The organism is Planktothrix paucivesiculata PCC 9631 (assembly GCF_900009265.2).
GTDB classification, from domain to species: domain Bacteria; phylum Cyanobacteriota; class Cyanobacteriia; order Cyanobacteriales; family Microcoleaceae; genus Planktothrix; species Planktothrix paucivesiculata.
Genome location: NZ_LR735021.1, coordinates 126,436 through 184,106 on the forward strand (window position 1 = coordinate 126,436; position 57,671 = coordinate 184,106).

Here is a 57,671-nt window from a genome sequence, read left to right on the forward strand (position 1 = left end):
TTTGTCAGGAATTACAAGTGAGAATTACATAAAATTTATAGATTGGCAAGCGGAAAAAGCTGAAAAGCATTTTCAAAATACTCGACAAATTACCGTACTGATTCAAGATAACTACAGTGTCCATAAAAGTCAAAAAATACAAGAAAAAGAAAGGGAGTGGCAAGACAAAAAATTAGAATTTTTCTTCCTGTCTGCTTATAGCCCTGAATTGAATGAAATCGAACCAGAATGGCATCAATTAAAAACTCATGAACTGGCGGGAAGAATGTTTGAAGATGAATATGATTTGAGCCAAGCTGTGATTCAAGCCATTGAAGATAGAAACGAAAGAAATGATTGTACCTGCGATCGCTTGCGATTTAATTCCCTGAGTAACTCTCAAGAATTATCCTAAACAATCTTTTTCTATTATTGACTTTATTTATGACCACCTACTTAAACGGCATCGTCTATACTCCTAAATTCAGGTAAACAGAAAAATTTTTCATCCCTATTGATTAACCTCATTAGTTTGATCATCAGCCGAAGGCTCTAGTCCGTGAATACTGACTAAACAATGACCAAAACCAATAGATTCTAAACCCCCGAGATAAATTTCTGCACTCTTTTCTCCATTAAAAGGTTGCCATTTTCTGCCGTTTGGATCATTCCTTAAAGCAATGGGAAAGGCTAAAATTGTATCTTCGGGTAAAGCTTCAGTATTAAAAAATTGACCTTTTTTAGCCCGCTTTTCTTGTTCTTCCAAGGCTACGCGAGTTTGGCGATATAGAGCCATATCATGAATCATTCCAATTTCGTTATCGGAGACAACAACGGCGGGTAATTCCTCTCCCAAGGGAAACCAAGGCGATAAATTATCTGAGTGTTCAATGATGAGAAACCCATAGTTAAAAAATAAATTTTCTTCCTGATTAATAGCTAGGGGTTGTAAGGTTTGTGATCGCGTATATTCCTGGGGAATATCCAAATCTTTTAGCAGCGTTCCATCTTTAGTTTTAATAAACTCACCTGCTATCCGTTGATAGCGTTTTAACAGACGAGGACTACTAACCCAAACCATCGGTTGTCCTGGGCAAAATACCGGAAGCCAGACAATCGAAGCATATTCTATTTTAACAAAAGATTCACTGGTTTTATCTGATAGTTCAGACTTGGCTTTATTGCCATACCAGTAATTTTCATCAACAGTCGAAATAGGTCTCATTTCACTGCGTAAACGACCCCGAATTGAACTCCCTGGAACGATCCCCGTTTGCGTAAATTGATCTCGAAAAATTAGATTCAGATTTCCGCTTTCTTCCCCTGCGGTTGCACCCACATGAAGAGGAGCTAACGTTTTAATAATGCCAAGAGCTTTGTTATACATCCGTTACTCCTTGAATTGTTAATGGTAAACTTAAACCGCACCCAACACGGCGAAGACTATAACCCTCTTGAGGAAACCAGCTTTCGTCCCAGCCCCACCAGGTTTGATTGAGAGGTTTTTCTAAGATATAAACACTCCCAGGAGGTACAGCATAGCGTCCTCTCCCTAACCGTCCCTGACCTGTTCCTTTTCCATCTCCAGTTCGATAACGATAGGGAACAGGTTTATCGGTAAGCATTTTAGAAATTGGAAAATTTGATTGCGGATAACGATAGGAAAAACGAGTAGATCCCCAAACAGCCGGAGTGATTAAAGCAAATGCTTTTTGAATTGAATCTCGAAAAGGCTGAAAAAATTTATCATTTTCTGCTATTTTAATAGAATTAATTTCTACAACATGGTTTTCTCCTCCAAAACGATACCATCCTGATTCTAAAAATTCAGTGGATAGATAAACAATGCAAGTGTCATCTTCCATTTGAACCGCATATTCGAGAAACAAACCATCTTCATCTTTAACGTGACGTTGATTCGTTTCTAAATCTGGGTGCAGCATCGGAATAAATTTCCAAGGCGGTTTAGCTGCATTTTCATTGTTTAAAATTAGATCAGGGGGATCATTCCAACTGTTAATCGTTTGCCATTGATAGTCCGGTTCAAGCTTATGGTTTTGTCGTTGCCATTTCTGGTTTTCAATAAACCATTCATCACAACCATCATCAGAAATAATTTTCGTCCAAGGAATCGGAACATAAAAATATTCAGGAGCATCTAGTTTAGCCCAAAACGGCCCAGCTACATACAAGTTATCCCGAAGTTTTTTTTGAATCTCTGTTTTTTTCAATACACTTTTGGTTTGATTTTTTTCTCGGCTAGAACTAAAGATAAGCCCTGATAAAGTAGCAGCTTCGGGAGGGAATTTAGAACGAGAACGTCCCACCAAATTTTCAGGAGAAAGAAAACCGCCTGCACTTCCATACATTAATCCTAAAGGCGTAACTGTAACAGGACTTACGCAGTGACGCTATATGTAGCGTACTAAGGAGTTAGCGATCGCTAACCCAAAAGAAATCTGGAAACGGAGAATAAGGAATGTTAAAATAGCATCAGAATCTATGCCCAAAAATATGAGCATCAATTATCTATACTATTGCCAATATCTCCTGAGTAGCCAAATCAATTATACTCTAACCAACTTCGCTGAACATATTCAAGAGTTTAGCCATGATACAATTAATCGTTACTTGAATTCAGAAAACTTAACACCCGAAGTGATTTGGGAAAAAGTGCATTCAGAACTTCAGAGCCATCCCGAAGCTTGTTTAGTTTTTGATGATACGGTACTCGACAAAAGATTTTCCTCGAAAATTGAACTTGTCCGCCGTCAATATATATGCAGCGCAAAAGTTAATGGCTTTGATTGATAATTTAGGGAAAATTTATTATGTTCCGCTCAAAAAAAACCGGCTGGTTGATGATACAGGAGGTCAAAAAAAATATCAGCCTATTGAACAGTTAATTTGGTCTGAAATTGAAGAAAAACAGGGAAAGCTAATCAAAATAAATAAATTCCCTAGAGATAAAAAAGTTAAACTATTTCGGGTAACTGTTTCTGCCAACAGAACGGAATATGTAGCTACAAATGATTTAAATCAGTCTTCAATAGATGAAGTCATCTCTCAATGTAAACTGCGATGGAAAATTGAGGAATTTCACCGAGAAATTAAACAATTAACGGGGATAGAATCTTGCCAATGCCGTAAAGCGAGTATTCAAAAAAACCACATTGCTTGCGCTTTATTAGTTTGGGTTTTTCTGACTCGTATGGCTAAGAAAGTTTCTCAAACTGTCTATCAGTTAAAAGCTAGTTTGTTAGCAGATTACCTGAGCCAAGAGCTTAAACATCCCTCTCTCAAGCTTTCTTTTATTTAGTTTACTTATCAATTCAAACACAGATTAATTCTCTTTTTATAAGCGCGCTCGCGTAGCGTGCCGGACGCATATCGCCCTTCTGTCTGAATCAAGCGATCGCCTGATCCTGAATGCGCTATATATAGCGTCCTTGCGTAAGTCCTGTTTAATACAGACTCCCTTCAACAGCTTGCTGAAATTATTGGTTACTTGTCTCGACTTCATCAACTGCTCCAAGAAGAAAAAAAGCAAGAAATGATGACCCAGTTAAAATCTCTAAATTTAGCTTTTTCTCTTCCTAATTTTTCGGAGATACATCAGGAAAGCTCTCAAACTGAACTTCCGTTCTAGTCTAACAATTTTCCCCTTCGGAAAATGCACTCTGTACACACCCCTAGTCCTTATTAATTATTTCTGGGAGAACCCGTGAAAAATAAAACTACTCAATCAGAATCAGCAAGTTTTTCTGACCCTAATGAAATCATGAATAACACAGAAACTCCCGAACTCGAATTAGAACGAGATGAATTTTCTGACCCTCAGTACCTTGACCCCAATGCTCGGTTGCCACGCATCCAAGCCTTACGAGGCAACACTCCTAAACTGTGTGGTTACTTTATCCCTACCAAACAAATGGCAAAAGCAGGATGGTTGAACTTTGATGAAAAATTACTGACAACCTACACCTTTGAGGTCACGGGAATAGAGGAACAAGGACTTCTCATTTCCACACCCCGAATGTTGGTCTGTCCTCGAACTTTTACCTTGGCTTATGACCGCAAAGCCACCAAAGAATCAAAACAAATTACGCTTTTGGGACGCTACCTACCTGAACACAAAGATGATGAAAATATTGGTAATACTCAGTATTTTGAGGTGTTTTTAGTTGATGAAAACAATCAGCCTTTGCATCAAGTTCCCCTATCCTACCGAGCTAGTGGTGCAAACCAAGCTACTTTTGCCACCCATTGGCAAGAGTTTATTGATGAAATGACGGCTTGCCATGCTATCACCAACCGTATTGCGGCTCGGGGTAAAAATAATCTCTTTAAATGCTTGTGTGTATTTTGCTTTACAACAGCACGGGAACTCGCTGGCACGAAACAGAAAAGCCCTGCTTGTAAAGTCATTTCTCATGAAGTTCCTACCCTTGAAACCTGGAAGCAGTATTTTGTTGGATTTAACAAAGAAGACAAACAAAAAGTTTGGGAAGCCTTGCAACCTGCTCAACCTTTACTAATTCCAGAACATCAAGCTAATCCCAATACTCGGCATCAACTTCCCTCAGCATCCTCAGTTCAACATCCCGATTATTAAACACTCTATTTCTTTATCCATCCTTCATGAGTTGGATGGATAATGTCCCCTCATTAATTACTTCAAAATTGCCATGAAATTTTCCTGTCCTGCTAAACAACTCACGACAGCCCTTAATACTGTCATGGGAGCAATACCCACTAAGCCTAATCATCCAATTTTGGCTCATGTTCTTCTGTTAGCAACTCCTCAAACCATAGAAGTTCGAGCTTTTGACCTCAGCTTGGGTATCACTGCCCAATTTAATGCTCCTGTTGAAGTTGAGGGAGCTTTGACTCTCCCAGCTAAACACTTGCTGAATCTGATTGCTAGTTTACCGAAAGACGAAGAACTATCTTTTGAGGCGCAACTTAATCAAACTGAAGCTATATTAACCAGCGCAGGTAAACGTTATACATTTCGAGGCTTCAAAGCTTCTCAATTTCCGCAGTTACCCACAGAGTTCCCCTTAACAGTCCCAGCAATCCGATTAACTGCTACTGTTCTAGCTCGTGGTTTAAAAACCACTTTATTTGCAGCAACAATCGATGAGATGAAGCCAGTTTTAAGTGGCATCAGATTAACTATAGAAGCCGCGCAAGTGGAATTCGCCGCCACCAATGGAAAAGTCCTTGCCATTGTTCAAGATTCTATCCCGACTCATGAGAATCAACAACAATCCGATACCACCAAAAAACACAAAACTAAACGCAAATCCCTCCCTTCTGCCTCAAGCCCATGGGGAATTACAATCCCCAAAACCGCTTTGAAAGAACTACAAAAACTCTTAGGAAATCCCACAGATAACTTAACCGATTCTGAAGTGCTATTGCATTTTAATGACAGCCAAATTCTCTTTACCAGTGCTACCTTCAGTTTAGTTTGTCGGGCTTTAACAGGGGATTATCCCGATTATACTCAATTACTTCCTAAACAATGGAGTCATGAAGTTACGGTTAGTTCTCATCAACTTTTAGCAGCCGTTACTCGTCTAGCTACTTTCGACAAGCATAAAATTATTCGCTTAGTTCTTAATCCGACTGAGCAAGTGCTTTCTTTATATGGGCAAGGACAAGACATTGGTTCAGGGGCAGAATCTTTACCTGCTTTAATTCAAGGTGAGGGTTTGGAAATTGGTTTCGATGCTGAAGTTTTAATTCCAGCCCTCAAAGCAATTCCGACTTCTGAGGTACACTTTTTATTCAATGAAGCGAATACTCCGGCTACACTCAACACAGTTGCAAACTCTCTGGGAACTGCAACAGTTTTGGTGATGCCTGTAGAATTGTGGAGTGCAGAACTTCCTTCACTTTCATCGACTTCACAAGCTTTAACAGTATCTTCCGATGAATTTCAATCCATAGATACAGAATCAGAAGAAGCTTCAGAACCTAAGATTGATTCCGAAGATTCTCAACTAGAACTTGCTACACTACCCATGTAAAACTTTCTTAGATTCCATATCCCCATAAACTCAATTAATGTAAAATAGGAAATTAAAGAATACCCCATTTGGGCTTCTATGATTGCTTTTTGATTTGAGCTTTATGGGGTTTTATTAACTTTAGTTTATTTGCAAACAATGTATCAGCCTTTTCATCAAAAGTACCGCCCCCAATGTTTTGCTGATTTAGTCGGTCAAGAAGCAATTGCAACCGCTTTAAGCAATGGAATTAATTTAGGACGCATTGCTCATGCCTATTTGTTTACAGGGCCAAGAGGAACAGGAAAAACATCTTCGGCTCGAATTCTTGCCAAATCTCTCAACTGCCTTAATCATCCAAACCCTACCAGTTCTCCTTGCGGTCAATGTGCCTCTTGTCAAGGAATTACGAGCGGCATTGCCTTAGATATTTTAGAACTTGATGCTGCTAGTAATAATGGTGTTGAACAAATTCGAGAAATTTGTACAGGGGCGCATTTAACTCCCGTACAAGCTCGCTACAAAATTTATGTCATTGATGAAGTACATGGATTAAGCGGTGCTGCGACTCAAGCTTTATTGAAAACCCTTGAGGAACCTCCCCATAATGTAGTCTTTGTTCTCTGTACTACTGAACCCCAAAAACTTCCTAATACCATTATTTCTCGGTGCCAACGCTATAATTTTCAGCGTATTTCTATTGAGGCAATGGTTAAGCATTTAAATCAAATTGCTCAGTTAGAAGACTTAGAAATGGATTCAAAGGCAAGCCATTTAGTGGCTCAGTTAGCAACGGGAGGATTGCGTGATGCCCTATCCTTATTAGAACAACTAAGCTTGTTAGAATCGGTGATTACTTCTCAATTGGTATGGGAATTAGTGGGTGCAGTGCCACAGCAGGAATTACTATCTTTGGTTGAAGCGATCGCATCGGACTCCGAATTGGATACAATTAATCAAGTACAAACTTTGCTCAACTTTGGAAAAGAACCGTTGGTTATTCTTCACAATTTAACTCAATTCTATACTCTCTTATTAATCGCTCAAACTGGAAAAATTCCTAGGGAGTTGTCAACAACCGAAGTTGAGCTAGAACAGTTGCAACAACTGGCAAAGTCCTTGGGTCGCAATGGAATTTTAGCCAGCATTCAACACTTGAGAACTTGCGAATCTCAAATCAAATTTTCAACCCAATCTTGGCTATGGCTTGAGGTGGCTGTATTAGGATTATTACCGAGTTCTCAACCTAATCACTCTCCTGCTAATACTCATAGCAAATTTTCACCCAATTCCTTACCTCCTGCTTCACTTTCAGGGGTTTCAGTTCCTCCCCAGCAGGTTTGGCAAACTGTACTGGCTAAAGTTCCACCCTCTTTAAAAGTGCTATTGTCTCAACACTGCGCTTTAGCAAGTTTCTCTGAAGATAGCGCAACAATCCAAGTCAATAGCACTGCTTTAAAAGCTAGAGTAGATCACCAACGTGCTACCCTAGAATCAGCATTTGCGATGGCAACACAGCGAACAATTAAAGTTTCCATTTTGGCTTAGTTTTTTAGGGAGAAGTTTATTTCCATTCAAAATTGATTAAGATTTTCTAGCTTCTCCCTTCTTCACCATCTTTCGAGGTTTAAACAATGCACTATCAATATACTTTGTTCTTGCAGCCCGACGAAGAACTTTTACCTCAAATTGTTTTACTTGATCATCCTCAATTTATTCCTCTATTAAAACAATGGAAAAGCTCCACCAAATTTGGGTTTGATATTGAGACTTTTTCCTCCTCAGCAGAACCCAACAGTGCTTTATTTCCCCATCAAGGAGAAATCCGCATTCTTTCTTTAGCTATTCCAACTGGTAAAGGAATCAAAGTTTTAGTCATTGATTTAGGATTTGATCCCCAACAAAGAAATGAGATTAAACAACAGTTGTCTCAATTGGGATTTTGGGAAATTTTTCAGGAAAGATTAGCGAATCCTCAAGTAGAAGTTGTGGGTCATGCCTTAAATTTTGAGCAACAATGGATGCTCGTCAAATATGGTTATAAAATTCGGGGAATCCAAGATACAAAGTTGATGAGCCAAATCTATTGGGCAGGTCTTGATCCTTGGTTAGATAAAATTAACAATAAACCTCACTCCTTAGCTTCTGTATGTTGGAGGCTCGGCATTACAATTGATAAAACCCAGCAAACATCTGATTGGGGGTGGGGTGATAAAAGTGGTGGTAAATTAAGCCGTAATCAACTTAATTATGCAGCTTACGATGCTGAAGTTGTGTTGCACGTTCATAATCAACTTGAACCTTTATTAAAAGAAATTGGAGTTTGGAATTCTTACCAAGCAGAATGTAGTGCTTCTCCTGCTTTTGCACAAATGAATCATCGAGGAATGCCTGTGAATGAGGAGGTTTTACTAGATGTTATTCGTCAATATGAAAGTGCTTATCAAGATTTAATTGAGAAATTGGGAACTACATTTCCTGAAGCAGTTCTTCATCTTTATTCAACCAAAGAGTTACCCAAACTCATTAATACTCAATTTCAGCTTAAGATTTCTCAAGCAAATGCTGATACTTTAAGCCAATATTGGCAAATCCCAGAATTAAGGTTAATCTCAGTGATTAAAACCACAAAAACCTACCTGGATTATCTGTACAATCTTCAAGAAGTATTAACAGAGGGATATGTTAGAGGAAGTTATACCTTAATTAATAGTGCTGCTTTTGGACGCAGCAGTTGCCAGAATCCCAACCTACAAAATCCCCCTAATCCTAGTAACTTTCCCTCTGAACTTACTGCTTATAATTTGCCCCCGATTCGTTCTGTTTTTGTTGCTCACCCCCAAACCCAATTAATTATTGCTGACTTATCTAAAGCTCATACCCGAATTGCCTGTGAAGCATCAGGAGATCAAGAATTAATCGAACGATTTCACTCACAAAGTCAAGAAGTTTTCTGTTCAATTGCTGCTAAAATTGCTCAAATCCAAGGATTAGGGAAAGATTGGACAGAAGAAAATATCCAGCTTTGGGTTAAAGATAAATCCCACTTCAATCACAAAACGGCTGCGATGTTACGCTCTATTAGTAAAACAATTCATTATGGTTGTTTAAATCTCCAAGGCTATAAAACATTTCAAAAAACCATCAGAACGGGAGGAAATATCAATTTAACCGATGAACAAGCTAAAACGAGTCAATTAGGTTGGAAAAAAACCTATGCGGGTGTTGCTAATTTCTGCCAAAAAATTATTCAACAAGCTAATAGCACTCTACCTCCTGTTTTAGGAATTGAAGAGATTAAAAGTCGCACAAAATTTGGCTTAGGTTATGTCCGTTGTTTGACAGGACGAGGCGTATTTCTGCCTAAATATCCTCAGAAGTTCAGTCAACAGAAAAGCCTTAGTGTTCAAGGGCCAGATGCAACAGCCGCCTATTGGACAATGGCAGAAGCCGATATTATTAAGAAGGCGCTGGGTGAGCTTGTAACTGTTTTAGATCAGCATCCCCATTGGCAAGCTCATCTCGGAAATATGGCTCATGATGAAATTGATGGGATTGTTAGTGCTGATCAAGCTCTAGCTTTTGCAACAGCAATTCAAAATGCCATGAGAAATGCCATGAGCCAATTTATTAAGAGTATTCCTGTTGACGAGGGGGAAGAACCGAGTCGTTTGATTTATGACTCTTGGGCAGAAAAGTAGTTAACAATTCAGTTATCATTTATCAGTCATTAGGTTACTTTATTTAACCTAATCAGTATTAATTTTTAGTTGAATTACTGACTTTTAGAAAAGGAGAATTTTGCCATGCCTGTTTATTTGTACTGGGGAAATGATGATTATCTAATAGAGCGTCATATTAATCAATTACGCAGAAGTATTGTTCATCCGGGCTGGGAATCTTTCAATTTTTTCAGTTATCCGTTTAGTCCAGATCACTTCAAAGTTGCTCTTAATGATATCCGCACTATACCAGTTGGTGCTGGGGGACGCTTAGTAATTCTTTCCAATTGTACTGAGTTGAAAACAATTAATAACGCACTCTTAGAACAGTTTAAGCACATCCTGAAAAATTTACCAGAAAGCAATCATTTATTATTCACTTCTCTAGGTTCATTAGATCAACGGCTTAAATTTACTAAGCTACTTTGCCAATTTGCTACAGTTCAAGAGTTCTCTTTAATTCCATCTTGGAATACCCAAAAGCTAACAGAACAGGTTAAAGATACTGCCTCCAGTATGGATATTTCTTTATCTCATTCTGCTGCTGCGCTCTTAGCATCTGCTGTGGGAAATAATACCCGATTATTATACCAAGAATTAGAGAAACTTTCGTTAGTTACTATGGGAAAATCCATTGATATTCACGCTGTAGAAACTTGGGTTACTATTACAACAACAAATACCTTCCAACTTGCTCAAGCTATCTGTGTGAAAGATGCCAACAGAGCTACACAGGTTTTTACAACGCTTCTGAATCATAATGAACCCATTCTCAAGATAATTGTGACTCTAAGCAGCCTATTCCGCACTTGGTTAGCCGTTAAAGTCATGGTTGATGAAGGTGAAACGGATTCTCGTGCTATTGCTGCTGTTGCCGGAGTGAGTAATCCTAATCGAGTTTACCACATCAAACAAGAAGTTGCTTCTATTTCTTTAACTCGGCTGCAACATATTCTGACTCAATTATTAGACTTAGAAATTCTTGCTAAAACCCATGAGGATGCCACACTATGTACGAGCCAAATTATCAATCTTTGTCATTGATTAACTTTCCCAAATTTTCACCTCTTTCTGAAATATCTAATCTCAATAGTATTAGAAGTCAATCAATCCCCACTCAACTCCTCCAAAAAGCAATTGCAATTAATCAAGTTCCTACTGCGTTTCTCTTTACTGGCTCTAATGATCTCGAAAAGCGACAAATTCTAAAGTATTTTCTCCCCCTGTTGCTACATCATTCTCAGAGTTCAGAAGCCCTAGAAAATTGCAGGTCTCTAATCGAGGTAGGAAATCACCCCGATATTTTATGGATAGAACCGAGTTACCTTCATCAAGGCAATTTGATCTTAAAGAGTATTGCTTGCCAAGAGCAACTAACATTTAAACACTCTCCTCAAATTCGCATTGAGCAAATTCGAGAAATTAATCAATTTTTAGCTTATCCTCCCTTGACGGCTTCTGTTAAAATTGTTGTCATTGAGAACGCTGAATTAATGAATAATAATGCTGCTCATGCCGTGTTAAAAAGGCTTGAAGAACCTGGAAAAGCGACGTTTATTTTATTGGCTTCTCATGCTGAACTTCTCCTGCCTACCATCTGCTCACGTTGCCAAATTATCCCTTTTAAAAGTTTGAGTTTGTCAGAAATGAGCGAAGTTTTGCAGATGAATGGATTTTCTCAAATTTGTGAACACCCTGATATTCTCCACATGGCACAAGGCAGTCCAAATCAGGCTTGTGAGATTTGGACTGCAATCATTAAAATTCAAGAAATTGACTCAACTTTACTGCAACTTTCTTTCTTTAATCAAAAATTGTCTCAGCTTCTTATTGCTGCTAAAATGGTTAGCCAATCCTTAGATTATTCATCCCAAAAGTGGCTATTAAGTTATTGGCAATATCAATTTTGGACGACTCAGCGTAACCGAAAAAAAATCGAGATTTTGGAGGCTGCTAAACAAACACTTAATCGTGCTTCTAATCAGTTAGTTTGGGAAGTTTGCTTGTTAAAATTAGCGGAGCAATCAGGAAAGGCTGATGCCTTTCTATAAAGACAAGTATCAGTTGAAGATAAAACGATGAACCATTCTACCACTTTATATACTCAGAAAGTTTCTCTAAGTGACCTCAATATTTTAGCCTTTCAACTTAGAGAAGCCGGAGCTAAGTTTCGCTCTACCATTCATAAGCACGAAGCCACAATTGTTTTCTCAGCTTTACCAACATCTGCTTTATCCATTTTAGGGAAAAGCCAAGAAGCTAACACGAATGGAGACACTTTACTCCCTGAACAAGTTTCTGCATCAACGCCAGAAAAGTGTTTTAAATCTGACCCTGAAGAAACAACTGTTATCAATGGATTTGAAAGGGAAAATTCAGATGACCTCATAGCTTCAAAAAGCGATGAAGCTGTGCAGGATATCAAGGAATCTGTTGAGCCTACTCCAGAACCTTCTTCCAATCCCAATCCGATAACTGATTCCTTAGCAACGGAGAAACAACTGTTGAAATTGAGTAAAACAAAACTCAAAAAGTTAGCGCATCAATACAATATTGAAGGTCGAACTAAATTAGACCATCATCAATTAGTGAGTGCCTTAGCTCATCTAGTTCCACTCAACAAATTATAAGGGATTAAGTTCAAAACTCATCATGAAATGCCTAAAGATTGATAAAGGCGCTGTCGCGCTATTTTCAAGAGATTTCACGAGGAAAATATCATGTCAGATAATCTCAATGTTATTAACTTAGTTGGTCGGGTAGGTCAACAACCTGAAACTCAATATTTCGAGAGCGGTGCTGTTTTAACTAAGCTGTCTCTTGCTGTTAATCGACGCAGTAATAAAAAAGACAGCGAGCCGGATTGGTTTGCGCTAGAAATTTGGGGAAATATTGCTGAAGTAGCTGCTAATTATACAGATAAAGGCAGTTTAATTGGAATTCAAGGAGAACTCAAACTGGATGAATGGATTGAACAAACTACGGGTCAACAAAGAGTTAAACCTGTAATTCGAGTCCATAATTTAGAATTACTAGGATCTAATTCTAACTCCAATTCCCGCACTCATACCTCCGATAATTCTGACACTACTTCTTCAATTCCCGACGAAGATACCAGTGACTTTTAAGATGTCGGACTAAAAAAAATCTCTCGGAACTTTTTAGGGTTTCGGGAGATTTTTGAATCACCAAGCTTTTGTTAACCATTAACTTAAACTAGGACAAATAAACCATGAATAATGCACAATTGAGAGTCCGAATTAATTCTCTGCAAACCAACCATACTCAAGACGGTACTTTAACCATTTCTGGAGACTCTTCCTTTAAGTATTACGACCGAGGTGGGTTTAAAGTTCGTTCCTTACAATTTCAAGCTTATGGGGAAGCCGCCGTTACACTTAATCAGGGCGGAGTGGGCGCAGTTCATGTTTTATCAGGACGGCTGAGTATTTTTAAGCCTAATGATAGCCATCCCAATCATCAAATGTTGCTTACCGTAGAAAGAACTGTAATTATGGGTGAGTCTACCGATTTTCAATCCACTTCTGCTAGTGCTGAGGTTCCTACTTCCGAGTCGGTTCCCACAGTTACTAATACTCAGTCTGTTCCTGTTCCTACTACTAGCAATGGCAAAGCCACCGCAGATTACAGTGCTATTCCTTTTTAGTTAACTCACTATTAATTTTAGCCTTAACTTAGCCAGCAGGAATAACCTGTTGGTTTTTTTTTGTTGGTTTCTTAGCCGTTGATTAAAAAGGCTCTGACGAGCAAGTTGCAGTAATGAATTGAGAGAAATTGAATGATTACTGTTACCATTTCTCATAATGCTGCTAATGTTGTTGGCTCTTTATCTCAACGAGCTATCAAGACGTTACAACAAGCTGATTTTTCTGTTGTCAGACAGGAAGCTTCTTATGGGTTTACAAATAGTTTAACAATCCCCTTATTTCCTCAGTTTGGTTTAACTTGGAAGGGGGTTAAAAACTGTTTAGAGATTGCAGGTTATCAGGTCAATATTATTTGCTAATCATTCTTGGTTATCCTGGCTCATTCAACAACAGCCAGGATAATTTTTTTATTTGAAAGGAGCAACATACAATGATGTACAATCAACAGTTAAAAGTTGTTATTAGCGGTTCTCGAAGTTTGAAACAGCTTCCCAAAGAGGCAATTGCAACAATTCAACGGATAATTCAGCTTAATGCTATTATCTTGATTGGGGATTGTTATGGGACAGATTTTTTAGTACAAACTTACCTACAACAAGCGGGTTATCATCAAGTTAAAGTTTTTCATATTGGTAAGTCTCCTAGAAATAATGCAGGATTTGTTACTGTGAAAATTAAGGGTTCGTACAGTGAACGCGATCGCATTATGTGTTCAGAGGCAGATTTTGGTTTAGCTATTATTCAAAATAATTCCCCAGGAACTCTTAAAAATATTCAACGAATGCCCCATCGAGTAAAGGTTATTAGAGTTCCTGTTAATTTCCCTTAAAGTTAAGGAAGTCTACCTAGAATTAGTGAGACTTCCTTGAATAATTAGAAATGAGAATCAGGTTTAAGTTGCCATTTAGGATGCTTAATAGTATTGATTTTTTCAGTCGATAAGACCTGATTAGATTCAATAGAATAGCCCCGTCGTTTTAATTCACTTTGAATCTGGTAAAGTTCTAATTGGAACTCCTCAATAATAGCTTTTATCTCCTCATTAATGGCGGTTTCCCAAGCTTCTCGACTAATTAACCCCACCGGACTTTGATTTAACTGGCGTCTTTTCTCCTGAATTGCTTTTTGCCCTTGTTTCAAGACTTGATTATATTGATGAATTAGCAGTTCTATCCAAACTTGATTTTCTTTTTGATTGCGTTGTTCAGGGGTAGATTGAGGATGATCTAACACATACTTAGTTAGTTCTTCTAATACCCAAAACTCACGACTGGCGTGTTTAATTCCATCGGGGTTTTCTTGATGACGTTGTTGGCTATAGACTTCAAATTTGTGGGAAATTTGCCATTTGTATTCAGGATAACGAATGATTTTTCCGGTATAAAATCCTGTCATTATTGTTAAAATGATTCCGAGTAAGGGGACAATATAGATAATCCAATCGGTATCTTCTCCTTGAAAACGCACATAAAATAGAGTGGCTGCATATTCCACAATTAAAAGCCCAGTGGCAAAAACAACAAAGACTTTTGTTTTTTGATGCAAATAATCTTTCAAAACTGCATTAAAGACCATTTGTTCTGCTTCTGCACGGGCTGCAATTAGTTGATTTTTGGTTCTTAGAGCGTTTCTTTTTTTGGCTTCTATTTGCTCTTGATCATGGTGAATATCCCGTTTAATACTGGAAATTGCCACATCATAAGCAATAGCCCATTCTGTAAAATAAACGAGAGGAAAACTAACTGCGATCGCAATAACCCAGCGCCATTCGCCAGGAAATCCCGCTAAAGCCGCATAAGGTGCTCAACTATTCATTAATGCAGCAATTGTGATACAGAAAAGAACGATAAATTTGTGTAAGTTCATAGGATAATTTTCCTCACAAAGTAAGATGGATTAAAAATTTAGGAAAGTGTACTAAAGTAGCATTGAATAGAAAATAGCAACACTTTCCTAACAAAGTTTACTTGTTCGACTGGGAAGGATAATTAACTTGATACCGTCGCTTCATTTCTAAGGCATACTTTAACGGGGCTAAAATCGTCAAGTTTTGGCTTAAGCGAGGGTAAAGCACAAAGATATTGGGGAGTTGTTCAGGTAACAACTTCTCAGCAATAAATTCCTGTAAAATCACATCTTCATCAAATTTAGAAATCATAGGTTTACTTCTCCTGAGCAGAACGAATTTTTTGAATCGAATCTTTAATGCAACTTCTGATATTTTGGTTGCAAAATTGAGTATTAGGTAAGCCTTTTAGACTATCCCAAAGTTGTGAATTAAAGCCCGTATTGCCATCATTGGTACTCCCAACCACTAATAACGTCCCATTTCGGGAGGACACTTTATCAGCTAAATTCGTTAAGGTTTCGGGACAAAATTCTTCCTGTTCGTTGGCTTGAGCTTGTAGAATAATCATCAGAGTTTCAGAATGGCGATCGCTCATTTCTGCTGCTAGTTCTAAACCCGGACAAATATAGGTTCCTTGTCCTTTAGGTTCAGGTTTTTGATGGCAGAGAGAATACAGATCACTCTGGTCTTTGATGACAACCGGATCAGATGCAATCAGATCTTGGCTGACCTGAATTAAAGCTGCTTTATCCCCAGATTTAGCAACATCAGCCACCCCAAAACAAGCATCTTTAGAGACTTTGATTTGCTGGGAATCATTCAAGGCAGAAGCACTAATATCTGCTATTCTGATTAACAATAAATTGGCTGGCTTCTCACACCCAGTAAGCACTAAAACCAGAAAAAGAAAGCCTAAAATACAAATCAGTAACCAGCCCCAATCAATATCACCTCCTTCTCCTTTTTTAATAAACTCAGATTGGCATTCAGCACAAAGCCATTCTTTATGATTCGGGAGTTGTACTAATGGGACTTAAACAAAAATCAAGCCCAAATCAAGCCTAAACTTGCTTTGTAGGCTGCAAATACATCCCTATTATGTTGGAGCCACTCCACAAATCGAAAAGAAATCGCTGTGCGAAAGGCTTCAAGGGCATCAACAAATGTGTTTAAGGGTTTGTTCGCCCATCGACGTCTTAACCCTCCAGTTAAACTATGCCAGAGAATAAAAGTATAGGCACAAAATACCAAAATCCAATGTCTGATTAAACTTCTTTTATCTCGGACTTGATATTCTTTCAGCCCCAACCAGCCCTTAGCTTCCCTGTAAAAAACTTCTATCCAATTTCTTTGTGAATAGGTCGTTACTATCCATTCTCCTGTGGCTTTTGAAACCTCAACATTAGTCATTAAATAATCAATATCACTGGCTTGGTCGAAAGTGGCAGCATTCATGACGATGGCTATTACTTTCTTCCCGGCATACTTTGATAATTCAATTTCTTGTGTTGCTACCCACACAGTTTTGGTTTTTTCTACTGGGAGTTGAATTTCACTAAAAGCTCCTTGGGGCAACGATTTAGCTAAATTATCTAATCGAGTTTCCTCTGTTTCATCTTCCCCTTTTTTGAGGATTACCTTTCGATTCTTGGCGACTCCCCCTATATATTTTAATCCTTTTTTCTCTAACTCTTGTAAAAAACTTGTGTTATTTCCATACCCGGCATCTGTTAGCACAATTCCCGGTCGATATCCTCTGTCTAAGCTCCTCTCTATTAATTCTAATGCTATTTCTGGTTTCTTTTTAAATTCGGGGTCGGCTTTTCCTAAGGGTAATGACTCGGCTTTTTGATATAATTCTATATCTAATGGTAAGTTTTTTTTACCATCGTATAGATGGCTCGTTACTGCTACAATTCCATTGTCGGTTTTTCCGATTTCTCCGATGTATTGCCGTCCCACTCCCTCGGTAAAGTTCCCGCTTTTTCGATGTCCTGAATCATCAATAATTAGAGCAAATCCCCGACTAATCTGGGTTTGCCTACACTGATTCATTACCTCCAGCCGACGCTGATTCAGTTTCATTGCTGACCAAGGAGCTTCGGTTAAAAAGTGGTGTAATCGGTGGTAAGTTACCCCTACGGCGTTATTCGCCATTTGCGACAGGTTTTTTCGCTCACTTTCTCCCAATAATCCCCCTAAATAGTTCCTAAATTCCCGTTTTTGGGCTTGATGGCCGAAAATATCGTCAAATCGACCACACCATCTATCGAAGCAAGGGGGCATCGCTGCCGGGGTTGTCTCTTTCATGGGTTATTCTTTAACGTTATTTGCTTGCTCTATAATCATTATCATCTATTTCCCTCCTTATTTTTGTTTAAGTCCCACTAAGTCACACATTCTGTGGCCTTTTTTATCTCTCAAACAATCCATAAAATAAAACCTCCTTAGCTGTTGATACGATCTCACACTCGACTCAGTAACCCAAAATTCTGATCAGGTTTTGATCAGGATTTCATCGCGTAACGATTAGGAATGACTAACAAAGTTAAGGTTTCACCAGAGGGAAAAATCAGAATTGACATAAAAGGAATGAGAAACCGGGTTTCTTGTCTTGTTTTTATCAAGAAAGCATTTTCTCTCAGAGAAACCCGGTTTCTATTGAGTCCTATAATCCCTAGTCTCTGACGGGTGAATACACGTGCAATGTCACACAATCTTCATCACTGTTATTAACTAACTGGTGGTATTCATAACGGTCAGTCCAGGTAATTTCCCCAGCACTTACGGTTTCTTCTTTCCACCGCACTAACTTCCGTTTTTCGTCGGGAATATAGCGCTGTTGGCTAATAGAACCTTGGAGGACTTTGGTAACATTTAAAGCCGAGTTTTTGTGAGGGTGCACGCCAGAGATTTGACCTGGCGCCCAACAAATGATCATGAGCTCAACTTGATCGTTACGAAGGAATGTTTGATACCCATAACGGTCAGGAAGAAACAAAACGAATGCTTCCCAACATTCCTTGGGTAAGTCGAAGCAAGTCACCAGATCTTTGAGTGTGTCCAGGGTTAACAGGTGAGATGGGATTTTCTTGAGTTGGAGCAAGAATTTCTCGATATTCAGGGGCTGACTAACCCTTTCTCGTGAGGAAAAACCGTTATTGTGCTGTACAATTTGAATCATTGGATTTCAAGCCGTTGGTTTACTTGTCTGGACAGATAACTGAATCAATGGCCTTTTATGCCAACCCAAAGGTTGCTAGTTGCCAAGGTTTAGGCTTGATAGTCTAGGGTCGTAAAACCCTTGTTTTCTCAAGCTGTGGACACGATCTCACACCAGACTCACTAACCCCAAATTCTGATCAGGTTTTGATCAGGATCAGGACTTCACCGCGTAACGATTAGGGATGACTAACAAAGTTAAGGCTTCACCAGAGGGACAAAAAATAATTGAGACAGCACGCACAGAGAAAGGACGGGGGACAGGATGGGCAAAGGAAGACTGTCACCAAGCCTTAACAGATGCTAGTTTGTATCAATTGCAAAATGTAATTCTTCCAGCTTTAGAAATTTCTGTTAAGGATAATCCCAACCCAACTCTTAACTTGAAAAAGTTAAAAGCAATTATTGATAAAAATTGTATTAAGCCCCCCATTAATGAATATTCAAAAAGCACATTAATTTTTTTTACCGATGATTCTCAAGAAAAAATTTTAACAATCATTAATCAATTAGTTTCCAAGAATTATACTGATTTACATTTGAACGATTTTTATAAGTTTTTTGATAAATATAAATTAAGATTAGATCGAATCACTGATCGAAATTGGCGTGATTTTTTATCGGGTAAGCTAATTGATGAAGATATTTTTACTGCCTTTTGCTCAATTTTAGGCATTTCTTGGCAGGAGGTTATAGCTCAGGAAACACCCTTTGAATATAAAGATAGTACAAACACAACTTTATTAGTAGAAGTTTTAAATACATTTAATCATAAAGAGCAAAAAGATTTAGTTTGTAGTAATTTAGCTTTAAGTCATGCACCTAAAGCATTTTTAGTGATTAACCCTTGTTCCTATCGTCGGACTTGGATGCTGCGAAGAATTGAATATGAGATTAAAACTTTTGGCAAAGAAGTACAACCGGAAGATTTTTTTAGTAAATCTCAATACACCTCTCTTTCAATCAAAGATTTAAAGTCAAGATTCAATCAAAAATATCCTGATCAATCCCTTAATGAAGTTTTGAAAAGTAAATATATTTTTTTAATTATTAATGTTGATAATTATAACTTTAATAATTTTAAAGACTTGATTAACGAATTTTGGAAACCAATTTTAGCTAGGGTGAATCCAGAAAAACCAGGTAAAATTTTAATGTTTATGATCTCTAGTGATCAAGGAAATGATTGGCAAACAGAATGGAAAAATTGTGATATGTTAAAAGATGCGATCGCAGAACTCACTCCAGCCAATTCTTTTAAAGCACAAGATTTAATTGAAATTCTCCCTAGAATTGCTTTAAAATTTGATATAACGCTTACAGAAGATCCAGCCACTCTTTCTCAAAGTATCCTAGAAAAAGGTCAAGGAAGAACAGAAGAAATAATTAAGGCTTTATATCAACAATTCAACTGTAAACATCAGGACTTAATTCGACAATGGCAAACCTACCCACCCCGATAAACCCTAAATATATAAAAGATGAAACTGGAGAATTCCAACCCCCTCAAGGGGGAGAATGGAGTGATTTAGTTGACGAAGAAATTTATCCCTATTATCCCAGTGATGGGTTAATAGAAGCGGTTAATTTAGCCATTCTTCTTAACCGTCCGTTACTGTTGGAAGGAGAGCCCGGATGTGGGAAAAGTCAGTTAGCGGCGGCGGTTGCTTATCAACTGAATAAACGTTATCCTGATATTCAATGGAAATATAGACTCTGGAATATTCAATCTACCAGTAAAGCTCAGGATGGCTTTTATACTTATGATTATGTGGGGAGACTTCAAGCCGCACAACTGGCAAAAGAACAGGTGAAAGATGAAAACATGAACCCTAGTAACCCAGAAAATTTTATTAATTGGGGGCCATTGGGTTATGCGTTTCGGGAACAGGACTGTCGGACTATTGTTTTAATTGATGAAATAGATAAAGCCGATAAAGATTTACCCAATGATTTATTATTAGCTATTGACCAACAGAAATTCTTAGTTAAAGAACTCCGAGAAGAAAATGGCGAACCCCGTTGGGAACGTGCTAATAAAGCTGCACCACCGATTATTATTATTACCTCTAACCGAGAACAGGAACTTCCCAGCGCTTTTTTGCGACGGTGTTTATACCATTATGTTGAATTTCCTGATAGCAAACGGTTAACGGAAATTATTAATAGTCGGTTTAAGAATCCTCCGGCTACAATTGTTAAACCCGCTTTACAAAAATTTCTTAAACTACGAGCAGCAATGGAGGAAGATGAACTATCTAAACAAGTGAGTACCAGTGAATTAATTGATTGGTTTGAAACCCTCTATGACTATCCTGAGAAGGAAATTAAAGCAATGCTTAAAAAAGCAGGAATTCCTCTAGCAAGTACGTTATTGAAACGTCATCAGTATTATAATAGTTATCAAGATTTAACCTAAAATCTCCCAACCCTTTAATTTTCTGGTTTCTAGGTTCTACCTAGAAATCCTTAAAAGGTGGCTCTGCCACCAGACAACCCCGTTTAGGGTAGAATAGATTAGGTTAATATCAATAAAATGACAACTGCTTTCCCTCTGCGAACATTATTTGAACAACTCCGAAAAACTGGTTTTCGCCTAACCATTGACCAGTATCATTTTGCAGTGGAAGCCTTAACACTCTCGATAGCAGATGGGTTAGACCCAACTAATATTGATGCAGTTAAACACCTTTGTCAAACGGTATGGGTTAAATCTCCTGAAGAACAGCGTCGGTTTGAAAAATTTTGGCAAGCTTTAATTCCTAAAAATCCTGATCAGATCCCCCCAACTCTTTTTAGAAAGGGAAACGATGGAGAATCCTCTAATGTTAATTTAGAAGCAAATACCCAATTAGAAAATACCGATAATCTCGATAATAATAACCTAGACCAACCGGAAGAATACCTAACATTTGAAACCCCAAACTTGCAAGTGGGAACTGCTATTTCTGTAAATTGCCAAGAAGGGTATTATTTCCCCGTCAGTCGTCAACAACTGCGGGAAGGATGGGAAACCTTTAAACCTCAACGTCCAAAAACCTTTTTCAAGGAAATAGATATTCCCGCTACCGTTGAACAAATTACCAAAGATGGTTTTTTCATTAAACCTGTTTTCGCCCCCACCCAGACCCTAGAAATACCCCCAAAAGTCCTATTACTCCTCGACCAAAAAGGGTCAATGGCCCCCTTTCATCCCCTTTGTCGCCATTGGGTTAACCTGTGGTCAGACGCGACGGTTTACTATTTCCATAACTGCCCAACGGATAGCTTATATCTTGACCCCCAACTGCGAAAAGGGGAAGATATCGAAACGGTTTTAACCCAATTTTCCCCTAAGAATACCGTTGCTTTAATAATTAGTGATGCTGGTGCGGCAAAACAGCGTTCTGTTCCTGACCGTTGGGACGAAACCGTAGAATTTCTCAACCTCCTCACCGATACCGTTTCCCGTGTCGCTTGGTTAAACCCTCTCCCCCGTCACCGTTGGTTAGATACGACTGCGGAGGATATCGCCAAAATATACCCCAAACAAGTCCCGATGTTTGCCCTTGACCCCGCAGAATATCAAAAAATGCTGCGTTGGTTACGTTGGGGTGACTCTAACTTTAACTTTAACTCCCCCCTTACCAACGAGAGCATGGGGGGATCTCTTAACTGGGACTTCGACGCCACCAGTCGAATTAATAGCTTTACCCAACAATACGGTAATTCCTATTTAAACCTAGCGTCCCATGCCGCCTTTCCCCTAACTTTAACTCCAGACCTTCTCTATCGTCTTTGGAAAAAATTTTTAGTCCCTAATTACCCTGAACTTGAACTTCCTTGGTATGCAGTAGCGGATATATTGTTATCAGACTTTTGCCAACCCGTTGAAGAAGAATTAATAGAACTCTATGAAATAGAACCAGATATCCGTAATCAATTATTGATCAAACTCACAGACCAAGAAGGAGAACAACGACTGAAAGAATTATCTGATTTTATCATTGAATACCTAAAAAAACAGCTAAAATCTACACTTCCCCATTGGTTAGGAAGTCTTTATGAACGACAACAATGGGCAGCTTTAGCCTATACTGACCAACAGGATGAAGCCGTGCAACAGTTGGCAAAATCCTTGAAAAAAGCCTATTTACAAAATAATAAATCCGAGTTAGTTCAGTGGTCGGAGTTAGCGCAAACCATATCCTCGGTTTTAACCGATAAAAAATATCAACCCTTATTAATTGCGGCGAAAGGATATGGCGCCGAAGCGCGAGGTATTCGTCGAGAAACCGAAAACGCCCAACGGGACTGGGAACAATATTTAGGTCAGGAGGAAATTGTTACTTTAGCGGGAGTCGAACTAGCAAAACCCGGTAGTGTCCTCGGTCGCCTTCCTCTAAAAAGATTTTCCTTTAAAACCGTTACTGTTAACAAAAAGGGTGAAATTATCAACCGGGAAACTAAACAAGCCCGATATTTCACCGAAGACCTGGGGAATGGCATCACCTTAGACATGGTTTATATTCCTGGGGGGACATTCCTCATGGGTTCACCAGAAGGGAAAGGAGACAAAAACGAATACCCCCAACATCAAGTTACAATTCCCCCCTTTTTCATGGGTAAATATTCCATTACTCAAGCCCAGTGGAAAGCCGTTGCTAACTGGCCAAAAATTCAACGGGATCTCGACCCTGACCATTCTCCTTCTCGCTTTAAAGGCGATAACAAACCTATAGAAAGAGTTGAATGGAACGATGCAGTAGAATTTTGTGCCCGACTGCTACAACGAACCGAACGCCCCTACCGTTTACCATCAGAAGCCCAATGGGAATATGCGTGTCGTGCCCGAACCCAAACCCCGTTTTATTTTGGGGAAACCCTAACCAGTGATTTAGCCAATTATGATGGAACCGTAACCTATGCAGACGAACCCAAAGGGAAATTTCGCGGAGAAACCACCTCAGTCGGCAAATTTCCCCCTAATGCCTTTGGATTGTATGATCTCCATGGTAATGTCTGGGATTGGTGCGCCGATCCTTGGCATGACAACTATGAAGGAGCGCCAACAGGAGGAGAAGTTTGGGATGAAGAGAATGGTAATAATAATCATTATCAAATTTATAGTGCTGAAAATTTAGTCAACTTATTGAACGACGAAAGAAGTCATTGTCTGCGGGGCGGTTCGTGGGTCAGCGTTCCTGGTACCTGCCGTTCTGCTATTCGTAACTGGTATGCCGCCATCAACTCCTACAACTACAACGGCTTTCGGGTTTGTTGGGTTGTTGGTGCGTCGTAGGTTAGTGTGCAGGATTCTTAGCCCTGTTTTCTTTAGCTCTTTTGCCCTCTGCCCTTCTTTTTTCTTTTCCCTTCTTCCCTTTTGTCCGAGCGAAGCGAGAATTTTTATTTTTTCTAAAATATTAAGTTTTGTTAATGGAAGAACTCCCAATTATCCAAAAAACCTACGATTTGATTAAATGGTATGTTCCCATTTTAAACCGTTTGCCCAAGGATCACAAATTCATGTTAGGCGATAGAATGATTGCCCGTCTCTATAATATCTTAGAAACCCTAATTTTGGCAAGATATTCAGCTATCAGAAACCGGGTTTTTCAGTTAACTTTATACTAAGCATCAAAATCTGGATTAAAAACCCGGTTTCTAACTCCCGCAGTTAGCTATCGGCTCTCCCGAATGCAGGGTGTAAAAAGTATTTTATGACCCAAATTTTTGCCATCATAAAGGCTGGAAATTTTGACAGGAGTGGATTATAAACGTGCGTTATCACCCTAAGTACAGGAGAGCCATTTAAAATAACTCTCCCGATTGCTTTTCTAACAAAGTTTGCTCAGATTGTGCAATTTCTTGCTTGTGTTCTACCTCCTGTGAAGACTTGACGTAATCCTCAGTTTGACTTTTATCCTCTATCAAAATTTGAGGTGTTTCTGGTAACAATAAGGATTGGCGAACATAATAAGCGTGCTGTAATAAAGCATTGAAATTATCCAATCCTAACTGTCGCAATTGTTGAGCCGTGAGGTTGCCCCCTTCCAGATAAGCGATCGCTGCATAAGCCATTCGGAGAGCTTGCCATACTTTTTGGTTTTGCTGCTTCACACCATCACGCTTAATGTAATGTAAGATTTGAGCATCCAACGTATCTTCAAAAGGTTGCAATCTTACAGTTAAATTTTCTCGCTTCTGATTACTCTTGCTCATGTTTTGTCCCTTTCCAAATTCCATAAATATCTACAAATCGAGTTAAGTCTGAAGATTCTAACTCAGTCGATTTCCCCGACTTAAACAATGTTTTTTCTAGTTGGTCTATCATCTGAGTCGCTTTCTTTTGAAGTTGTGCTGTAGGCGCTGCATCCCCCTGAGCAGTTGTGGCTTGCATTAGTTCAAGTTGCTGTGAGTAATTCAAATTCTGCCGTTCATCACACTCAGCTAACCAACTGCGGTAACGTTTTTCGCCCTCCACATCTCCCCAGTTGCGCCGATAAGTTGCAGCCTTAGCATCATCCCACTCAGGAGGCTTAGGAGGTGAAGGAAAGGGGGGCATAATTGTCTGTTGTGAAGGCAAAGCGATCGCTTTATATAAAGGAATAGAAGGAAATGTAGCTTCAATGTTATCCAAATATAAAGGGGCAGCACCGCCCGCAATAATGAGTTCCGACGTATCTTCTATGATGGGTGTCGCCCAAGTTGAGAGTTGTTGCCACAAATGACGCTTCGCAGAAGTCATAGCTTTAACCAGTTGTTCCAATTCAATTGGTTTCTGGCTTTTATCAGTTGTAGCTAATCGTTGAATCAGAGGATTATCAATCGAGAAATCTTTACCAAGTTGGAGCAGGACAGCCGTTAAGTCGGATGCTGATTGTCCCAAACTCGAAGTTTGTACCGTCGCAACTAAATTGTAAAAACCGAGGTTATTGGTAAAGCCCAAAGCCGACCCATGATCATAAACAATTAAACTGGTATTTCGTTCGCCAAACATCCACACCACAACTTTATTTTTCAACAGCCAATCTGCGCCACCTTCTTCTTGGTAACGCAACATAATTAACCCAGCACCTTCTGGCTTACAGCTTAAATCGCGCAGTTTAATTCGCAAGCGATTTCCCCGAAACTCAAACTCTGATAGTGCCTTAGTGAGTTCAGTTTTTAAATCATTCTGGGGAGTAATGGCAAACTTATATTCTGGATAAGGCAATAATAAGATGAGATCTAACTCCCATCGAGGAGGCAAATCGTAGAGTTCCTGTATTACCCCAGAAATCGCCAACAGCTTAGGAATGGCAGTCATTTGCTTGGGTTGTTTTTGTTCAGATGAGCGAGTAGCATCTACCGCATATTTTTCAGCCAGTTGCCCCACTGCATAGTATTGTGTTCCCAATCTGATCCACGCATCTGTTTGGGGATAACTTTTAACGAGTAAACTGCCTTGATGTTGAGTAATTTGGAAATCATCCAACTCCACAACTCTCGAACCCATCATTAATTTTTGAGGGGGATGATTAGGAAGTTGCACGATTACTTTGAGGGAGGAGTCTCCTAAATCCGCCCAAATTTTGATGAGTCTCGTTGTATTTTTTTCCATACCTCTGTGACTCCCATTTAGTATTTTCACCCTTAATTTAACGAGATCTTTCTGCACCTATTTGTGCCTTTAGATATAAGTTTCTGCACTTTTTTGAGTTTCTTTTGCACTTGTTCTCACTCACTCCCTTTAGTTTCGCCCTAGTTTTCGGTGATAATTAGTGCAGGAATTACTCAGACTTCACTACAATTTGGGCGTAAATCACTCCCCCTCTACTCACGAAAGTTTCAGACAAATCTTCAGGTTTTCCGATAAGAATTGAAGGAGCAAGCAATAGGATTGTCCGTACAAATGTATATCTAAAGTTAGAGTTAGGTTCATAAAAATCTTGGCTAATTTAAGGCTATGAAAAATCCTACTAAATTTCAAAATCAATCTAAACTCAAACGAATTGATGTGCGCGTTAGTGAAGCTGAGTTACTTTTGTTGCAGCAGTATTCAACAGAGCGTCAGCTTTCCATCTCTGAGTATGTGCGCCGTTGCAGTTTGAGCCGCAATTTACCCCGCCCTCCAACTCATTCCTCAAAGACAACTCTTTCTATATTGGTGTCAAAGCTGATTGAGGAACTAAGTGCGTTGAATACGATCGCTCGCAGCAGCAACCATCCCGATATTAGTGAACGGGCTGTTAGCATTGCCCAACTGCTATCGGAAATTTCTCAGGTGTCCTTATGATTGCCAACATTACCCGTGGCTCTAACTTTACTGGAGTATTGCGCTATGTGATGGACAAGCCCCATGCTGAATTGATGATGACTAATGTAGCGAGTGCATACGGAGAATTAACCGATTTAGCCAAGGCGTTTCGAGTCACAGCAGCAACTAATCCTAGAGTCAAAAAGCCAGTGTATCACCTTAGCATTTCTCCAGCACAAGGAGATACTTTATCTATGGCTCAATGGCTTAAATTGATCAAGGATTTATTAAAGCAACGCCATCTAGCGGAGCATCAATATATTGCGGTACTTCATAGGGATGCCACTTACCCCGATGGTTCTATGCGTCCCCATGTCCATTTAGTCATTAATTTAGTCGGTAGTACAGGACAAGTCGCTAATGTCTGGTGGGACTACCCCAAAACGGAGAAGGTACTGCGACATTTGGAGAAATGCTATGGTTTAACTTCTGTGCCTTGTTCTTGGGAAGTTGCTAAACGCAGTAATTCCAAAGGGCAAGTTCAACGTTTAGCACGGGAAACGGCAGAATTTCTAGCTCTAAATCATCCCCGCACCCAACAGCCTCAACCGAATGTTCGGCAACTTCTTCAGCAGGCTGTTGATGAAGCTGTTATAGATACCACCTCTACTGCGGAACTAACGAAGGCCCTTCAGTCGAGGGGAATTGTATCAACTCTGACTTCCCAGGGAATTCAATATGAACTGGGGGGGATTCACTTTGCCGGCTATCAATTGGGTGAGAGTTATACATTAAAGGCAATTGAGCAACAACTTCGTCTTCAACAAAAACGAAAAGCACAACAACAACAGCAATGGGAGCAAAAACTAAGCTCAGAGTCTTCCCCGTCTTTGAGTTCTCAAGCCAGCTTACCTCAATCTCTATTGGCTCAAAGGGATAAGGAGAAAGACAAACTTCCTCTGCCACCCTATAGTTTAAGTCGTTCTCCTGGCATATTTGAGACTGAACAACAGGAGTATGAGAAACGAATGAGTCAGCTACAGCAACGCATCAATTTTGTAGCTGCTAGGGTAGCTTACTCTCTCATTACAGCTAACACTACCCAGGATTCTATTTCAACCCCCAACGCTACCTACACGATGACTTGGGATGATGCTATGAAAGAACTTAGGCTTTATTGTACTCAACCCGATTTAGGCGATCGCTCGTTTCCCATTCTCTTCGCTCAATATGACCCTTGCCATCAACAATGGATCGGGAAAGGAGTAGTTTCTCATTACCTCAATGAATCCCATTTAACAGATTGGGCATCGTTTGTGACTACTCCTGAATTGCTTAATCTCCCTAATAATGGCTCTTCTCACCCTATTATTAAGGCGCTGGAAAGCTCTATTATTACTACAAATCAAATTACTACAAATCAAACGGAACAAGTTTTGCCTTTGTCCTCATCTCAACTTCCGGTTCAACCCTTTCCCCGTACCCAGAAAAAATCAAACTTGTTAGATAGAGCCTGATCTTTAGCTTGCTGAAAATCTTATTATTTCAATATTTTCAGTGCTATAAGTAAAATTAATTCAATAATCTATCTAAAGACTGATATAAATTGACAAGCCTTTAGGAAAAAATATTAGTTACTAATAACAAACCTTTGCACTGCGTCACTATTCATTTTTTAATCCTCAAACTTTCAAGCGTGCCTGCTGTGCTCTTTTGTTGTGTAAAATTTCAATTTAGTAATCCTATGCGTATACCATCTCAAAGCCCCCAATTGGAGGCTCAACCTACATACCGAGTTCACGTTAAACTTATAACTTGGAAATGGAAAGATTTTTCAGCTAACGCCTATCAATTACCCGATGGCTCAATTGCTATGTCCTACAGACAAATGGCTCTCAAGGTTTGTCAGAACAAAAATGCAGCTAAAGAATTTGTTTTAAAGGCTAACTTACCTCAAATTCAAGTGCGATTTGAAAACTCACTATCGGGTACTCTTGTTCCTCTATCTAGCGTTGCTGATTACTGGAAACACGTTAATTTCTCTAACCCTAAAACCATCCCAGCTTTTTTAGGATGGAGGGCAATTGAAGAATATTTAGCAGAAGTGGAACAACGACCTTTGTGTTCTTGGCCCACTCAACCTTTTCTGATTTTAAAAGCCGTGTACAACCTAAATATCCTAACCGATAAACCCTTACTTCAGGTTCTAGCACTAGCTCAAGCAGATGGTCAACGACAATATCGGATCGAGATTGCCTCGGCTTTAGCATTAATTGGAGTAGCCCCCCAATGGTTACACAAATGTAGGTCAAAAACTCGAACTAAATTACACAACCAAGGTTTCACAGGTGTACAGCTAACTCAATATCTTCTTGAAAGTCAACAATATCCTACCCTAATCTCTCCCAGAGAATCTCAACAATTAGTGAGTAGCAACACCATTAGTTTGAAAGAGTGTTTGATTATTTGGGAATATTTTGCCGAGCGTCAATTTAGTTGTGCCATTGGTTGTCTTAAAGCTCTAGCTTCTGAATCTTTTGAACATAGAATTGCGAAAATAGCTGGTTCGAGAGAACCTAAAAACTTCCTTAAAATTGCCAATCCTTTCAGGCTTACTTATAGCCTCGAAAATTTCTATCAGTCCTGGCAAATCTTACAGCTTATTATCAACCATATTCCCCAAAACATTTTTTGGAAAAATCGGAATTCTGTCTATCTGGGTTGTAATCAGAATTTTGCCCGTTTAGCAGGAATAGAAACTCCAGAACAGATTGTGGGAAAAACGGATTATGATTTACCTTGGAGGAAAGAAGAAGCCGATTGGTTTCGCCAATGTGATGCTCGAATTATGAATAACAATGCTCCTGAGTATGGGATTGTCGAAACTCAACTTCAAGCTGATGGTCAACGTCCTTTAGTTAATACTACTAAGATTCCTTTGCTGGATAGGGAAGGGAACGTTACTGGCTTAGTAGGAATTTACTAATATTCTCTTAATCAGATCAATGTTCAGAACTCACCCAAGATCCTTTAGCTTCTATCGTTTGCAGTGCGACTTGAGCGACTTGAACCGCCGCTTCAAATGGCAAAGCTCTGACTTCCGCTAGCAAATCTGCAACCGATAAACCCAAAGGTTGAGTTGAATCTGTAGGTTCTACATTCCGAGCTTGACCTTGACCCATAAAGCTATTGTTGAGTGAGGTTGAGGGTGCTAGTTGAGGAATATGTAGATATAGCTGAAGTTGCTCTTTAGTCCATCCTTTTAAATTTGCCAACTTTTCCAAATTGTCATCATCAGGCCAGACTGATTGCTTCTCCCAGGTTTGTACTGCATAGTAACTCACACCCAAAAGCTTGGCAAAGCTGCGTTGGCTTTTGTCACCCCGCATTTCTCTAACTAGACTCGCTAACTTTTCTTTAGGTGTAGTCTCCAGCAGCATTCTTGGTTCCCTTTACTAACCCAAAACGACGATTACAACAGACCAGTATACAATCAAAATTTGACATTTTATAAATGTCAATTTAGAATGACATCAGCTTTTAAATGTCACTTTAAATGTCAAAGTCAGAGGTTTTCAGACAAGAAGTATCTATAGACATTCTAACCCCTCACCCATTGAATATCAAAATCTATGGTGAGCATGAGGATGTCTCGTCTTTGGCAAAATCAATTGAAATCAGCAAATGGGTCAAACCATTGGTTGTGACGAAGGATTATGTCATCGTTTCTGGTCATCGGCGCAGGATCGCACTTCAACAACTCGGATGGCTAACAGCCCCGGTGGAAATCCAAGAGTTTGTGGACGAGATAGAGATCCTAGAAGCACTGCTGTTAGAAAATGTCACCCGTGAAAAAACCCTAGAGATGCGAATTCGAGAGGGGATGGCTTGGGAAAGCATTGAAGCGGAAAAAGCTACCTCTCGCAAAGGAACTCGGACAGATTTAGGGAACATGGTGGAAAATTTTCCACCATGTTCACCACGAACAAAATTTGGTAAGTCTCGTGATGCTATTGGCTCTCGTATTAGCCTTTCGGGTAAATCCTATGCCAAAGGACGAAAAGTGGTAGACATGATTGACTCCGAAGATCGTGAGGGAAACCTTTCATCGGCATCAACATTGCGAACTGCTTTAAGCAAAAGTATAGATGCTGCCTATAAATTAGCGATCAAGCCCAAAAACACTAGAGAGGCGATCGCCCAAATGCTCGAAACAGGCAAAGTTAGCAATATTACCGCCGCTATCCGTCTGGCCAATCAACAGTCTGAAACCAAATCATTGCCATTAACGCCCTCCTGTTGGAACTGCGGACACCGAGGGGAACAAATCAATAACCACAGTATTTACTGCTACAAGTTTGGTCTTCTCGACCTAGTAGACAAATCGGGGGAAGAACAAGGTCAGAACTGTAGTGAATGGACAGACCCGACTTTATCCTCGCCTCTCCCGAAAAAAACAACTTTTCTCCTTTCCTTGTTACTTCCGGTCGAGTGGCAAACTCAATTAGAAGAAATAGCCGCCACTATGGGTTTAGATGCAGCAACATGGGTCAAACATCTCATCGGTGCCAACCTGCATCTGCATCCTGAATTGGCTCAGATGGCTCAGAGTCAGTCGAATTGGGTGGGGAGGAATAAAGTATCAAGAGAAAACTGAACTCTCTATTCTGCATACAAGAACCCCAGATCAAGCCTAACTAAAGCCTACAGAAAGCCCAATTTTAAAAACATTTTCTAATCACAGCAAGTGGGAACTAATATAGATAGTACAGATTCTAGGGTTGATGCCATACAGCTGGAAATTTTCGGGTTAGACAGTCCACAAACTCCTGTGGTCAGGAAACGTACCCGCAAAGCCATCAACCTACCTTCAACAGAACTGCCATTGTTCGCAAGCAAGGATATAGAAATGATGGCAACAGGAGCCCCTGTAACTAGCGCAACTCAAGCTTACCTCAAACCGCCAGATTGGGAGAAATATAACGAGGGTAGTTTATATTTCTCAAAGGAATTTGGCAAGGGCCGATTTGTTGAATTCTACATTCTCAACAATCAAAAGCAGCAGCCGGAGTTTATTACTGAACAAGCCGAGTCAGAAATTCTTGAACGATATGGGGTCATGGCCGCCCGACTTCACGTTTTATTTGCTGCCTACGCCGCCCGTCAAGAGCAACCCTGGAAAGATCCATTTGATTTGCGAGGAACTGATTTAATCAAGAGTTTGGGATTACATCAAACCAATCGAATGAACAAATCCGCAAAACTCAAAGCTGTTGCTGACTTAGCCTGGATTGTTGGCACTCTGGGAGCAAAAATTCATTGGTATGAAGGCGAACTTAATTTATGTATTCGGCATACTAGCCCAATTTGGACAATTCTTTATGTAGAAGAGTTTTATCAACCGGATTTATTTCAGGAAATGGGAGAGTTAATCGAAGTCGTCATTCGAGTTATGCCTGGAGCTTGGACTGAAAAATTTCTCAATAAACAAGATGAACAATCAAAAAAAGCTCTTTATCAATATGGCTTTGTTAATTCAGACATCTTTAAGCTCAATCATTATAAACACAACCTTGCCTCGGCTTTAGCATTATATTTAGTTCAAAATCGCCGTTTTCATTCCCAAGGAAACTATCGTATTGAAAGCTTACTTAAAGGAATCTTATCACAAGAAAAAATTGAAGAAGTTCGTCGGAAAAAACAATATCGCTCCCGCTTTTTCAAGCAATTTTATGAAGCGTTAGAAGCATTGACAGAAATCGGATTCAAGTTCAAGTTTGCCCAATCATTTCCTCAAGCCTTGCTACCCGTTTGGGCTGAATTGCCCGATGAAAAACTGAACGAGCTAAATCCCATTGAAACAGCACCTTTAGAACAGTCCTTACCCAAAGGATTTTTTGAGACATGGCTCAATAGTGTGGTATTTGTAACAGCCCCACTAAAGATTGAATCAGCAATGAAAGTATTTGAACGCAAAAAAAGAAAAGCTCTTCCCCCAAAATCCCCAAAAGTACCTAAGCAATCAAATCCAACTCAAAAACTAGAACAGGTAGAAATCATTGACTCTCAAACTGACACTCAACTTGAACCACACCCAGCACTCACTGGAGAAATGGTTAAGCAGATGCGCCAATCTCAAGGATGGACTCAAGTTTATTTAGCGTCTAAAATTGGTAAGAGTGTTAGTTGGGTCAAACTGGTTGAAAGTGGGCGACGGAAAATTAATGAAAGTTCCCAGGAAACACTCCGAGAAATTTTGGGAATTTAACTATATTCTAGCCGCCTTTCTTACAATCTTGGAACATTTCTTCAATTAATATAGATAGATTCCACCGACACGCTATATCAATAACCTACCCCTGCTCTCATTAGCTATGGTTCAAACTAAACCGATTTCAAAAACCATCACCAGTTTGCTTAACCTGCGAGAAAGATTTAATCTTACTCCAACAAGCAACGATCAATTCTCTCCAGAATTTACCCAAGACTTACCCGAACTCACAGACTCGGAAACAGCCGCCCTAGACCAAATCAGAAACCGATTTTTACGCCATAGAGAACGCGGTTCCCTAGCCGAAGGAACCATCAATCACTTAGTTATTTCTCCCTTATTAGCCCTAGCTAATTTATACGACGAACCCTTTTTTGTCACCACAGAACCCGAAGTTGAACTGTTCCTAGAAGACAGAGACAAAATATTAAGAGGACGCATCGACACCCTAATTATTCAACAGCAATTCTGGGTATTAGTTGTAGAATCTAAATCAACAATCGCCTTTTCTGTAGCCCTGCCCCAAGCCCTCACTTACTTAATAGCAAACCCCAACCCAGAACGCCCCGTTTATGGATTAATTACAAACGGTGACGAATTCCAATTTATTAAACTTTTAAATCAACCTAACCCGAACTACGATTTATCTAATATTTTCTCCCTATTACTTCCCCATCGCAATCAACTTTATGACATCATGCGAATCCTCAAACAAATTAGACAAATTATGATTGAAACCCCTGTCGAATAATATCAAAATCAGTAGATTTGATTTTTTATAAGCCCGATTATTCTCCTATGACCTACCAACTTAAAATCGACTACCCCGAAACCTTCCCCGATGCCCTCCAACAAACAAAAGAACAATTTGAACAAGAAGCTAAATGGGCAATGGCAGTTAAACTCTTTGAACTCAAACGACTTTCTTCTGGAATGGCAGCCGCGTTAATTGGGGTAGATAGAGTTACATTTCTCCTCAAATTAAAAGATTATGGTATCCCCATGATTGACTTAACAGAAGAAGAACTATTATCTGATTTAAAAAATGCCTAACCCGGAAAGAATTGTTATTAACACCTCCCCGCTAATAGCCCTTTTGGCTGCCTTGGGTGACTTAACTATTTTGCAATCCCTTTATCCAGAAGTATTAGTTCCTTTTGAAGTCTGCCAAGAAATTCTTAGTGGCGGTTCTAGTAACTTTGCTGTTGCCGAATTTACTGCTGCTAATTGGCTACAAAAACAGCCTAACCCTCTGAATATTTCTCCTCTCCTCCTCAACTCATTAGACATTGGCGAAGCCTCAGTGATTCAATTAGCTTTAAATGAAAATATCCAAACCGTTTGTATTGATGAATCGGTCGGACGGCGAATTGGTAGATTAAGCAGTCTTTCCGTTACAGGTTCCATTGGGATTTTATTACGTGCCAAACAGGAAGGCTACCCCTTATCAATTAAACAATCTATTCAACAAATGATTAACCAAGGAATTCGATTAAGTACAACTGTAATTGAATTCGCCCTCAAGCAAGCCGGAGAAAATAATTAATCCAACTCAAAATTAACCTATCTTTTAATCTAATACGAGAAACTTCATCGGCCAATATTATAAATACTTTTTACTTGAGTTAAGCGAGTAGCAAAGAGTAAAGCCGCTAAAATATCATCCCGTTCTAAATCATCATAGTCTGCTAAAATTTCCTCAATACTCATCCCAGAACTCAGTATCCCTCTTCTGTCACTCTCCGGTTTTTCCTATGATTAGTAATTTCCAAAGCCACGTTATAGTCAACTATCTGGGATAGGGCGATCGCATTTTAGCCAATTTCGCACTCTCAGGAACTGCTACTCGGAAAAAATAGCGTGATCACTTACTGTGTCTACGCTCTAGGACTCAAAAATGCAAGATTTTTCGGAGAGTGACAGAAGAGGGATAACTCTAAAATAAACTCAATTGGATAACGCAATCCCCGGATACAAGGTTTGCCATGACAAATATTTAGATCGAGAGTAACTCGTTGCAAGAGGGAGTCATTCATGAAACTATATTCTGAAATAAACTCATTATAATAGCAACTAATTTGCTTTAGCAAGAAGATTTTTATTAATAATTAATTAACTTAATCAAAAACTACTGTGGCAAAAAAAACTGTTATTTATAACGGTAGTTACATCAAGATTGTTCCTCAAGTGTTCAGTACAAATTGATAAGATGATTATGCAAAGAAAGTGGAAGAATAGGCTTTTTTAAATATTCCTAAAAATCAAGAATTATAGTAAGCCCTAAAAAGCTTAAGTGAAAAAAAGTTAGTACACCCACAGTACCAAGTTAGATCATTAGGTGATTGACTCTGATTGATTCTAACCTGCAAAAGATAGCTAGTGATATCAATCCCTGCTCCGACTTACTCCACACATGAATTCGTCGATTGGCATCCTTTGATTTTCCGTCAAATGCTACGTCTCTAGCTTTGCACAAAACTTCCCATCCTGTTACCCATTAATTGCTCATCGCTACCCCAGTAACGCAGGTTACAGTCGCCATGTCATTGCAAATTTGCTCCCGCTTTCCTCATGGTTACAAAACTTGTAACTATTGATTTATATAGCTTTAGCGCGTTTTTTGCATCTTCTAAATTCTCCCATGCTGTGACTTTATTTTCCCGTGCTGTGACTTTATCCTCCCATGCTGTGACCTGAAAAATTTTAAACCTTTATACAGCAAGGGTTTCAGCGATGGTTACAAGCCTGATCATATTGATCAGTCTTGATCCACACGAGGTAAAAAAGCCAAAAAAAGCAGGGCGGTAGTATGGGAAAACTCAATTCCCAGTCTCGTTATGAAACCTTACTCAACCCACTACAGGCTGTTTAAACGCCATCAACACGCCTTAACTGCTCAACTAACAAAACACCCCTACTCCTCCAAAACAACGCTTCTAGGGGGTGAATTCTTTGGCTAAATTCATTTCTAGTAAACGGTCTAACCCCTGCCCGATCTGTAACGACATCAAAGGCAAGTGTCGTATCCTCCCCGATAGTGACCTGGTGTTGTGCATGAACAGCACCGTTGACCTTGACGGTTGGCGGTTTCTCGGACTTTCACAAGGAGGGTTATGGGGAAAATATGTACCCCTACATCCTGGCGAGTTAACCCCAGAAGACAAAATACTCCGACGCCAACAAGCTGAAGAACGCTCATTAGAACGACTTGCCATCAAACAAGGGATTGCAGAAAGTTTGTCGATGCAACAGCGCGATCGCAACTTCCGACAACTCCTGAACCAACTTAGCCTTCACCCCGATGACCGAAAAGACTTAGAACGCCGAGGGTTATCTGCTGAACAAATTCACCGGGGAATGTTTCGTTCCGTTTCTCCAACAGTCAAACTCGATGAACCCGTCTCCCCTCAACTTCCTGGTATGGCGGTAGACGGACGACATCTAACCGTTAAACATCAAGGTTACTTCTGCCCCATCTTCAACCCAGAAGGATTAATTATTGGCGGTCAAATTCGGCTTCGAGATACCGTAAACAGCAAATATCGATGGTTACTTTCTCCTCAAAATCGTAATCGTTCCCATGCTGTGACCTCCCACCTTCAAGAAACAGGTGAACTTCCCCTACAATGTGTCTGGGTTAATCCTCTACAACGAGATATTCGACTCGCTGAAGGAATTCTCAAACCTTGGATTGCTGCCCACCGCAGACATCAAAACTATTTAGGTGCCGCCGGAGGACAATTTACCAGCAGTCCCCAACTACTCAAACGTAACCTTGAAATTTTCCAACCCCAACGAATTATTCTCACTCCTGATGGGGGTGCTAAAAATAATCCCCACGTCATCAGACAGTATCAACATCTTTATCAACTACTGCAATCTTGGGGTTACTTTTTATGGGTTGAGTGGTGGGGTCAGGAAACCAAACAACATCCTGATGTTGATGAAATTACCCCAGATACCGCCACAGAAATTATTCCTTACTCTGAATGGGATGTCACAGTAGGGGAAGAAAGGATAGCCTTCGGTGAAAACGCCTTCATCTCTGCTACTGAGTGGGAAAACCGTTTTAAACTGCCTCAACTCAAAGCCGAGTTAACCCAAACCCTAAAAACTTTTTTTACTAAACTTCTCAAGAAACCTTCAGTAACACAAGGATTTGCACCGCAACTTCCTAAAAATCCTCTCCAAAATCCAGAGGCAAAATTACCCGTTTCTACCAGCGCCATAGTTAAATGGCAAGCCCCCAAATTTTCCCAAATTAACTACCAACCCGGAGAATTACCTGAGTTTGAGGATTGGTTACAAATCGGTTCACCCAGTATTCAGTTTGAAGCAGGGCAACGTCTAACACTCCTAAAAGAAGCATACAATAAGGGTTATCAAACCATCAAAGATTCCACTCCTCCAGGTTACGGAAAATCTTATGATGCAGGGCAAATTAATTTATCAACTTTTGACATTGACCCAAACGACAAAGACAACAAAACTCGGATTTTCTATCTTTCCCCTGACCATCGAAATCCCACTAATATTACCCTTGAACAAAATTATATTGATCTCGAAGCAAGACACGAAGGATTAATTCAAGACACCACCCGCACAACGGCGATGGGAAATCCCTTCTTAGAACGTTGGAAATTTTCTAAGCAATATCAAGCCCCTACTATTCCCACCAACTGTCCTGAAACTCGCACGTTTGAACTGACAGCACAACGGAATTTAACTGTTTTTGGCGGCCAGGATTCTCCCATCTGCCAAAGTTGTCCTCATCTGCACGGATGTAGCTTCTTAAATCAACGATGGGAAACCTTAAGTCATCAACGGTTAATTCGGGCTGACATTCACTCAATGTCAAAACCAGCCGAGACTGACATTGGCATTATTGAGGAGTCAGGAGTTAACTTACATCCCACTCAAACCGTGAGTGTAACCTTGGCAGATATTGAGAGAACGGCGGGAAAACTACAATTTGCAAAAGATCTCCGTATCTTTAAAGCATTGCGTCCTATTTTAAGTTCTGTTTATCAAGCAATTAAAGATTTATCTTCTCAAAATAAACGCTATGGAATGAGCCATTTTGAGTTGATGAAAGTATTACCCACACCGGAAGAACTTAACGATAAAATTTGGGAATTGTATGCAGACGATTGGTTAAAAACTAATAATGTTTGGGGAAAACCTCGTTATCACTATGAAATGATTGATGGTGAACCTGTTGCTACCCATATTATCGGTGAAGATTGGGAAATTCCGTCTCTCCACGACCTCAAAAAAGAATGCTATCGTTTGTTAGGACATAACCTGGATAAATTGTTAAATGGAACAATGAGCCCCCAGGAAAAGCAACAAGTTATTGAAGAAAATCTGATCCTGAATTGGATAGCTCCCCTTGTTAATGCTTTATGTGGAAATCGAAGAATTAGTTTACAAGTTGTTGGCAATACCTTAACGATTACTCAACCTTGGAAACGTCACTTAGAGATTGTTAAATCCTTTGGGTTTAGAATTTTTCTGGATGCGACTCAAACGAAAGAAGATTTAGCTCTAAATCTCAAGATTGGTTCAACACAGATCTTAGAAATTCGCCAACGTCAACAATCGATTCCTAATTTACAAATTCATATTATTCGAGGATTAGGACATTGTGGAAAACAACGACGCCAAACCCAACAGGATAGAATTAGAATTGCAGTAGAGGCGATCGCCCATCGTCATCAAGGTCAACGAATTGCTGTTAATGATCATAAGGCAGTTACAGAAGACTATCAACCTTTACTCCATACCTTGTTAGAAAAATTGGGTTATTGGCATCGAGATACCAGGGGTTCTAATCAGTTTCTCAACACTCAAATTCTCTTAAATGTTGGTTTACCCATTCCCAATTTAGGACAACTTGCGGCTCAATGGCAAGCCCTCACAGGACAGTCAAGAAAGCCAACTCAATTAACAGGAGAATATGGAGCCTGGGTATATCGTAAAATTTGGGCGGAACTGATTCAAGCGGATGCTCGACTTCGCGCCCATTTGAGACAGAATGAACAATTGCACGTCTATCATTTGGCTGATTTAGATAATGCTGCGGTATTACAGTTACGTTTAGCATTTCCAGGTGCAACGGTTACTGTTGAAGATGTTTATGATTATGCACCGGAAGCAGCCTCGAAAGGGATACAAATTGAACGAGGAATTATAGCCACTATGTGGGATTTAATAGAAGGTGGCAATAAAACAACGATTGATCAAGTTGCTGAATTGGTAGGGGTTACACAAGGGCGAATTAGTCAATTTTGTTCATCATTAGGGGGGTTTAAGCAAGTCAAAAAAACTTTAATTTTGTTATTAGAAGCTCTTAATAGCAAAACTAAACTTTTGGATTTACCCGAAGAACTCAAATGGATGGCTCAAGTTTATCTTCCTGCGGTTGCTCAAACTTTAGAATCTGAAACAATAACGGCGGAGGAAAATACAATTGAGGTGGTTCGTGATTTAATGACTGTTACTAAGGTTTACAGTATTAAGCCGTTGAGATTGATTTTAGCTAACACTCCCCTACCTACTTTATGCCAGTTATTTAGGGTATTAGTCCGTGTATTGCCAATTGAGATTCAGGATGCTTTAAAATCGTTCTTTTTATGGAAAATGGCTGTTACAGCTTGACTAAGCCTACTAAAAATCAAATTGCAGAATGTAGAATATAATATTAGCTTCCGTAATTTCTGTAAATTTGAGGGACGCATAGTAGGGATAATAAAGAAGTTTTAGCCGGAGAATAACTCTCCATTACTTCGTTAACCATTGATTGTAATTCTGACTAATAACTCCTAGCTCCAGATTGAATCTTATGGCTCAAATTATTCCTAAATTTTCAATAAAACCGGGCTATTGACCTCAATCTTCAGTGTTCAATTCAGAATTAGGATAATTTTAAGTTAAGGGATAATTGCCCTGGGGAAATATTTCCTCGACTGCGACGATGACAAGCTAGATGGCAACTTGTACATAACGGAACCAAATTTTCTAAACGATTATCAGCCGGGTTATGGTTCCAGTGATGGACTTGCAGTGTATAAGCTCGGCGTCGTGATTTGATGGCATCTGATAAAGGTTCTCCAGGTTTTATACAGAATAAACCACATTTTTGACATTGCCAATTCGCCGCTTCTTTAACCGACCATGCCAGTTCCTTCCAATTTTCAGGATAACGATTTGAAGCCATGAATAAATTTGGTGATTTTCCTTAAACTCTAGTTTAGTTTTAATACTTGTCCTTAACAAGAGGTTTGTAAATAGTCTGTAAGTTGGTCAAAAAGATCAGCGTTAATAGGGTATGTTCCGAGAATGGGATACTTAACACCACCCCAAATACTACCCGATCGCACCCGATACAATGCTAATAATTCAGGAATTTTCGGGGATATAAAAACTTGTGGGGGTGCAAGTTGATCAAGTAATCGCGCCCGTTGGTATTGAATTGATTGTGATAAAGCTATATCTAACTGTTTAGCTAGAATTTGTGGGTTTTCTACGACTTGATCCAGTAATAAAATATAGTGAGGTGGATTAGCAACTGGAACTAAGCTTTTAAAGCAAGTTTCTGGAATATTTAATTGCGCTAAAATATCACAAACAAAGCTTTCTTGTAGCTTTTCGCCTACTAGATCGCTGATGGCTTCATTTCGTCCTAAAAACTCTAAACAAGGAGTGTGATGATATATCCCCGATACGCGAATGCGATCGCCAATTCGATAACGATATAATCCTCCCTTTTGCGATAAAATAATGGTATAGGTCTGCCCAATATTAAGTTCGTGTAGTTGATAAAAGCAACCCTGATCATCTTCAAACTCAAAAAAGACTTCATCCAAAACAGGAACATATCCGTTAGCTCCTATTAACGGAATTGTCATTGGGGCTTCTGTGGCTAATAAACCTTTACCTTGAACGAAGACATTAGGAAATTGTAATTGCAACCCCTTCGCCCCATCTCCTGAATTAGCAGCATCCCAACAGGAAATTAGCTTTAAATTAGACCAAAGTTGTTGCCAAGGAATCTGAGGTTCTGCGAGTAATTGCAGACGTTCATTTGATATTTTTTTCTGTAATTCTTTTGACAATAATTCCTGATATTCTTGAATATATTTTAAATGAGTTTGGAGAAAGCTAGGACTCCAAATTGAAATAATTTCGAGTTGTTCAGCTTGTAATAGTGCTAAAGAAAGCAGATGTTTAAATTGCTGGTAATTCTGCAAACTTTTCAGTTTTTCTGGCATGACTAACCAAGGACGCAAAAACCATCGCAACCCATTATCTAAGTAATCTAAATCATTTTGCAAAGAAAGGGGATGATTGGATTCAGAATCTAGGGAACCGAATTGAGGTGAAATACAAGCATAGAGTTTACCTGTGGAAAATTTAGGGCCATTTTGAATTAAGTCATACGCCCATACACAAAACATTTGATTGAAGGATTTTCGCAGCGATCGCGTGTAAGGAATCCATTTCACTGCACCGCTACTTCCAGAGGTTTTTTCATAAAATAAAATTGGTTCGGGTGTTAGTGGAATTCGCTGGCGTTGAGAATTTTGTTCTCCTAATATCCAATGTCTAATGTTATCATAATCAACGATAGGAACGTGCTGCCAATCTGCTACAGAGCGAATGTTTAAGGATTTGCCGTACTCGCTTTGAATCAGGCGATCGCAAATTTCTCTTTGCACCAATTCTTGTGTCGCTTGCGGGTTATCTAATGCTCGATAAAATCGCCGATAACTTGGGGCTAGAAGTTGCCCAAATAGTTGAATAAATTCACGCATTATTTTACTTTTTGATTAGGATAAAGGTTAGTTGTAACCGGCAGATAAACACCATTTTCAATAGTTACACCGGGCGCAAGATTCGATCCAGCACCGATAAAAACATCATTGCCAATTTTGACTTTTTTGACATACAACATTAAGTTTTGCTTACGGGGTTTAATGATATGAGAATAAATGCCAACTCGATGTCCAATTACAACGCGATCGCCAATTTCTAACAAACCGCGATCGGCAATTTCTAGCCCTGGTGTCCAGTATACATTTTGCCCGATTTTCGCCCCCCACAACCGCAACCAACCAGAAAATACCCCTGGAATTAATCGCAATACCGCCTCTAAAGCTGGAATTGCAATATATATTACTTGAATTTGATGGCTACCCCACCAAGGGCTATATTCTTTTCCCTGTAAATAACTAATCCCTTCTTTAATCGGATAAATCCACTGATGTAATCGATAAATAAAAACGGGCAAACCATAAAGAGAAAACAAGATAGTCAAAGCACTAAAAATGCCGGGTGAATGGGCAAAGTAGATTAACGATCCGCCAATGAATAGTAAAATGATAGCCGGAAATAATAAAAGAATTTGACTCAGTAGTGTCATGAAAAAGGAAATAAAAATTTTTGAGTAAAAGTTAATGAAATTTTAGTTCCAAGTTGAGTTGGCAATTCACTGTTTTGATAATAAGTTCCATGCAACCGATCCCAAAGTTTTAAATTAGCACCGTAATTGCAGTTAGAAAACTGGCTGGAATGATGCCATGAGTGATCCTGGGGCAAAATTAACCAAGGAGATAGAAAACGGTAAAACCAACTATTTGCAGGAACAATCAGTTGGCTGTGTCGCCATAAATCTAGCACAGAAGTTAAGCTAACTCCTAAAAGATAGGCTATGGGGTCGGCTAGCACATACAAAAAAACTGAATGAATCCACAAATAAACAATAAAAAAGCTTGCCCAAATCGTGTTACGAGATGTTCCCAAAACATCCAAATGAGTCACGGTATGATGCACTTGATGAACGTTCCAAAAAAAAGTAGAATGCAACAAGCGATGATTCCAGTAATAGAGATAATCAACGACAATAAAGCTAATCAGAAAGGTTAAAATTGGAGACACATGAAGATATCCGGGTGATATCGGTAGCCAGTCACGATAAAATTGATAAATTATCGTCGCTTGCAGAAGTGGAATTAGCATTCCTTGTACAAACAATCCAGCGCTATCTAATAACCAATCTTCAAAAGATTTTGCTTTGAGTTGAGTTCTCCCTAATTTATTGCAGATAGTCCAGCCGACCAATCCGATAAAAGCAACAAACACTATAATTTGAACAAGAATCTGCATAAATAAAGATTAAACAAAAAATTTAACTTTAACTGATTCATCGGGTAATTGTCGCGGATCTTTTCCAGAGGCGATCGCATTTCGGATCGACTCTACAAATACATGAATTGTATCAGCAGGGGTGTTAGAAAATTGGGTTCCATATTTGGCAATTGTTTCTCCTTGAATCCCTAATATTTTCACATCCTGCTGAATAATATGTTGTGCTGTCCATCTAACAAATGGACGGGCTAGTTTATTCCAAATGCCATAGTTATAAGTAACATCTGTGTAAACTAGGGTCGCATTTTCGCTTTCAGGAATGGATTGACTGGTAATAAACAAATGGCGGTTTTTTCCCATCTGATATTCTACACTGGTAATATTTGGCATATAAAAGCGATCCCAATGTTTAATTTCCGCACCCTGCTGATTTAAAAAGCGACTGTACCATCCTAAATTAATGGCTTCATTACTATACTCCACTAAAACCGAACCATTTTTTCGTTCTACAATCATTTGTAGCATTTGTTGACGAGGTTGGCGGAAAATACCGGGATGCACAAAGGCAGTATGGGGAATATCAATAAAGTTTTCTACACAATTCGTCACATTATTTTTAAAACGGTTAATCACTCGTATTGTTTCCCATCCAGATTCTTGATAATGGGGCATATAAAACGGGTTAGAATCTTCTTTAGGATGGTCATTTAAACGTACATAAATATAACCATCTTGTTCTTTTGTTGCATAACATTTAGCTCGACGTTGTTGGGATAATTTGATTGAATTTCCCTCCGAAGGAACAGCGATCACATGACCATTTTGATCGTAAACCCATCCATGATAAGGACATTGTAATGCACCGTTACAAACCTTTCCAATAGATAGACGACTACTGCGATGCAAACAGCGATCTCGCAACGCCACAGCTTCTCCATTTTCTCCCCGAAATATTGCTAACCATTCTCCCAAGAGCGATCGCGCCAATACCGTGTTAGGCTTTAATTGGTCACTCAATGCAACAATGTACCAGAAATCTGCAAATTGCATACAGTAAAGTTTATGAGGTAGATATGCTGAAAACTTTTTGGGCTACTGTTCGAGAAGGAAAAATTGAACTATTGGAGTCATCAGAGTTACCCGAAGGGACAAAAGTATTAGTAACAGTTTTACCTGATAAAGAAGCTGAGTTTTGGCTTCAAGCCAGTCAAACATCACTGGATACAGTTTGGAACAACACTGAGGACAGTTCTGAACTAAAAGAGCCGATACCAACGTTAACAACACTCACCAGTCCTCTACAAAAATTGTCATTGCAGCAAGAAACCAGTTCTCAATTGAAAAAGGGAAACCTTTCTCGATTACGAGGAATTGCCAAAACGACAGAAACATCGGGTGAAGATGTCGAAACAGATTATATTAACTATCTTACCAAAAAATATCAGTAATGCGAGTTTTAATTGACACAAATGTTGTTCTTGATTTTTTGCAAGAGCGAGAACCTTTCGTTGATGATGCAGCCAAAATATTTGCAAAAATTGATGCTGGAGAACTTGAAGGGTTTATTTCAGCCATAACAATTACTAACATTTATTACATTATTCGTAAAGTATCTGGAAAGATAACTGCACAAGATGCACTAGCGCAAATTATGACAGACTTACATATTTGTGCGGTCGATAGAGAAATTTTAGAACAAGCGATCGCATTGAATTTTCAAGATTTTGAGGATGCAGTGCAGTGTGCTTGTGCAATAGCAAATGAAGTAGATGTGATCGTCACTCGTGATACTTCTGGATTCGTCAACGCGGAAATTTTAGTAATTGCACCTGGGGAGTTAGAAAATATTATGGGTAGGTAAATTAAGCGATCGCGCTAACACCGTGTTAGGCTTTAATTGGCTGCTCAATACAACAATGTACCAGAAATTTTCAAATTGCATGGTGTATGGTGATAAAAACCGAGAGCAATCGTATTTCAATTATGGCAAATTCTTGAGGATAACTGGGATATTTACATCATATTATTAGGTCTTAACTGGTATAAATACTACAATTATGTTGTATTGTAGTATAAATCTTAAAATTGCTGATTTGTAAGGTATTCATACAGAGGTACTTTATATGACTCATCCAGGATGGTTAGGTGGTTTTCCAGGAGATTGGACATATCATGGTGATGCCAAACTTTTAATTGGTGACGCTGTTCAATCCATAACTATTAGCCTACGCCTCCTCTTTGTAGAGCAAGCCGATATAGATGTCAAGCTAATATGGAAAGGTATTACTGATGATGAGCAATTAAAAACTGCCGTAAAGATGCAAGAAGAAAGGCAGCAACTTCTAGTTATTCAAGAAAGTATATTTTTAATTGGATATTCTAGGCCACCTTTTGAGGCTAATAACGGAATAACAAACTTTCATGTGACAAGATTTATAACTTCTTCTGGGCTACCAAAAGATTGTTTTACCGAAGAACAGACAGATTATTTTATTCAATTAAGAGCTTACTTAAATGACGATTTTTCATCAATGGATGATATTTTTGCTACAGAATTTGAGAATATCCCCCAGCGAAGAGACAGAAACTTTAGCACTATAAGAACTCACCCAAGTTTGTATTGTGCGTTGAATTCAGGCTACGAAGTCAAGTGTGGTAAAAAGTATATCACTCACAAAGATCACAATATCACTTATACAAAAAATATAGATACTCTCTATAAATTTAGTTTTATAGATGTTAGTATTCCATTAAAAAATAAACATCTAACTAAGCTGATAATTGATGAGGCCCAAGAAATTGAAGTTTCGTTAGCTAGACATTTAGAGCAGGCTCTCAATGATACTTGTGCTTTTCTCAGTATTAAGTAGGTGGTCATAAATAGAGTTAAAATAAGAAATGAAGAAATATCAGAGGAATAGTCATGCCACTGAGGTTAAGAATTCAACTAACAGAAGAAGAAAAACAAGAGCTACTAACTCTGTATCAGCAAGAGAAAGTTCCGAAAAGAACAAGGCAGAGAATAGATATATTAATGTTTAGTGATGGAGGATGGATGGTCTCAAAAATAGCCCAGACTTTAAGGTGTTCAGAAGCCATGGTAAGAAAAACAATAACTCGATGGATAAATCAAGAAAAAGAAGGATTATTTGATGCTCCTCGTTCGGGAAGAAAACGGAGGTGGAAAGAAGAAGATATAGAATATTTAGAAACTTGTATAGAGTCAGATGAAAGAACTTATAATAGCCGTCAACTGTCGGAAAAACTTCTGCGAGAGAGAGCGATCGCACTAAGCGCAGAAAGAATTAGAAAAATCTTAAAAAAAAAAGACTGGCGCTGGAAAAGAACAAAAGCCAGTTTAAAGAAAAAACAGAATCCCGAAAAAACAGCGAGCAAGAAAAGAGATTTGGAGACGTTAAAGCGTTATGAAGAAGAGGGTTTGGTCAGATTAAAATATTTAGATGAGGCAGGTTTTTGTTTATGGAGTCCTGTGAGTTACACCTATGTAAAAAAGGGGAAGCAGAAACAAATAAACCAGACGAAAAAGCGAGGAAAAAGATTGAATGTAATTGGAGTATTAGAAAAAGGAAAAAGTTTTGAGTACGGTTTAAGTTTGTCAGGAATTACAAGTGAGAATTACATAAAATTTATAGATTGGCAAGCGGAAAAAGCTGAAAAGCATTTTCAAAATACTCGACAAATTACCGTACTGATTCAAGATAACTACAGTGTCCATAAAAGTCAAAAAATACAAGAAAAAGAAAGGGAGTGGCAAGACAAAAAATTAGAATTTTTCTTCCTGTCTGCTTATAGCCCTGAATTGAATGAAATCGAACCAGAATGGCATCAATTAAAAACTCATGAACTGGCGGGAAGAATGTTTGAAGATGAATATGATTTGAGCCAAGCTGTGATTCAAGCCATTGAAGATAGAAACGAAAGAAATGATTGTACCTGCGATCGCTTGCGATTTAATTCCCTGAGTAACTCTCAAGAATTATCCTAAACAATCTTTTTCTATTATTGACTTTATTTATGACCACCTACTTATTTGTGATTATGAAATTATGCCAATTTATTATGATTATTCGATGTTTTATAAACAGAAATATATTTATGGTCGAATAATTCCTATTTGGGATAGACGAAGAATACCTAGAACTAGCAAATCTTGGCCTACAAAAGGAATCCATTTTTTAGGCAATATTACTTCATTTCTTGAATGTTGTCCTTTAAGCAAACAACTGAGCCGAGGAATTGAACACCTAAAGATTACAGTTTATGAATCTACTGTAGAGTTGAAATTAATGGCAGCCTGTTCTGCAATTGAATACTTCTATTCCTACTGGTTTCGGGAAATGAATGGACTCTCAAAGCTAATCAACGCTGTTTCGGAAAATAATCAACTTGTAAAGTTGAAGCAGGTTTCTCCTGGTAGAACACCGTCCCTTTCGACTGTCATCCGATTCTTCATTGATGATTTAGGCATTGATTGGAAGAAATACATGGGTGATAAAGCTAGTCCTCAGTTCATTCAAGTTAGAAATGACCTTTTACACGGGAGTTTTATCTCAGATGATATAAAAATTTTTGAAGCAGAGGAGGTTGCTCAAAAGTTGGGAACAGAAATTTTATTCTCGATTATGAAAAATATTTCCAAATTAAAGGACTCTGAAGAATATGAAAGTTTGCCTATTCGGACTCCAGAAAAAGATTTTTATAAACTTTCAGATGGCTGGAATGAAATTAGAGATGTATTAGATGAGTTGCATACTGATAAAAACTACAAACGATTCTGGGATCTATAATGGCAATAAATTAGAAAGTAAACTATTCACAGTAATTAATTCTGCTTTATCTTTCAACATTCGCCATCTAATCTAAAAATTTTAACATTAGCTGTGAGGTCAATTTGACAGGCTAATCGAGCATTTGGAACATTAGGTGCTAATGTATCCAACAATTCCTGCTCATCTACTTTAGCAGCAGGAATATCACCAATTACTTTAACTAAGCAAGTTCCACAGATTCCCGTCCGACAGCCAAACAAAACAGGTGAATTTTGAATGGTTAGATGTTCAGACAAATTTTGATGAGGTTGCAAAGTAATGGGAGGATAATCAGTTCCAGGAAAGGAGATTTTACATAAATTAGACATGGGAGAAATCCTCTCGATATTGCCGTTCAAAGCGTTGAAAAGCACTTTTTTGAATTGCTAAATATTGGGGAATGGAATTAGATGCCATTAGCGTCATTTCTCGATTGCGTTTCCATAGGTAATCGATCTTTTCCACATACACTTTATAAGATTCCATTGCTTCTTGATGGGTTAAATAACTGCGGTGTAATCCCTCTGATTCCTCAGTAAAGCAGCGTCGCATCATGTCTTTAGCTTCTTTTTTAGTTAAGTTAAAAATAGGCGATCGCAACACCCGATAAATTTTGCTATACAATGCTGGATCATACCAAAAAATCCCATTAATAGCAGCAGAAAAATGAAAGTGATCCCGTTGACATCCCCATAATCCTAAATTTCCCACTAACGTTTCAAACGAGGTGGGTGGTGTAAGACAAGTGACAACATCGTGAGATAAAATTGTCGAACTATTAAAATGAAAGCTTTCATCGAGAAAATGATAGTAAGAAATTTTAGCGGGAATGGGTGCTAACTCTTGATGGGGATGTTTCTGATAGTAGTTGCTGAGTTTATGCTGGATTAATTTACCATTTAATGTTCGCACGCCTCGGACAGTAAAATACTGACAAGCCAAAAAAGTATTATTTGCAGAAATTAAACCAAAGTATTGAAGTTGAATCTTTTTCCACCAGGTTTTTAACGCATTTGTATCCGCATAAACCATTGTTTCTGTAAAGGGCGATCGCATTGGGTAAGTAAAAATTAATTCACCAAACAATGCTTGTTCAACTTGTTTAGAAATCGTGCGAAATGCGTTAATATGGGCGCGTTCTTGAGACGATTCTAAATCTAATGTATCGCAAATTAAACGGAAATCTTCATAGGCGTAAAGACCCGTAGCGCTAGTTTGATTAAAAAAGATAGTGGCAATTTCAGCCGAGACAATTTGCGAATAGTAAGCGACCCAGTAAAGTTGATTTAGAATTAAGCGCTGATCTGGACTCGATTGCTCCCATAAAGGAGTACCATACAGTAAAGAAAACTCCTCTGGATTCCAATACTCATTTTTACAATCTTCATAACAAAACTTTTCAACAGCTTCATCCATTAAAGTCGTCTGATCTTGCTGTTTGTTGCGTTTATAATTAATTTGTAACTTGCGATAAATCGTGGGATGATTGGTTAATTGATTTTCCATATTAAAGTTTAACTAAAGTTAACGCATTGGTGAGCAGGTAAGGGAACAAAAGCACCTTTTTCTTCTAACGCTTGAATGATCGCCTCTGCTGATTTTCCCCGCATCAGCGATCGCAATAATTTTAACCGAGTTCCGCTATGGGTTTCCGTATCCAATTCTTCTAGGATTTTGATTTTTTGCGATCGCGAAATATCTCCTTTCACCTGTGCGATCGCACTTAGCACATTTTGGGGGCCAACTCGTACCATCATTAAAAACTTTGCCAATAGTTCAATCATTAATTCTTGACTAGATTTTGAAATTAAAATTTTCTCAAACAATAAACTTCCGGTTGCCTGATGGCGCGCTTCTGCCTCCAAAAAACCAGAAAAAATTTCTGCAAGATTTTGATAACAACATTCCTTTGCCAGTCGGCGATAGTGACTTAAACCCCATCCTTCTAACACCACTTGTAACACAAATAATAACACAGTTTTATCGGTACTTTCAACAACTTCTGCTAATAAGTTTAGAAACGGATCTTGATGATTCGTTAATTCAATTTCTGGCAAAAAATAGCTGATTTGACTCAGATGATTGGCTTCATCGGCTGCAAATAAACCGTAGAGCATTCGTTCTTCAACGGTTTCTGCTAAAAGCGTCATTTTTGCCATATAACCAACGCCTGCATTCTCAATATAATATGCTTCTTCTAATAAGCTGCGGTTAACAAATTCAAGAATAGCAGACTGTTCGCGATCGCTGGCATCTTGAAACATTTTAACTCGATTCAAATTAAAAAATTCCGCATTCCAATATTGGTAACTTAAGTCTATTTTAGGACGTTCTTGCTTGGGCAATGCTGCCGTCAAAACCTGTCTTAATTTGTGATTCGAGGTGACATGAGGTAAATTTAATCCGGCAATTTGGGATTCTGATAAAGGTTGATTCATACTAATATACTTAAAAAATAGATGGATTGCGATCGCGATTTTATACCTGATCAACTGCTTCCCAAGTTTTCCAGTTCAGTGCTTTCTGGCGGTTAACCTGTTGCATAAATTCTCGAATGGAATGATCCGCTTTTGTGGGGGTTTTTAGGTCAAATTGAATGGTTTGAAAGACTTGTGTATCCCCCTTAGCAAAGTAATTACCAACCTGTTGAGTTAACCACAGTAACCCCTGATTAATTCCCCATTTCAAACATCCCGATCTTTTCGGGGTTATTAAAATTGTTTGTCCCTCGGTTTTTCCTCCCTCAATCATTCGGAGTGCAAAGACAATATAGAAGTGCAAAAAATCGGGGCCAAGGGTTACTGTTCCCGTGCTACCATACCAATAACACATACTATAAGTCACTTCATTTTTATAGAGGGGACGAATCAAACGAATTAACCCATAATCATCACCTCCCCTGGTTGTATTGCTAAAAGTAATAGCATGAGAATTCAGTTCTTTAGAATCAAAAATAATCTCTAAAGGTAAATTGTGAACTGTATTAAAGTGGTGAGCATCGATCGCATTAATTAGCAGCACATTCGGATGACAGTTTTTAATAAATCGAGTCCCCAAACGATAATCGCAATCTACCTGTTCTAATTCCGGTACAAAAGGCAGTAAATTAGGTGAACCTTCTCCCACCCACACCCAAATTAGACCATAATTTTCTGCCGTTTGCCAAGTTTTTATAGACACATTTAGGGGTTTTTCCAACGAAGGAATATCGATGCAAATTCCATCCCCATTATATTTCCAATTATGGAAAAAACAGCGAATTTCATCCCCTTCTACCTTCCCTTCTGCCAAATGAGCACCCATGTGGGGGCAATAAGCATCTAACGCCACCACCTGACCGCTAATACCCCGATAAATGGCTAAATTTCTTCCCAAAAGTGTGACCGCTTTCACCTTCCCAACTTTTAATTCTTTAGAGGGTAATGCCCAGTACCATCCCTCAACAAATTGAGTGGGATTATTAAAAATAGCATGAGGTTTTTGATCAGACATAAGAATTAAATTAAAACCGAGTTTTGCACAAATTCTAGGGGTGATTCTGCATCCCACATTCGTTGTCCCGCCGGGGTGAGATTTTCATAACAAATTTCTGTTAAACAAACCAATTCATCACCTAATTTATAACCTGGGTTTTGAGTTGTAAAAAAATGAATATGAGGGTTAGTTTGTCGTCCCGATGGAATTTCTATTAATTTATCCTGAAGAATCTGGGGAGATTGAAAGCGGACAATTCCCGTTGCTTTGTTATAAAAATCACCATAATATTCTTCGGCTAAACTTGCCATTAACTTTTCAGTAAAAACAGGGGTATTTGTATTGTATTGAGGATAGAACTCTTTCCAAAATATGGGCAGAAACCGATAGGTACGAAAACCCGAACAAATGAGAAGCCAATAGAGTTTATTTTCAGTATGTTTTTGACGTAAAAAATTAACGGCAGCGATCCAAGTTCGAGGTAAGGTGGTGCTTAACCAAACACTGGGATCGACGATCGTATCCCCTGAATAAATAACACTAATTTTTTCCCCTAAAAAACTCGTCTGACACAACATTAAGGTCGAAAAGCCTTTTAGAGTATTAGTTGTTTCATCTCTTAACAATAATACCCAATTTTTGCGATCAAGATCGGTCTGGAACCCATCCCATGTAATACCCAGAAAATGATTGTCTAAAAGGGTATACATAGAAGTACGATCGCTAAGATGTAGCTTTGTAACGGGAACTAGCCAACTTTTCATGATTTGGAGACTACCGGAACTCGGTTTTCAAGTATACTCTTCTAGTTTACTCAATGTTATTTGAGAACAGCAATAGCTCACCTTTATTAAGATAATAAACTTAATGCAAATGAGTTCCTATTTTTTAGGATTAAGTGATTTTTAATAGATTCATCTTAAATGACAATTTTCATCCCGTGACCATTCAGAGGGTTGAAGCTGATTAACATACTCTATATATTGAACTAAGGGTTGATCAATACTGAGGATTATCTGGGGATTAAACCGAATATTATCATAAATTTTGCCATCTTCATCCCTGAGCATATAATAAGCCAAACGGGTACAAAATAATAAAAACTGACTGAACAAATAACCCAGGATTCCCTGACGTTTTTCGGTGACATAAATCGGTTGAATTCGGGTTCTTTGTGGTGCGATCGCCGTGTAAGCATAAATCATGTGAAGGGGAGGAAATAGCCGTACATTTTTCATCATTGTCAGTAAACCAATGCAGCCATCTGCATAACGCATAGAATACTCATAACTAGACCCTAAAAAATATTGCCCTAACCTTTCTCGCCAAGTTGTTTGGGGGAATTGTCCCCGCATCGTAAAGTCAATTTGTGTCCCTAATTCATTTCTGTTTAAAGATAGCTCCATTTTAATATCTAAATGATGAATGGTTTTCAAATGTTGAGCATCAATTCCATTCATCATACAAATATGATGATGGCAACTTCTTTCAAAAGCGGTATCAGCTTGGCTAATAATCTCTTTTCCCTTCAATTCATCAAATTCAACCACACCTTCCGATGCTTTAGCATCAGGATAAATCCAAATAAAGCCGTACTTTTCCTCCGTTGCGTAAGCTGTTAATTTAGCTTGAGTAGGGATTTCCACTTGACAAGGAATATTTTGACAAACTCCTGTTTCATCAAATGCCCAATGATGAAATGCACAGCGAATCCAATTTCCCTCAACTTGCCCAATTCCTAAATCTGTTCCGAGATGAGGACAATAGGCATCTAAGGCCCGAACTTTTCCATCTTCACCTCGAAAAATGACAATTTTTTGACCGCAAATTTCTACAGATTTTGCTTTTTTTTGAGGTAATTCTTGACTAGGGCAAGCAATATACCAACCTTTGGCAATAATATTCCAGTTATTAAATTTTTGCATAAAAAACCTTAATTTTAAAATTAGTTAATTGACTTTTAACTGATACTGTTGTAAAATTTCTTGACGTTGACGAATATCCTCTCTATATTTTCCCGATAGAACCCTAAATAACAGTTTACCTAAACAAAAAGATGCTCGCCATGAGAAGATAGCATCCTGTAAATCAATAGCACTTCGTTCAAATAAAAAATGTCCAGCTAATCCGATTAACTGCGTAATAGGCAAACCGAAGAGTAACCAATAATTGTGCGATTTCCAACTGATGAAAAGTAAGCCGTAAAAGAAGAATATACCGATAATGTGAAGGCTTATATTGAGCGGGTGTTGGTGTTTCAGAACAAAAATATCCCAGTAGTCTGTAAAAGGATGATTGAGAATGCGATCGCTAATTTTATTGTTCAATTTTGGGTTGAAATTAGGAGTGATAAATTTCATAAACGATTTGATTAATAAGAAGGAGATAAAAGGGTTCCCAGACGTTCTCGACCTAAAATTTCCCTAACTTGACCTCGATTAACAACTTGAATTCCCTTAATATAAACCGCTTCCACAATTTCTTCCGATCCCCGTTTAACCATGCGAGGTTCGCCATCTAAAATTGGATCTAAAATTTCGACTTGGGGACTAATGGGTTGGTTGAGCGCTTGAGGATTTAGTAGTAATAGATCCGCTTGAGCGCCAACCTTCAGAACACCCGTATCCAGCCTAAACCAACGAGCGGGTTCTCCGGTAACGCGAGCGATCGCCTTTTCCGGTGTCAAGAATTCTGTCGTCACAGCTTGCTTGAGCAAAGATAACGCCCCATCGTAGTAACCCAAGTTACGGACATGAGCCCCCGCATCAGTGAAACCGGGCAAAATATAGGGATGCTGCATCAGTGCTAAACGAGGTGCTAAACGATCATTTGCTCCCGTCGCCACCCAACGCAAATCCGTGTCATACTTCCGCAATGCTTCAATAAACAAATCTACAGGTTCCTGGTGTTTTTGAGCAGCAATTTCAGCAAAACTTAATCCTTGCCAACTCGTTTCAGGACAACGCACAATTTCCATTAAATCTAACTGACGATGAAATGATTTTCGCCAATTATTTAACCATTCTTGGCGAAATTGACGGCGAAAAGTTTCCGAATCCCATAAAGTTTGTCGTTCTTGTCGTGAATTGCAGCTATTGAGTTGTGCGCCTGTGGGGAATTCTTCAAATAAAGGAGTCACGGAACCATCAGAATAAATTGTGAAGGGTTCGGTTAACGTTTGAAAGCGAACATTCCCCTTAAGAATGTGGTTCCAAAAATAGAGCAAGGGAGAAAAAATGCGCCACAATTTGCGATCATGAACGGCATCTAACGCTGATAAAACGGTCAGCCTTAACGGTTTTTGCCCAATTCCAGAACCCATGCGAAGAATATCTAAAAAAGAGGCAAGTCGCTGTAAATTTGGAGTGACTTGAAACACTAAATCTCGTTCTCGACAAAGATCAGCAAGCATCGCATATTCTGGAAGTTTGGCGTGTTGGGATGGGATTGTACAACCCCTCCATTCTCCACTCATCCGATGCCAGGGAAACATATCTATTGAAATGCCAATAAATCCAGCATCTAAAGCATTTGTGGCAATTTGTTGCATAGTTTTAAGTTCAGTTTCTGAAGGTTGAACGGTTAAGCTACGTTCTAATCCCATCACATGAGCGCGTAAGGCACTATGCCCCAATAAAGGCGCCACATTAGCACCCAGTTTTAATTGTTTTAAATGTTTTAAATACTCTGCGGGGGTCTGCCAAGAAACCGATTGTTTTAACCATTTTTCAATCAATTTATGGGAAAGAGTTTCGACTCTCTGAAATATATCTGCCAGCATTTGGGGTTGACCCACGGCAACCGATAAGCTGCAATTACCAATCACCACGCTGGTCACACCATGACGCACTGATTCGCTTAATCCGGGTGCAATTTCTAACTCTAAATCGTAGTGAGTGTGAATATCGATAAATCCCGGTGTTACCCATAAACCGGACGCATCGATAATTTGATGAGCATTGGGGGGGAGAGAAGATGCGATGCCTTGGCAGGCGGCTAACGCCATCGCCACAATCTTACCCTTTTCAATCCCAATATCTCCTCGCATTGGTGCGGAGCCTAAACCGTCGAAAATTAACCCGTTTTGAATTAGCAAATCTAACATAATTTTTTGTTGTTTGGGTTGTTAGTTGTTGTAATTCATCCTAATGCAATAGAAGTTAAGCTATAATTGTTCGATTCTTGAGCGTAATTCCATAATATCGGGATGTTGAGTAAAGTCAAGGTTATTAATTCCCCAACGAAAATATTTTGTTAGAGAAATATAGTGATGTTTTTGTTGCTGCAATTGCTTCTGCATTTCCATTTGCCTTTGAATATCTTTTCCATGAAACCATATTAAATACTGTTTCTGTGTCCAAAAGTTCTCTTGTTCAAACTGATTTTGATACATCGCAAGGCTGTCTTCAAATTTTTCTGTTGTGACTGTTTCAACAGCTTGTCTAAATTCGTTAATTAACCCTAAAGCTTCACTTTTACAATCTTGTAAATCCAATGAAGCGGGCAGTGTACCACTATTGCCTGTCCATGTCGTTTTGAGTTGTTCTCGTGCTGCACTCATGTTAACCAAGTCACTCAACGCCCAGCGTACAGCTTGGTAAGCTTGCAGGTTCTTGGCACTACTTTCAATCCATGCTGAAATGAGATCAATTCCTGGTGAATCTTGATGTCCCCACTTAGAAAGTTTAGGATTTTCCTGCTTCTGCCTGTAATTTTCTAGCCAATAGGTGTGAATTAAATTAGGATCTAAGAGATAGTTCTCAATACAAGCGCGATAAGTTAAAACAATAGAACTATTACCTAACCTATTACCTAGTGGAAGTAATTGGCAGTTAGCAGTTGGTTGAATATCGAAATCGCGATCGCGAAAAACAATGTATTTCTGATTTACTGCTTGATTATTAGAGAGGTAGCCTTCAGCAAAGATTGAAAAAGTAAATTTACTACCCGCAGGCACAATTGTGCATCGATCACCTGGTATGCCATCAACTACTTTGTCAAGCAAGCTATAATCTAAGCTGCTCCCCTTCCCTTCACAAAAAATTATTTTTCCACCGCTAACAACACTCACAATTATACCTCGATGCGGACAATGGATGCTTCAGGTATTAACTGCTCTACATAATCGGAGTGAGTTGTAATGATAAATTGATTATTTTTCCCTAATTTGGGTAAAGCTCTCAACAATGCTTGTTGCATAGGTGGGTGTAAATGTAACTCAATCTCATCAATCAATATCACCGAATTATGAATATTCCAATTGGCAAAGTCCATCAAGATGGGAAAGGTAGCACGCTCACCCCCAGACATCTCAGAAATTTCATAGTGATTTTTACCATCGTAGAGATAAAACCAAGGTTCGCTGAGAATATCATCGATACCCTCTCGTGGAATTGAACCTTCAAAGCTACGTTCTGGAAAAACGGCTTTATAAGCTTGTTCAATTTCAGCATATAAGTCTTTCTGCCCAGGACGCAATTGCAGATTTTTGTCTTTCACATCTTGATGAAATATTCGCCACTTTGATAGGCGATCGCGTAAAATATCATCTGTGATTTCAATTTTGCCATCCACGTTTTCAGTAGTTAAGCTAGTTGAAGTTCTTTGCTCTGTATACCAAAAAACTGTGCCAACTCGTTCAAACACCTGAAACCCTTCTGAACGAAGTAATTGCTTTGCATATTCTCGTCCTTTGAATTGAAACAATTCAGCCGCCGTGTTTGCTTGAACGCCCTCACCTTGCCATCTAAGAGATACACTATGTTCGTTAGCGGGAGAAACTGGTAAATCGTGGCTCATCTTTTGTAATTTGTGATGAAACTCACCCACTGCTTCGAGTTCTGGGCTAGGAAATTGTACTTTTAGAGTTACTTCTGGTTCAAACCTTCCCCAATTACTCCCTAACAATTCATAGTTAAATCCTGGCCATTGTAATTTAGGAAGTTTTTTTAATCGCCCAGTTGCAACTCCCAGTGTAGCAGCTATTGCTTGTAAAAGGCTTGTTTTTCCAGAGCCGTTCATTCCTATTATGACTATAATATCTCGTGCTAATCCAGTTTCTGGATCGGTGAAATCGAATGACCGCTCCCGAAACTTTTTGAAATACTTTAACTGGACAGATTGAACTTTCATGTCGGAAGTTTATTGAAAAGGATAGAGACTGTTTGTATAGAGTTACTTTATGCTTATTTTATAACCCTTTTGCCCATAATGCTCTGTTTTTATCCACTGCGCTCGCCTCCCTTTCACACACATCCTTAAAGTAACAAAAAT

The 57,671-nt window shown here is 38.9% G+C and carries 58 protein-coding genes and 1 pseudogene (1 of these 59 running past the window's edge); 31 read left to right on the forward strand and 28 right to left on the reverse strand.

Annotation, left to right across the window (positions count from 1 at the left end; all coding sequences use genetic code 11):
- Nucleotides 1-394, forward strand: a 394-nt coding sequence (locus PL9631_RS17775; RefSeq protein ID WP_197046416.1) for a transposase, incomplete at its 5' end; no start/stop codon positions are given.
- A 96-nt stretch (nt 395-490) separates the two neighbouring features.
- Here PL9631_RS17775 and PL9631_RS17780 read toward each other — a convergent pair.
- Nucleotides 491-1,366: an RAMP superfamily CRISPR-associated protein gene (locus PL9631_RS17780; protein ID WP_083622360.1), complete on the reverse strand. Its 876-nt coding sequence runs from the start codon at nt 1,364-1,366 to the stop codon at nt 491-493.
- A complete protein-coding gene (locus tag PL9631_RS17785) occupies nt 1,359-2,348 on the reverse strand; it encodes a CRISPR-associated protein (RefSeq protein WP_083622362.1) in 990 nt (329 codons plus the stop codon). The genes PL9631_RS17780 and PL9631_RS17785 overlap by 8 nt, the downstream gene beginning before the upstream one ends.
- A gap of 145 nt (nt 2,349-2,493) precedes the next feature.
- On the opposite strand from PL9631_RS17785, the pseudogene PL9631_RS17790 reads away from it, so the two are divergent.
- The 12 genes and pseudogenes from PL9631_RS17790 to PL9631_RS17845 all read left to right on the forward strand — a co-directional run bounded on the left by PL9631_RS17790 (nt 2,494) and on the right by PL9631_RS17845 (nt 14,215).
- A pseudogene (locus PL9631_RS17790) lies at nt 2,494-3,298 on the forward strand (transposase).
- 405 nt (nt 3,299-3,703) lie between these two features.
- A complete protein-coding gene (locus PL9631_RS17795; protein ID WP_156090618.1) occupies nt 3,704-4,594 on the forward strand; it encodes a DUF5895 domain-containing protein in 891 nt (296 codons plus the stop codon).
- A 73-nt stretch (nt 4,595-4,667) separates the two neighbouring features.
- The gene (dnaN, locus tag PL9631_RS17800; protein ID WP_083622364.1) at nt 4,668-6,017 is read left to right on the forward strand and encodes a DNA polymerase III subunit beta; all 1,350 of its coding nucleotides are present in this window, start codon (nt 4,668-4,670) and stop codon (nt 6,015-6,017) included.
- A gap of 138 nt (nt 6,018-6,155) precedes the next feature.
- Nucleotides 6,156-7,544, forward strand: coding sequence for a DNA polymerase III subunit gamma/tau (gene dnaX, locus PL9631_RS17805; protein ID WP_083622366.1), 1,389 nt, complete (start codon nt 6,156-6,158; stop codon nt 7,542-7,544).
- A gap of 86 nt (nt 7,545-7,630) precedes the next feature.
- Nucleotides 7,631-9,697 carry a DNA polymerase gene (locus PL9631_RS17810; protein ID WP_083622368.1) on the forward strand — a complete coding sequence of 689 codons (2,067 nt, stop codon included), beginning with the start codon at nt 7,631-7,633 and terminating at the stop codon, nt 9,695-9,697.
- Nucleotides 9,698-9,802: 105 nt separating this feature from the next.
- Entirely contained in the window at nt 9,803-10,762 is a 960-nt protein-coding gene (holA, locus tag PL9631_RS17815; RefSeq protein ID WP_083622369.1) for a DNA polymerase III subunit delta, read from the forward strand.
- Nucleotides 10,729-11,769, forward strand: a complete 1,041-nt coding sequence (locus tag PL9631_RS17820) for a hypothetical protein (RefSeq protein ID WP_083622371.1) — start codon at nt 10,729-10,731, stop codon at nt 11,767-11,769. The genes holA and PL9631_RS17820 overlap by 34 nt, the downstream gene beginning before the upstream one ends.
- 27 nt (nt 11,770-11,796) lie before the next feature.
- A complete protein-coding gene (locus PL9631_RS17825; protein ID WP_083622373.1) occupies nt 11,797-12,348 on the forward strand; it encodes a hypothetical protein in 552 nt (183 codons plus the stop codon).
- Between the two features lie 90 nt (nt 12,349-12,438).
- Complete coding sequence (gene ssb / locus PL9631_RS17830) at nt 12,439-12,846, forward strand: single-stranded DNA-binding protein (RefSeq protein WP_083622374.1); 408 nt, start codon at nt 12,439-12,441, stop codon at nt 12,844-12,846.
- A 104-nt stretch (nt 12,847-12,950) separates the two neighbouring features.
- A complete protein-coding gene (locus tag PL9631_RS17835; protein WP_083622376.1) occupies nt 12,951-13,385 on the forward strand; it encodes a hypothetical protein in 435 nt (144 codons plus the stop codon).
- A gap of 132 nt (nt 13,386-13,517) precedes the next feature.
- Entirely contained in the window at nt 13,518-13,745 is a 228-nt protein-coding gene (locus PL9631_RS17840) for a hypothetical protein (RefSeq protein ID WP_083622378.1), read from the forward strand.
- 71 nt (nt 13,746-13,816) lie between these two features.
- Nucleotides 13,817-14,215, forward strand: coding sequence for a hypothetical protein (locus PL9631_RS17845; RefSeq protein ID WP_156090619.1), 399 nt, complete (start codon nt 13,817-13,819; stop codon nt 14,213-14,215).
- A 44-nt stretch (nt 14,216-14,259) separates the two neighbouring features.
- On the opposite strand, the gene PL9631_RS17850 is transcribed toward PL9631_RS17845, so the two are convergent.
- From PL9631_RS17850 to PL9631_RS17870, 5 genes are all read right to left on the reverse strand, one after another.
- Entirely contained in the window at nt 14,260-15,081 is an 822-nt protein-coding gene (locus PL9631_RS17850; RefSeq protein ID WP_083622382.1) for a hypothetical protein, read from the reverse strand.
- Between the two features lie 268 nt (nt 15,082-15,349).
- On the reverse strand, nt 15,350-15,544 hold the full coding sequence (locus tag PL9631_RS17855) for a hypothetical protein (RefSeq protein WP_083622383.1): 195 nt from the start codon (nt 15,542-15,544) through the stop codon (nt 15,350-15,352).
- A gap of 4 nt (nt 15,545-15,548) precedes the next feature.
- Entirely contained in the window at nt 15,549-16,094 is a 546-nt protein-coding gene (locus PL9631_RS17860) for a hypothetical protein (RefSeq protein WP_083622384.1), read from the reverse strand.
- Nucleotides 16,095-16,279: 185 nt separating this feature from the next.
- Nucleotides 16,280-17,545 carry an IS701 family transposase gene (locus tag PL9631_RS17865; protein ID WP_083622386.1) on the reverse strand — a complete coding sequence of 422 codons (1,266 nt, stop codon included), beginning with the start codon at nt 17,543-17,545 and terminating at the stop codon, nt 16,280-16,282.
- Between the two features lie 367 nt (nt 17,546-17,912).
- Nucleotides 17,913-18,419, reverse strand: coding sequence for a cysteine dioxygenase (locus PL9631_RS17870; RefSeq protein WP_083622387.1), 507 nt, complete (start codon nt 18,417-18,419; stop codon nt 17,913-17,915).
- 223 nt (nt 18,420-18,642) lie between these two features.
- On the opposite strand from PL9631_RS17870, the gene PL9631_RS17875 reads away from it, so the two are divergent.
- The 4 genes from PL9631_RS17875 (at nt 18,643) to PL9631_RS17890 (ending at nt 24,070) form a co-directional block, all read left to right on the forward strand.
- Entirely contained in the window at nt 18,643-19,920 is a 1,278-nt protein-coding gene (locus PL9631_RS17875; protein WP_083622390.1) for a hypothetical protein, read from the forward strand.
- The gene (locus PL9631_RS17880) at nt 19,896-20,876 is read left to right on the forward strand and encodes an AAA family ATPase (RefSeq protein ID WP_083622392.1); all 981 of its coding nucleotides are present in this window, start codon (nt 19,896-19,898) and stop codon (nt 20,874-20,876) included. Before PL9631_RS17875 ends, PL9631_RS17880 begins: the two co-directional genes overlap by 25 nt.
- Nucleotides 20,877-20,993: 117 nt before the next feature.
- Nucleotides 20,994-23,738 (forward strand): SUMF1/EgtB/PvdO family nonheme iron enzyme, encoded by a 2,745-nt coding sequence (locus PL9631_RS26800; RefSeq protein ID WP_231516774.1) that lies wholly within the window; start codon nt 20,994-20,996, stop codon nt 23,736-23,738.
- Between the two features lie 134 nt (nt 23,739-23,872).
- A complete protein-coding gene (locus PL9631_RS17890; RefSeq protein WP_231516775.1) occupies nt 23,873-24,070 on the forward strand; it encodes a four helix bundle protein in 198 nt (65 codons plus the stop codon).
- Between the two features lie 177 nt (nt 24,071-24,247).
- Here the strand turns inward: PL9631_RS17890 and PL9631_RS17895 are convergent, their stop codons facing one another.
- The gene (locus tag PL9631_RS17895) at nt 24,248-24,658 is read right to left on the reverse strand and encodes a hypothetical protein (RefSeq protein ID WP_083622394.1); all 411 of its coding nucleotides are present in this window, start codon (nt 24,656-24,658) and stop codon (nt 24,248-24,250) included.
- On the reverse strand, nt 24,645-26,039 hold the full coding sequence (locus PL9631_RS17900; protein ID WP_083622396.1) for a ParM/StbA family protein: 1,395 nt from the start codon (nt 26,037-26,039) through the stop codon (nt 24,645-24,647). The genes PL9631_RS17895 and PL9631_RS17900 overlap by 14 nt, the downstream gene beginning before the upstream one ends.
- Nucleotides 26,040-26,384: 345 nt before the next feature.
- Between PL9631_RS17900 and PL9631_RS17905 the strand changes: the two genes are divergently transcribed.
- The 3 genes from PL9631_RS17905 to PL9631_RS17915 all read left to right on the forward strand — a co-directional run bounded on the left by PL9631_RS17905 (nt 26,385) and on the right by PL9631_RS17915 (nt 29,661).
- Nucleotides 26,385-26,714 carry a plasmid mobilization protein gene (locus tag PL9631_RS17905; RefSeq protein ID WP_083622398.1) on the forward strand — a complete coding sequence of 110 codons (330 nt, stop codon included), beginning with the start codon at nt 26,385-26,387 and terminating at the stop codon, nt 26,712-26,714.
- A complete protein-coding gene (locus PL9631_RS17910; protein WP_083622400.1) occupies nt 26,711-28,192 on the forward strand; it encodes a relaxase/mobilization nuclease domain-containing protein in 1,482 nt (493 codons plus the stop codon). Before PL9631_RS17905 ends, PL9631_RS17910 begins: the two co-directional genes overlap by 4 nt.
- Before the next feature lie 227 nt (nt 28,193-28,419).
- Nucleotides 28,420-29,661: a PAS domain-containing protein gene (locus PL9631_RS17915; RefSeq protein ID WP_083622402.1), complete on the forward strand. Its 1,242-nt coding sequence runs from the start codon at nt 28,420-28,422 to the stop codon at nt 29,659-29,661.
- Nucleotides 29,662-29,677: 16 nt separating this feature from the next.
- Here the strand turns inward: PL9631_RS17915 and PL9631_RS17920 are convergent, their stop codons facing one another.
- Complete coding sequence (locus PL9631_RS17920; protein WP_083622403.1) at nt 29,678-30,115, reverse strand: helix-turn-helix domain-containing protein; 438 nt, start codon at nt 30,113-30,115, stop codon at nt 29,678-29,680.
- Nucleotides 30,116-30,231: 116 nt separating this feature from the next.
- Here PL9631_RS17920 and PL9631_RS17925 point away from each other — a divergent pair, with 116 nt between their 5' ends.
- The 5 genes from PL9631_RS17925 to PL9631_RS17945 all read left to right on the forward strand — a co-directional run bounded on the left by PL9631_RS17925 (nt 30,232) and on the right by PL9631_RS17945 (nt 34,492).
- Entirely contained in the window at nt 30,232-31,332 is a 1,101-nt protein-coding gene (locus PL9631_RS17925; protein WP_083622405.1) for a ParB/RepB/Spo0J family partition protein, read from the forward strand.
- 252 nt (nt 31,333-31,584) lie between these two features.
- Nucleotides 31,585-32,943, forward strand: coding sequence for a helix-turn-helix domain-containing protein (locus PL9631_RS17930; RefSeq protein ID WP_231516776.1), 1,359 nt, complete (start codon nt 31,585-31,587; stop codon nt 32,941-32,943).
- Nucleotides 32,944-33,049: 106 nt separating this feature from the next.
- Entirely contained in the window at nt 33,050-33,697 is a 648-nt protein-coding gene (locus PL9631_RS17935) for a type I restriction endonuclease subunit R (protein ID WP_083622408.1), read from the forward strand.
- A 47-nt stretch (nt 33,698-33,744) separates the two neighbouring features.
- Nucleotides 33,745-33,999, forward strand: coding sequence for a UPF0175 family protein (locus PL9631_RS17940; RefSeq protein WP_083622410.1), 255 nt, complete (start codon nt 33,745-33,747; stop codon nt 33,997-33,999).
- Entirely contained in the window at nt 33,992-34,492 is a 501-nt protein-coding gene (locus PL9631_RS17945) for a DUF3368 domain-containing protein (RefSeq protein ID WP_083622411.1), read from the forward strand. The genes PL9631_RS17940 and PL9631_RS17945 overlap by 8 nt, the downstream gene beginning before the upstream one ends.
- Nucleotides 34,493-34,536: 44 nt before the next feature.
- Here the strand turns inward: PL9631_RS17945 and PL9631_RS17950 are convergent, their stop codons facing one another.
- Entirely contained in the window at nt 34,537-34,656 is a 120-nt protein-coding gene (locus PL9631_RS17950; protein ID WP_083622413.1) for a DUF433 domain-containing protein, read from the reverse strand.
- Between the two features lie 167 nt (nt 34,657-34,823).
- Nucleotides 34,824-34,982: a DUF433 domain-containing protein gene (locus tag PL9631_RS27070; protein ID WP_083622415.1), complete on the reverse strand. Its 159-nt coding sequence runs from the start codon at nt 34,980-34,982 to the stop codon at nt 34,824-34,826.
- A gap of 1,018 nt (nt 34,983-36,000) precedes the next feature.
- Between PL9631_RS27070 and PL9631_RS17960 the strand changes: the two genes are divergently transcribed.
- Nucleotides 36,001-39,606 carry a hypothetical protein gene (locus PL9631_RS17960; protein ID WP_083622416.1) on the forward strand — a complete coding sequence of 1,202 codons (3,606 nt, stop codon included), beginning with the start codon at nt 36,001-36,003 and terminating at the stop codon, nt 39,604-39,606.
- 256 nt (nt 39,607-39,862) lie between these two features.
- On the opposite strand, the gene PL9631_RS17965 is transcribed toward PL9631_RS17960, so the two are convergent.
- From PL9631_RS17965 to PL9631_RS17985, 5 genes are read right to left on the reverse strand one after another with little or no spacing between them, the layout of a single operon-like run.
- Nucleotides 39,863-40,165, reverse strand: a complete 303-nt coding sequence (locus PL9631_RS17965; RefSeq protein WP_083622418.1) for an HNH endonuclease — start codon at nt 40,163-40,165, stop codon at nt 39,863-39,865.
- A 52-nt stretch (nt 40,166-40,217) separates the two neighbouring features.
- Nucleotides 40,218-41,762: a GH3 family domain-containing protein gene (locus tag PL9631_RS17970; RefSeq protein ID WP_083622419.1), complete on the reverse strand. Its 1,545-nt coding sequence runs from the start codon at nt 41,760-41,762 to the stop codon at nt 40,218-40,220.
- Entirely contained in the window at nt 41,762-42,370 is a 609-nt protein-coding gene (locus PL9631_RS17975) for a DapH/DapD/GlmU-related protein (protein WP_083622421.1), read from the reverse strand. Before PL9631_RS17975 ends, PL9631_RS17970 begins: the two co-directional genes overlap by 1 nt.
- Nucleotides 42,367-43,113, reverse strand: coding sequence for a sterol desaturase family protein (locus PL9631_RS17980; RefSeq protein WP_231516777.1), 747 nt, complete (start codon nt 43,111-43,113; stop codon nt 42,367-42,369). Before PL9631_RS17980 ends, PL9631_RS17975 begins: the two co-directional genes overlap by 4 nt.
- Nucleotides 43,114-43,122: 9 nt before the next feature.
- On the reverse strand, nt 43,123-44,145 hold the full coding sequence (locus PL9631_RS17985) for an aromatic ring-hydroxylating dioxygenase subunit alpha (protein WP_083622422.1): 1,023 nt from the start codon (nt 44,143-44,145) through the stop codon (nt 43,123-43,125).
- 23 nt (nt 44,146-44,168) lie between these two features.
- Between PL9631_RS17985 and PL9631_RS17990 the strand changes: the two genes are divergently transcribed.
- The 5 genes from PL9631_RS17990 to PL9631_RS18010 all read left to right on the forward strand — a co-directional run bounded on the left by PL9631_RS17990 (nt 44,169) and on the right by PL9631_RS18010 (nt 47,903).
- Nucleotides 44,169-44,543: a hypothetical protein gene (locus PL9631_RS17990; protein WP_156090620.1), complete on the forward strand. Its 375-nt coding sequence runs from the start codon at nt 44,169-44,171 to the stop codon at nt 44,541-44,543.
- Nucleotides 44,543-44,956, forward strand: coding sequence for a type II toxin-antitoxin system VapC family toxin (locus tag PL9631_RS17995; protein WP_083622424.1), 414 nt, complete (start codon nt 44,543-44,545; stop codon nt 44,954-44,956). Before PL9631_RS17990 ends, PL9631_RS17995 begins: the two co-directional genes overlap by 1 nt.
- A 262-nt stretch (nt 44,957-45,218) precedes the next feature.
- The gene (locus PL9631_RS18000; protein WP_083622425.1) at nt 45,219-45,965 is read left to right on the forward strand and encodes a hypothetical protein; all 747 of its coding nucleotides are present in this window, start codon (nt 45,219-45,221) and stop codon (nt 45,963-45,965) included.
- Nucleotides 45,966-46,018: 53 nt separating this feature from the next.
- Nucleotides 46,019-47,101, forward strand: a complete 1,083-nt coding sequence (locus PL9631_RS18005; RefSeq protein WP_083616166.1) for an IS630 family transposase — start codon at nt 46,019-46,021, stop codon at nt 47,099-47,101.
- 61 nt (nt 47,102-47,162) lie between these two features.
- Complete coding sequence (locus PL9631_RS18010) at nt 47,163-47,903, forward strand: hypothetical protein (protein ID WP_083622427.1); 741 nt, start codon at nt 47,163-47,165, stop codon at nt 47,901-47,903.
- A gap of 53 nt (nt 47,904-47,956) precedes the next feature.
- On the opposite strand, the gene PL9631_RS18015 is transcribed toward PL9631_RS18010, so the two are convergent.
- From PL9631_RS18015 to PL9631_RS18065, 11 genes are all read right to left on the reverse strand, one after another.
- On the reverse strand, nt 47,957-48,253 hold the full coding sequence (locus PL9631_RS18015; RefSeq protein WP_083622428.1) for a 2Fe-2S iron-sulfur cluster-binding protein: 297 nt from the start codon (nt 48,251-48,253) through the stop codon (nt 47,957-47,959).
- On the reverse strand, nt 48,246-49,430 hold the full coding sequence (locus PL9631_RS18020) for a P-aminobenzoate N-oxygenase AurF (protein ID WP_083622430.1): 1,185 nt from the start codon (nt 49,428-49,430) through the stop codon (nt 48,246-48,248). Before PL9631_RS18020 ends, PL9631_RS18015 begins: the two co-directional genes overlap by 8 nt.
- An 8-nt stretch (nt 49,431-49,438) precedes the next feature.
- A complete protein-coding gene (locus tag PL9631_RS18025) occupies nt 49,439-50,362 on the reverse strand; it encodes a hypothetical protein (protein ID WP_083622431.1) in 924 nt (307 codons plus the stop codon).
- A gap of 40 nt (nt 50,363-50,402) precedes the next feature.
- Nucleotides 50,403-51,416 (reverse strand): aromatic ring-hydroxylating dioxygenase subunit alpha, encoded by a 1,014-nt coding sequence (locus PL9631_RS18030; protein ID WP_083622433.1) that lies wholly within the window; start codon nt 51,414-51,416, stop codon nt 50,403-50,405.
- A gap of 5 nt (nt 51,417-51,421) precedes the next feature.
- On the reverse strand, nt 51,422-52,162 hold the full coding sequence (locus PL9631_RS18035; protein ID WP_083622434.1) for a hypothetical protein: 741 nt from the start codon (nt 52,160-52,162) through the stop codon (nt 51,422-51,424).
- A 150-nt stretch (nt 52,163-52,312) separates the two neighbouring features.
- Nucleotides 52,313-53,323, reverse strand: coding sequence for an aromatic ring-hydroxylating oxygenase subunit alpha (locus tag PL9631_RS18040; protein ID WP_083622436.1), 1,011 nt, complete (start codon nt 53,321-53,323; stop codon nt 52,313-52,315).
- 24 nt (nt 53,324-53,347) lie between these two features.
- Nucleotides 53,348-53,758: an Mpo1-like protein gene (locus PL9631_RS27075; protein ID WP_083622437.1), complete on the reverse strand. Its 411-nt coding sequence runs from the start codon at nt 53,756-53,758 to the stop codon at nt 53,348-53,350.
- 11 nt (nt 53,759-53,769) lie between these two features.
- On the reverse strand, nt 53,770-55,503 hold the full coding sequence (locus PL9631_RS18050) for an N-acyl-D-amino-acid deacylase family protein (RefSeq protein ID WP_083622439.1): 1,734 nt from the start codon (nt 55,501-55,503) through the stop codon (nt 53,770-53,772).
- A gap of 60 nt (nt 55,504-55,563) precedes the next feature.
- Nucleotides 55,564-56,469, reverse strand: coding sequence for a DUF4435 domain-containing protein (locus tag PL9631_RS18055; RefSeq protein WP_083622440.1), 906 nt, complete (start codon nt 56,467-56,469; stop codon nt 55,564-55,566).
- 2 nt (nt 56,470-56,471) lie between these two features.
- The gene (locus PL9631_RS18060) at nt 56,472-57,530 is read right to left on the reverse strand and encodes an AAA family ATPase (protein ID WP_083622442.1); all 1,059 of its coding nucleotides are present in this window, start codon (nt 57,528-57,530) and stop codon (nt 56,472-56,474) included.
- Between the two features lie 42 nt (nt 57,531-57,572).
- Nucleotides 57,573-57,671, reverse strand: the 3' portion of a protein-coding gene (locus PL9631_RS18065) for a glycosyltransferase (protein ID WP_083622443.1). Its footprint extends 1,209 nt past the window's final position; the window shows 99 of its 1,308 coding nt (coding positions 1,210-1,308); its start codon lies beyond the right edge, outside the window — the gene reads right to left on this strand; the stop codon is at nt 57,573-57,575.

Excerpts from the sequence above, each read along its gene's own strand:
- PL9631_RS17780 (WP_083622360.1), bottom strand. The coding sequence starts at position 1,366 with ATGTATAACAAAGCTCTTGGCATTATTAAAACGTTAGCTCCTCTTCAT.
- PL9631_RS17785 (WP_083622362.1), bottom strand. The coding sequence starts at position 2,348 with ATGTATGGAAGTGCAGGCGGTTTTCTTTCTCCTGAAAATTTGGTGGGA.
- dnaN (WP_083622364.1), top strand. The coding sequence starts at position 4,668 with ATGAAATTTTCCTGTCCTGCTAAACAACTCACGACAGCCCTTAATACT.
- dnaX (WP_083622366.1), top strand. The coding sequence starts at position 6,156 with ATGTATCAGCCTTTTCATCAAAAGTACCGCCCCCAATGTTTTGCTGAT.
- PL9631_RS17810 (WP_083622368.1), top strand. The coding sequence starts at position 7,631 with ATGCACTATCAATATACTTTGTTCTTGCAGCCCGACGAAGAACTTTTA.
- holA (WP_083622369.1), top strand. The coding sequence starts at position 9,803 with ATGCCTGTTTATTTGTACTGGGGAAATGATGATTATCTAATAGAGCGT.
- PL9631_RS17820 (WP_083622371.1), top strand. The coding sequence starts at position 10,729 with ATGTACGAGCCAAATTATCAATCTTTGTCATTGATTAACTTTCCCAAA.
- PL9631_RS17825 (WP_083622373.1), top strand. The coding sequence starts at position 11,797 with ATGAACCATTCTACCACTTTATATACTCAGAAAGTTTCTCTAAGTGAC.
- ssb (WP_083622374.1), top strand. The coding sequence starts at position 12,439 with ATGTCAGATAATCTCAATGTTATTAACTTAGTTGGTCGGGTAGGTCAA.
- PL9631_RS17835 (WP_083622376.1), top strand. The coding sequence starts at position 12,951 with ATGAATAATGCACAATTGAGAGTCCGAATTAATTCTCTGCAAACCAAC.
- PL9631_RS17840 (WP_083622378.1), top strand. The coding sequence starts at position 13,518 with ATGATTACTGTTACCATTTCTCATAATGCTGCTAATGTTGTTGGCTCT.
- PL9631_RS17845 (WP_156090619.1), top strand. The coding sequence starts at position 13,817 with ATGATGTACAATCAACAGTTAAAAGTTGTTATTAGCGGTTCTCGAAGT.
- PL9631_RS17855 (WP_083622383.1), bottom strand. The coding sequence starts at position 15,544 with ATGATTTCTAAATTTGATGAAGATGTGATTTTACAGGAATTTATTGCT.
- PL9631_RS17865 (WP_083622386.1), bottom strand. The coding sequence starts at position 17,545 with ATGAAAGAGACAACCCCGGCAGCGATGCCCCCTTGCTTCGATAGATGG.
- PL9631_RS17870 (WP_083622387.1), bottom strand. The coding sequence starts at position 18,419 with ATGATTCAAATTGTACAGCACAATAACGGTTTTTCCTCACGAGAAAGG.
- PL9631_RS17875 (WP_083622390.1), top strand. The coding sequence starts at position 18,643 with ATGACTAACAAAGTTAAGGCTTCACCAGAGGGACAAAAAATAATTGAG.
- PL9631_RS17880 (WP_083622392.1), top strand. The coding sequence starts at position 19,896 with ATGGCAAACCTACCCACCCCGATAAACCCTAAATATATAAAAGATGAA.
- PL9631_RS26800 (WP_231516774.1), top strand. The coding sequence starts at position 20,994 with ATGACAACTGCTTTCCCTCTGCGAACATTATTTGAACAACTCCGAAAA.
- PL9631_RS17890 (WP_231516775.1), top strand. The coding sequence starts at position 23,873 with ATGGAAGAACTCCCAATTATCCAAAAAACCTACGATTTGATTAAATGG.
- PL9631_RS17895 (WP_083622394.1), bottom strand. The coding sequence starts at position 24,658 with ATGAGCAAGAGTAATCAGAAGCGAGAAAATTTAACTGTAAGATTGCAA.
- PL9631_RS17900 (WP_083622396.1), bottom strand. The coding sequence starts at position 26,039 with ATGGAAAAAAATACAACGAGACTCATCAAAATTTGGGCGGATTTAGGA.
- PL9631_RS17905 (WP_083622398.1), top strand. The coding sequence starts at position 26,385 with ATGAAAAATCCTACTAAATTTCAAAATCAATCTAAACTCAAACGAATT.
- PL9631_RS17910 (WP_083622400.1), top strand. The coding sequence starts at position 26,711 with ATGATTGCCAACATTACCCGTGGCTCTAACTTTACTGGAGTATTGCGC.
- PL9631_RS17915 (WP_083622402.1), top strand. The coding sequence starts at position 28,420 with ATGCGTATACCATCTCAAAGCCCCCAATTGGAGGCTCAACCTACATAC.
- PL9631_RS17920 (WP_083622403.1), bottom strand. The coding sequence starts at position 30,115 with ATGCTGCTGGAGACTACACCTAAAGAAAAGTTAGCGAGTCTAGTTAGA.
- PL9631_RS17925 (WP_083622405.1), top strand. The coding sequence starts at position 30,232 with ATGTCAAAGTCAGAGGTTTTCAGACAAGAAGTATCTATAGACATTCTA.
- PL9631_RS17930 (WP_231516776.1), top strand. The coding sequence starts at position 31,585 with ATGATGGCAACAGGAGCCCCTGTAACTAGCGCAACTCAAGCTTACCTC.
- PL9631_RS17935 (WP_083622408.1), top strand. The coding sequence starts at position 33,050 with ATGGTTCAAACTAAACCGATTTCAAAAACCATCACCAGTTTGCTTAAC.
- PL9631_RS17940 (WP_083622410.1), top strand. The coding sequence starts at position 33,745 with ATGACCTACCAACTTAAAATCGACTACCCCGAAACCTTCCCCGATGCC.
- PL9631_RS17945 (WP_083622411.1), top strand. The coding sequence starts at position 33,992 with ATGCCTAACCCGGAAAGAATTGTTATTAACACCTCCCCGCTAATAGCC.
- PL9631_RS17950 (WP_083622413.1), bottom strand. The coding sequence starts at position 34,656 with ATGAGTATTGAGGAAATTTTAGCAGACTATGATGATTTAGAACGGGAT.
- PL9631_RS27070 (WP_083622415.1), bottom strand. The coding sequence starts at position 34,982 with ATGAATGACTCCCTCTTGCAACGAGTTACTCTCGATCTAAATATTTGT.
- PL9631_RS17960 (WP_083622416.1), top strand. The coding sequence starts at position 36,001 with ATGAACAGCACCGTTGACCTTGACGGTTGGCGGTTTCTCGGACTTTCA.
- PL9631_RS17965 (WP_083622418.1), bottom strand. The coding sequence starts at position 40,165 with ATGGCTTCAAATCGTTATCCTGAAAATTGGAAGGAACTGGCATGGTCG.
- PL9631_RS17970 (WP_083622419.1), bottom strand. The coding sequence starts at position 41,762 with ATGCGTGAATTTATTCAACTATTTGGGCAACTTCTAGCCCCAAGTTAT.
- PL9631_RS17975 (WP_083622421.1), bottom strand. The coding sequence starts at position 42,370 with ATGACACTACTGAGTCAAATTCTTTTATTATTTCCGGCTATCATTTTA.
- PL9631_RS17980 (WP_231516777.1), bottom strand. The coding sequence starts at position 43,113 with ATGCAGATTCTTGTTCAAATTATAGTGTTTGTTGCTTTTATCGGATTG.
- PL9631_RS17985 (WP_083622422.1), bottom strand. The coding sequence starts at position 44,145 with ATGCAATTTGCAGATTTCTGGTACATTGTTGCATTGAGTGACCAATTA.
- PL9631_RS17990 (WP_156090620.1), top strand. The coding sequence starts at position 44,169 with ATGCTGAAAACTTTTTGGGCTACTGTTCGAGAAGGAAAAATTGAACTA.
- PL9631_RS17995 (WP_083622424.1), top strand. The coding sequence starts at position 44,543 with ATGCGAGTTTTAATTGACACAAATGTTGTTCTTGATTTTTTGCAAGAG.
- PL9631_RS18000 (WP_083622425.1), top strand. The coding sequence starts at position 45,219 with ATGACTCATCCAGGATGGTTAGGTGGTTTTCCAGGAGATTGGACATAT.
- PL9631_RS18005 (WP_083616166.1), top strand. The coding sequence starts at position 46,019 with ATGCCACTGAGGTTAAGAATTCAACTAACAGAAGAAGAAAAACAAGAG.
- PL9631_RS18010 (WP_083622427.1), top strand. The coding sequence starts at position 47,163 with ATGCCAATTTATTATGATTATTCGATGTTTTATAAACAGAAATATATT.
- PL9631_RS18015 (WP_083622428.1), bottom strand. The coding sequence starts at position 48,253 with ATGTCTAATTTATGTAAAATCTCCTTTCCTGGAACTGATTATCCTCCC.
- PL9631_RS18020 (WP_083622430.1), bottom strand. The coding sequence starts at position 49,430 with ATGGAAAATCAATTAACCAATCATCCCACGATTTATCGCAAGTTACAA.
- PL9631_RS18025 (WP_083622431.1), bottom strand. The coding sequence starts at position 50,362 with ATGAATCAACCTTTATCAGAATCCCAAATTGCCGGATTAAATTTACCT.
- PL9631_RS18030 (WP_083622433.1), bottom strand. The coding sequence starts at position 51,416 with ATGTCTGATCAAAAACCTCATGCTATTTTTAATAATCCCACTCAATTT.
- PL9631_RS18035 (WP_083622434.1), bottom strand. The coding sequence starts at position 52,162 with ATGAAAAGTTGGCTAGTTCCCGTTACAAAGCTACATCTTAGCGATCGT.
- PL9631_RS18040 (WP_083622436.1), bottom strand. The coding sequence starts at position 53,323 with ATGCAAAAATTTAATAACTGGAATATTATTGCCAAAGGTTGGTATATT.
- PL9631_RS27075 (WP_083622437.1), bottom strand. The coding sequence starts at position 53,758 with ATGAAATTTATCACTCCTAATTTCAACCCAAAATTGAACAATAAAATT.
- PL9631_RS18050 (WP_083622439.1), bottom strand. The coding sequence starts at position 55,503 with ATGTTAGATTTGCTAATTCAAAACGGGTTAATTTTCGACGGTTTAGGC.
- PL9631_RS18060 (WP_083622442.1), bottom strand. The coding sequence starts at position 57,530 with ATGAAAGTTCAATCTGTCCAGTTAAAGTATTTCAAAAAGTTTCGGGAG.